The sequence below is a fragment of the Pseudomonas sp. HS6-2 genome (assembly GCF_049325675.2).
GTDB lineage: Bacteria > Pseudomonadota > Gammaproteobacteria > Pseudomonadales > Pseudomonadaceae > Aquipseudomonas > Aquipseudomonas putida_N.
In genome coordinates this window covers 4676402-4734072 of sequence record NZ_CM143906.1, presented here as the reverse complement: position 1 = coordinate 4734072, position 57671 = coordinate 4676402, and the positions used below count along the sequence as shown (strand labels likewise).

General features: G+C 57.0%; 41 protein-coding genes (2 of these 41 running past the window's edge). 12 read left to right on the top strand and 29 right to left on the bottom strand.

All coding sequences use genetic code 11. From position 1 onward, the window contains the following. A protein-coding gene (gene ubiG / locus ACOKS3_RS22095) for a bifunctional 2-polyprenyl-6-hydroxyphenol methylase/3-demethylubiquinol 3-O-methyltransferase UbiG (protein ID WP_103449591.1) crosses the window boundary here: on the bottom strand, positions 1-340 show its 5' end (the start). 359 nt of this gene lie to the left of the window's left edge; only the first 340 of its 699 coding nucleotides appear in the window; its start codon is at positions 338-340; the stop codon falls past the left edge of the window. 112 nt (positions 341-452) lie between these two features. Between ubiG and mtnA the strand changes: the two genes are divergently transcribed. From mtnA to rpsA, 7 genes are all read left to right on the top strand, one after another. Then, positions 453-1529, top strand: coding sequence for an S-methyl-5-thioribose-1-phosphate isomerase (gene mtnA / locus ACOKS3_RS22090; protein WP_103449592.1), 1077 nt, complete (start codon positions 453-455; stop codon positions 1527-1529). Positions 1530-1947: 418 nt separating this feature from the next. Further along, positions 1948-4710 carry a DNA gyrase subunit A gene (gene gyrA / locus ACOKS3_RS22085; RefSeq protein ID WP_103449593.1) on the top strand — a complete coding sequence of 921 codons (2763 nt, stop codon included), beginning with the start codon at positions 1948-1950 and terminating at the stop codon, positions 4708-4710. Positions 4711-4859: 149 nt separating this feature from the next. After that, positions 4860-5945, top strand: a complete 1086-nt coding sequence (gene serC / locus ACOKS3_RS22080; protein WP_422762977.1) for a 3-phosphoserine/phosphohydroxythreonine transaminase — start codon at positions 4860-4862, stop codon at positions 5943-5945. Beyond that, positions 5945-7039 (top strand): prephenate dehydratase, encoded by a 1095-nt coding sequence (pheA, locus tag ACOKS3_RS22075; RefSeq protein ID WP_060508965.1) that lies wholly within the window; start codon positions 5945-5947, stop codon positions 7037-7039. The genes serC and pheA overlap by 1 nt, the downstream gene beginning before the upstream one ends. Positions 7040-7231: 192 nt before the next feature. After that, positions 7232-9439: a bifunctional prephenate dehydrogenase/3-phosphoshikimate 1-carboxyvinyltransferase gene (locus ACOKS3_RS22070; protein WP_258035908.1), complete on the top strand. Its 2208-nt coding sequence runs from the start codon at positions 7232-7234 to the stop codon at positions 9437-9439. Continuing rightward, entirely contained in the window at positions 9436-10122 is a 687-nt protein-coding gene (cmk, locus tag ACOKS3_RS22065) for a (d)CMP kinase (RefSeq protein WP_103449596.1), read from the top strand. Before ACOKS3_RS22070 ends, cmk begins: the two co-directional genes overlap by 4 nt. Positions 10123-10246: 124 nt before the next feature. Further along, a complete protein-coding gene (gene rpsA / locus ACOKS3_RS22060; protein ID WP_027918186.1) occupies positions 10247-11923 on the top strand; it encodes a 30S ribosomal protein S1 in 1677 nt (558 codons plus the stop codon). 141 nt (positions 11924-12064) lie between these two features. Here rpsA and ACOKS3_RS22055 read toward each other — a convergent pair whose 3' ends face one another. After that, positions 12065-12520: an REP-associated tyrosine transposase gene (locus tag ACOKS3_RS22055; protein ID WP_422762978.1), complete on the bottom strand. Its 456-nt coding sequence runs from the start codon at positions 12518-12520 to the stop codon at positions 12065-12067. A gap of 505 nt (positions 12521-13025) precedes the next feature. Between ACOKS3_RS22055 and ihfB the strand changes: the two genes are divergently transcribed. The 5 genes from ihfB to ACOKS3_RS22030 all read left to right on the top strand — a co-directional run bounded on the left by ihfB (position 13026) and on the right by ACOKS3_RS22030 (position 18410). Next, positions 13026-13322: an integration host factor subunit beta gene (gene ihfB / locus ACOKS3_RS22050; protein WP_012313292.1), complete on the top strand. Its 297-nt coding sequence runs from the start codon at positions 13026-13028 to the stop codon at positions 13320-13322. Positions 13323-13343: 21 nt separating this feature from the next. Then, positions 13344-13607 (top strand): lipopolysaccharide assembly protein LapA domain-containing protein, encoded by a 264-nt coding sequence (locus tag ACOKS3_RS22045; protein ID WP_103449598.1) that lies wholly within the window; start codon positions 13344-13346, stop codon positions 13605-13607. 102 nt (positions 13608-13709) lie between these two features. Continuing rightward, positions 13710-15155: an MBL fold metallo-hydrolase RNA specificity domain-containing protein gene (locus ACOKS3_RS22040; protein ID WP_422762979.1), complete on the top strand. Its 1446-nt coding sequence runs from the start codon at positions 13710-13712 to the stop codon at positions 15153-15155. Between the two features lie 320 nt (positions 15156-15475). Further along, the gene (locus ACOKS3_RS22035; protein WP_103449600.1) at positions 15476-16918 is read left to right on the top strand and encodes a mannose-1-phosphate guanylyltransferase/mannose-6-phosphate isomerase; all 1443 of its coding nucleotides are present in this window, start codon (positions 15476-15478) and stop codon (positions 16916-16918) included. Positions 16919-17048: 130 nt separating this feature from the next. After that, positions 17049-18410, top strand: a complete 1362-nt coding sequence (locus ACOKS3_RS22030) for a phosphohexomutase domain-containing protein (RefSeq protein ID WP_422762980.1) — start codon at positions 17049-17051, stop codon at positions 18408-18410. Between the two features lie 74 nt (positions 18411-18484). Here ACOKS3_RS22030 and ACOKS3_RS22025 read toward each other — a convergent pair whose 3' ends face one another. From ACOKS3_RS22025 to ACOKS3_RS21895, 27 genes are all read right to left on the bottom strand, one after another. Beyond that, a complete protein-coding gene (locus tag ACOKS3_RS22025) occupies positions 18485-22207 on the bottom strand; it encodes a glycosyltransferase (protein WP_422762981.1) in 3723 nt (1240 codons plus the stop codon). After that, positions 22207-23634, bottom strand: coding sequence for a class I SAM-dependent methyltransferase (locus tag ACOKS3_RS22020; protein WP_422762982.1), 1428 nt, complete (start codon positions 23632-23634; stop codon positions 22207-22209). The genes ACOKS3_RS22025 and ACOKS3_RS22020 overlap by 1 nt, the downstream gene beginning before the upstream one ends. Then, on the bottom strand, positions 23631-24848 hold the full coding sequence (locus ACOKS3_RS22015; protein WP_422762983.1) for an ABC transporter ATP-binding protein: 1218 nt from the start codon (positions 24846-24848) through the stop codon (positions 23631-23633). Before ACOKS3_RS22015 ends, ACOKS3_RS22020 begins: the two co-directional genes overlap by 4 nt. Next, positions 24845-25639, bottom strand: a complete 795-nt coding sequence (locus tag ACOKS3_RS22010) for an ABC transporter permease (protein ID WP_422762984.1) — start codon at positions 25637-25639, stop codon at positions 24845-24847. Before ACOKS3_RS22010 ends, ACOKS3_RS22015 begins: the two co-directional genes overlap by 4 nt. Before the next feature lie 207 nt (positions 25640-25846). Next, positions 25847-28144: a DUF7024 domain-containing protein gene (locus ACOKS3_RS22005; RefSeq protein WP_422762985.1), complete on the bottom strand. Its 2298-nt coding sequence runs from the start codon at positions 28142-28144 to the stop codon at positions 25847-25849. Beyond that, a complete protein-coding gene (locus tag ACOKS3_RS22000; RefSeq protein ID WP_422762986.1) occupies positions 28131-29096 on the bottom strand; it encodes a glycosyltransferase family 2 protein in 966 nt (321 codons plus the stop codon). Before ACOKS3_RS22000 ends, ACOKS3_RS22005 begins: the two co-directional genes overlap by 14 nt. Then, on the bottom strand, positions 29089-29493 hold the full coding sequence (locus ACOKS3_RS21995) for a GtrA family protein (RefSeq protein ID WP_103449607.1): 405 nt from the start codon (positions 29491-29493) through the stop codon (positions 29089-29091). Before ACOKS3_RS21995 ends, ACOKS3_RS22000 begins: the two co-directional genes overlap by 8 nt. Further along, entirely contained in the window at positions 29480-30415 is a 936-nt protein-coding gene (locus ACOKS3_RS21990) for an NAD-dependent epimerase/dehydratase family protein (protein ID WP_422762987.1), read from the bottom strand. The genes ACOKS3_RS21995 and ACOKS3_RS21990 overlap by 14 nt, the downstream gene beginning before the upstream one ends. Then, a complete protein-coding gene (locus tag ACOKS3_RS21985; RefSeq protein WP_422762988.1) occupies positions 30412-32121 on the bottom strand; it encodes a thiamine pyrophosphate-binding protein in 1710 nt (569 codons plus the stop codon). Before ACOKS3_RS21985 ends, ACOKS3_RS21990 begins: the two co-directional genes overlap by 4 nt. A gap of 3 nt (positions 32122-32124) precedes the next feature. Next, the gene (gene rfbH, locus ACOKS3_RS21980) at positions 32125-33438 is read right to left on the bottom strand and encodes a lipopolysaccharide biosynthesis protein RfbH (protein WP_422762989.1); all 1314 of its coding nucleotides are present in this window, start codon (positions 33436-33438) and stop codon (positions 32125-32127) included. Between the two features lie 28 nt (positions 33439-33466). Beyond that, positions 33467-34552: a CDP-glucose 4,6-dehydratase gene (gene rfbG / locus ACOKS3_RS21975; protein ID WP_103449611.1), complete on the bottom strand. Its 1086-nt coding sequence runs from the start codon at positions 34550-34552 to the stop codon at positions 33467-33469. Between the two features lie 7 nt (positions 34553-34559). Continuing rightward, positions 34560-35333, bottom strand: coding sequence for a glucose-1-phosphate cytidylyltransferase (rfbF, locus tag ACOKS3_RS21970; RefSeq protein WP_103449612.1), 774 nt, complete (start codon positions 35331-35333; stop codon positions 34560-34562). 12 nt (positions 35334-35345) lie between these two features. Continuing rightward, on the bottom strand, positions 35346-36335 hold the full coding sequence (locus tag ACOKS3_RS21965) for an FAD-binding oxidoreductase (RefSeq protein ID WP_103449613.1): 990 nt from the start codon (positions 36333-36335) through the stop codon (positions 35346-35348). Between the two features lie 656 nt (positions 36336-36991). Then, entirely contained in the window at positions 36992-39019 is a 2028-nt protein-coding gene (locus ACOKS3_RS21960; RefSeq protein ID WP_422762990.1) for a hypothetical protein, read from the bottom strand. A 224-nt stretch (positions 39020-39243) separates the two neighbouring features. Beyond that, positions 39244-39792, bottom strand: a complete 549-nt coding sequence (gene rfbC / locus ACOKS3_RS21955; protein ID WP_422762991.1) for a dTDP-4-dehydrorhamnose 3,5-epimerase — start codon at positions 39790-39792, stop codon at positions 39244-39246. Continuing rightward, positions 39792-40673 carry a glucose-1-phosphate thymidylyltransferase RfbA gene (rfbA, locus tag ACOKS3_RS21950; RefSeq protein ID WP_422762992.1) on the bottom strand — a complete coding sequence of 294 codons (882 nt, stop codon included), beginning with the start codon at positions 40671-40673 and terminating at the stop codon, positions 39792-39794. Before rfbA ends, rfbC begins: the two co-directional genes overlap by 1 nt. Before the next feature lie 9 nt (positions 40674-40682). Continuing rightward, on the bottom strand, positions 40683-41588 hold the full coding sequence (rfbD, locus tag ACOKS3_RS21945; protein ID WP_422762993.1) for a dTDP-4-dehydrorhamnose reductase: 906 nt from the start codon (positions 41586-41588) through the stop codon (positions 40683-40685). After that, entirely contained in the window at positions 41585-42685 is a 1101-nt protein-coding gene (gene rfbB / locus ACOKS3_RS21940; RefSeq protein WP_422762994.1) for a dTDP-glucose 4,6-dehydratase, read from the bottom strand. The genes rfbD and rfbB overlap by 4 nt, the downstream gene beginning before the upstream one ends. Positions 42686-42950: 265 nt before the next feature. After that, the gene (locus ACOKS3_RS21935) at positions 42951-46175 is read right to left on the bottom strand and encodes a glycosyltransferase (RefSeq protein WP_422762995.1); all 3225 of its coding nucleotides are present in this window, start codon (positions 46173-46175) and stop codon (positions 42951-42953) included. 18 nt (positions 46176-46193) lie between these two features. Further along, complete coding sequence (locus ACOKS3_RS21930; RefSeq protein ID WP_422762996.1) at positions 46194-46682, bottom strand: hypothetical protein; 489 nt, start codon at positions 46680-46682, stop codon at positions 46194-46196. A 55-nt stretch (positions 46683-46737) separates the two neighbouring features. Continuing rightward, on the bottom strand, positions 46738-47904 hold the full coding sequence (locus ACOKS3_RS21925) for a nucleotide sugar dehydrogenase (protein WP_422762997.1): 1167 nt from the start codon (positions 47902-47904) through the stop codon (positions 46738-46740). Then, the gene (locus ACOKS3_RS21920; RefSeq protein ID WP_422762998.1) at positions 47901-48914 is read right to left on the bottom strand and encodes a glycosyltransferase; all 1014 of its coding nucleotides are present in this window, start codon (positions 48912-48914) and stop codon (positions 47901-47903) included. Before ACOKS3_RS21920 ends, ACOKS3_RS21925 begins: the two co-directional genes overlap by 4 nt. Before the next feature lie 3 nt (positions 48915-48917). Next, positions 48918-50816, bottom strand: coding sequence for a glycosyltransferase family 2 protein (locus tag ACOKS3_RS21915; protein WP_422762999.1), 1899 nt, complete (start codon positions 50814-50816; stop codon positions 48918-48920). Between the two features lie 42 nt (positions 50817-50858). Next, positions 50859-51974, bottom strand: a complete 1116-nt coding sequence (locus ACOKS3_RS21910; protein ID WP_422763000.1) for a hypothetical protein — start codon at positions 51972-51974, stop codon at positions 50859-50861. A gap of 79 nt (positions 51975-52053) precedes the next feature. Next, a complete protein-coding gene (locus ACOKS3_RS21905; RefSeq protein ID WP_422763001.1) occupies positions 52054-54468 on the bottom strand; it encodes a glycosyltransferase family 2 protein in 2415 nt (804 codons plus the stop codon). Beyond that, entirely contained in the window at positions 54465-56939 is a 2475-nt protein-coding gene (locus tag ACOKS3_RS21900) for a glycosyltransferase family 2 protein (protein WP_422763052.1), read from the bottom strand. The genes ACOKS3_RS21905 and ACOKS3_RS21900 overlap by 4 nt, the downstream gene beginning before the upstream one ends. Positions 56940-57082: 143 nt before the next feature. Continuing rightward, a protein-coding gene (locus ACOKS3_RS21895; protein ID WP_422763002.1) for a DUF4214 domain-containing protein crosses the window boundary here: on the bottom strand, positions 57083-57671 show its end. The gene runs 806 nt beyond the window's last position; 589 of the gene's 1395 nt are visible here — the last part of the coding sequence; its start codon lies off the right edge, out of view; its stop codon occupies positions 57083-57085.

The window sequence follows — 57671 nt, the reverse complement described above, 5'->3', positions numbered from 1 at the left end:
ACTGCTCGGGCATCTCTTCGGCCAGGGCCTCGGCGGTGATCTGCCGGTATTCGACCTCGACGCCCGACTCCAGCTGGTGCAGCTGGGCAACGGCCAGGGGGGCCTCGCCCATGTCGATGCCGGTGACAGTGGCGCCGCGCAAGGCCATGGCCTCGCTGAGGATGCCGCCGCCGCAGCCGACGTCCAGCACCTTCTTGCCCGCCAGGCCGACGCGCTCATCGATCCAGTTGACGCGCAGCGGGTTGATGTCGTGCAGCGGCTTGAACTCGCTTTCACGGTCCCACCAGCGGTGGGCCAAGGCTTCGAACTTGGCGATTTCGGCGTGGTCGACGTTGCTCATTGAACAATCCTCTGGAACTTGCACTTCAAATGGGGCGCAGTATACCCGAGCGTCTGCGGCCGAGGGTCGCTATAATCGCCGGCTTTTGATATCCGAACGACGGGGAGAGGCGATGCGCGAGCGACTTTTGGCGGCGGAGAAGGTGACCGGGATGCGCTGGCAAGGCGGCGTCCTGCACTTGCTCGACCAGCGCCTGCTGCCGTCGGAAGAACGCTGGCTGACCTGCGACAATGTCGCGCAGGTGGTGGCGGCGATTCGCGACATGGCCGTGCGTGGCGCCGCTGCCATAGGCATTGCTGCAGCCTATGGGCTGGTCCTGGCCCTGGAAGAGCGCCTGGCCCAGGGCGGCGACTGGGAAATGGACCTGGAGGAGGACTTCTTCAGCCTGGCTGAAGCCCGGCCCACTGCGGCCAACCTGTTCTGGGCGCTGAACCGCATGCGCGAGCGCCTGTTGCGTGTGCGTGGCGAAGAAGACGTGCTGGCCGCGCTGGAAGCCGAAGCGATTGCCATCCATGAAAGTGACCGCGAAGCCAACCTGACCATGGCCCAGCATGGCATCGAACTGATCCGTCGCCATCAGGGCAACGAGCAGACCTTGCTGACCTACGGCAACGCTGGCGCCTTGGCCAGCGGTGGTATCGGTACGGCCCTGGGGGTGATTCGCGCCGGTTATCTGGAGGGGATGGTCGAGCGTGTGTATGCCGGTGAGACCCGCCCCTGGCTGCAGGGATCGCGCCTGACGGCCTGGGAGCTGGCCAACGAGGGTATCCCGGTGACCCTGTGCGCTGACTCGGCGCTGGCCCATCTGATGAAGACCAAAGGGATCACCTGGGTGGTGGTCGGCGCCGACTGCATCGCCGCCAATGGTGATGTGGCGAGCAAGATCGGCACCTACCAGCTGGCCGTCAGTGCCATGCACCATGGCGTGCGCTTCATGGTGGTGGCGCCGAGCACCAGCATCGACCTCAACCTGGCTACCGGCGAGGATATTCCGCTGGAAGAGCGTGAGGCCGATGAGCTGCTGGACTACGCTGGCACCCGCGTGGCGCCGCAGGTCGAGGCATTCAACCCGGTGTTCGACGTGACCCCGGCCGACCTGGTCGACGTGATCGTCACCGAGCGCGGCATCGTCGAGCGGCCGGACACCGCCAAGCTGGCCCAGTTGATGTGCCGCAAACGTCTGCATTGATCAAAGCGTAGGGTGGGGGATTTTCAGCGCCGGTGAGATCGAGCGCCTTGGCGCATGGCGCGATATCGCGTCGTACCAACAAGGCGGTCGCGCGCGCCTGTCGCAGGCGTTACTGGCCTGAAACAAACGTAGGAGCGAGCGCAGCTCGCGATGCGCCGCGCGGGCGGCGCTCGACCTCATGGGCGGCGCAAAACTCGAGGCGAGCACCCCAGCGCCATATCTCCCCACCGCCCCGCCTTTGTGATAACATCCGGCAGTTTCCAAGACCGCCCACGAAGGCGGCCTTCATTGCGCAGATCCATGCAACAACTCATTGATTTGTCGTAAGTCGTCGCACCCCTATGCGCTGCGGCGGCGAGCTTCGTTCGGCCCTTGATGGAGCTGCGAAGTTTCACCAGAAAAAGGAATCAGGCTTCTCATGGGCGAACTGGCCAAAGAAATCCTCCCGGTCAATATCGAAGACGAACTGAGACAGTCTTACCTCGACTACGCGATGAGCGTGATTGTCGGGCGAGCGCTGCCCGATGCGCGTGATGGCTTGAAGCCCGTGCATCGTCGCGTTCTCTATGCGATGAGCGAACTGGGCAACGACTGGAACAAGCCGTACAAGAAATCCGCCCGTGTGGTCGGTGACGTGATCGGTAAGTACCACCCGCACGGCGACACTGCTGTCTACGACACCATCGTGCGTATGGCCCAGCCATTCTCGCTGCGCTACCTGCTGGTCGACGGCCAGGGCAACTTCGGTTCGGTCGACGGCGACAACGCCGCAGCCATGCGATACACCGAAGTGCGCATGACCAAGCTGGCCCACGAGCTGCTGGCCGACCTGCACAAAGAGACTGTCGACTGGGTGCCCAACTACGACGGCACTGAGCAGATCCCGGCGGTCATGCCGACCCGTATCCCCAACCTGCTGGTCAACGGTTCCAGCGGTATCGCCGTGGGCATGGCGACCAACATCCCGCCGCACAACCTCGGTGAAGTCATCGACGGTTGCCTGGCGCTGATCGACAATCCTGAAATCACCATCGATGAGCTGATGCAGTTCATCCCGGGTCCTGACTTCCCGACTGCCGGTATCATCAACGGCCGCCAGGGCATCATCGAGGCCTACCGTACCGGCCGTGGCCGCATCTACATGCGCGCCCGCTCCGAGATCGAAGACATCGACAAGGTCGGTGGCCGCCAGCAGATCGTCGTCACTGAGCTGCCGTACCAGCTGAACAAGGCCCGCCTGATCGAGAAGATCGCCGAGCTGGTCAAAGAGAAGAAGATCGAAGGCATCACCGAGCTGCGCGACGAGTCCGACAAGGACGGCATGCGCATCGTCATCGAGCTGCGCCGCGGCGAGGTGCCGGAGGTGGTGCTCAACAACCTCTACCAGCAGACCCAGCTGCAGAGCGTGTTCGGCATCAACGTGGTTGCCCTGGTCGACGGTCGCCCGCGCCTGCTCAACCTCAAGGACCTGCTCGAAGCGTTCGTCCGTCACCGCCGCGAAGTGGTGACCCGCCGTACCGTGTTCGAGCTGCGCAAGGCCCGCGAACGTGGCCACATCCTTGAAGGCCAGGCGGTCGCGCTGTCCAACATCGACCCGGTCATCGCCCTGATCAAAGCCTCGCCGACCCCGTCCGAAGCCAAGGAAGCCCTGGTTTCCACGCCGTGGGAATCCAGTGCCGTGCAGGTGATGGTCGAGCGCGCTGGCGCCGACTCCTGCCGCCCTGAGGACCTGCCGGAGCAGTACGGCCTGCGTGAAGGCAAGTATTACCTGTCGCCGGAGCAGGCCCAGGCCATCCTCGACCTGCGCCTGCACCGCCTGACCGGCCTGGAGCACGAGAAGCTGCTGGCCGAGTACCAGGAGATCCTGGAACAGATCGGCGAGCTGATCCGCATCCTCAGCAGCGCCCAGCGCCTGATGGAAGTGATCCGCGAAGAGCTTGAAGCAATCCGCGCCGAATACGGCGACGCGCGTCGCACCGAAATCCTCAATGCCAGCCACGATCTCAACTACGGGGACATGATCCCGGAAGAAGAACGTGTGGTGACCATCTCCCACGGTGGTTATGCCAAGACCCAGCCATTGTCCGCTTACCAGGCCCAGCGCCGCGGCGGCAAGGGCAAGTCGGCGACCGGCGTGAAGGACGAGGACTACATCGAGCACCTGTTGGTCGCCAACAGCCACGCCACGCTGTTGCTGTTCTCCAGCAAGGGCAAGGTGTACTGGAAAAAGACCTACGAAATCCCTGAAGCGTCCCGTGCAGCCCGTGGTCGCCCGTTGGTCAACCTGCTGCCGCTGGAGGAGGGTGAGCGCATCACCGCCATGCTGCAGATCGACCTCGAAGCGCTGCAGCAGAACGCCGACCTTGACGAAGAGCTGGAAGACGCGGATGACTCCGTGCTTGAAGGTGAGCTGGTAGAGGCCGAAGAAGTCGACGAAGAAGACGGCGACACCCCGGAATGGGTTGCTGAGCCGACCGGTGCGTATATCTTCATGGCGACTGCCTCCGGTACCGTCAAGAAGACCCCGCTGGTGCAGTTCGCCCGTCCGCGCTCCAATGGCCTGATCGCCCTGAAGCTGAAAGAGGGCGACACCCTGATTGCTGCTGCCATCACTGACGGCGCCAAAGAAGTCATGATGTTCTCCAACGCCGGCAAGGTCATCCGCTTCGCCGAGAGCGTGGTGCGTGAAATGGGCCGTACCGCCCGTGGCGTGCGCGGCATGAAACTGGGCAAGGGCCAGCAGATCATCTCGATGCTGATCCCGGAATCCGGCTCGCAGATTCTGACCGCGTCCGAGCGTGGCTTTGGCAAGCGCACCCCGCTGTCCAAGTTCCCGCGTCGCGGCCGCGGTGGCCAGGGCGTGATCGCCATGGGTACCAAGGGGCGCAATGGCTTGCTGATCGGTGCTATCCAGGTGCAGGAAGGCGAAGAGATCATGCTGATCTCCGACCAGGGCACGTTGGTGCGTACACGGGTTGGTGAAGTGTCCAGCCTGAGCCGTAACACCCAGGGCGTTACCCTGATCAAGCTGGCCGCTGACGAAACGCTGGTGGGCCTGGAGCGTATCCAGGAACCATCCGAGGACGAACTCGATAATGTGATCGAGACGGACGAGGAGGGCGTCGAGGCCGATGCGCCGGATGACGAAGCTGCAGGCGCCGAAGAGGCTCCGCAGGAATAAGCAAGCGTGAAACCCGAGCGGGGCGACCAAGGTCGCCCCGTTTGACTGTTCAGGAGCGAGCGTAGCTCGCGATGCAGGCGCCACGGTTCCTGCAGGGTATGTAGTAACCGAATCAAGTTTTTGTTCTATTTGGCAGAGCGAGAGTGGATGTGAGCAAACGAGCCTTTAACTTCTGCGCAGGCCCTGCCGCGCTTCCTGACGCTGTGTTGCAGCGCGCCCAGGCCGAGATGCTGGACTGGAACGGCAAGGGCTTGTCGGTGATGGAGATGAGCCATCGCAGCGACGATTACGTGGCCATCGCCGAAAAGGCCGAGCAGGACCTGCGTGACCTGCTGTCCGTCCCCTCCAACTACAAGGTCCTGTTCCTGCAGGGTGGTGCCAGCCAGCAGTTCGCTGAAATCCCGCTGAACCTGCTGCCGGAAAACGGCACTGCCGACTACGTCGAAACTGGCATCTGGTCGAAAAAGGCCATCGAGGAAGCGCGCCGCTTCGGCACCGTCAACGTTGCCGCCAGCGCCAAGCCCTACGACTACCTGGCCATCCCAGGCCAGAACGAGTGGAAGCTGACCAAGAACGCCGCCTACGTCCACTATGCGTCCAATGAGACCATCGGTGGCCTGCAGTTCGACTGGGTTCCAGAAACCGGCGACGTCCCGCTGGTGGTCGACATGTCTTCCGACATCCTCTCGCGCCCGATCGACGTCTCGCAGTACGGCATGATCTACGCCGGCGCGCAGAAGAACATCGGCCCGAGCGGCCTGGTGGTGGTGATCGTCCGTGAAGACCTGATCGGCCGCGCCCGCAGCAGCTGCCCGACCATGCTCGACTACAAGATCGCGGCCGACAACGGCTCGATGTACAACACCCCGGCCACCTATTCCTGGTACCTCTCGGGCCTGGTGTTCGAGTGGCTCAAGGAGCAGGGGGGTGTCGAGGCCATGGAGCTGCGCAACCGCGCCAAGAAGGACCGCCTGTACGGCTTCATCGACGCCAGCGAGTTCTACACCAACCCGATCGCCCACAACGCCCGTTCGTGGATGAACGTGCCGTTCCGCCTGGCTGACGAGCGCCTGGACAAGGCCTTCCTGGCCGGCGCCGACGCCCGTGGCCTGCTCAACCTCAAGGGCCACCGTTCGGTTGGTGGCATGCGCGCCTCGATCTACAACGCCCTGGGCCTGGAAGCGGTAGAAGGCCTGGTCGCCTACATGGCCGAATTCGAGAAGGAGCACGGCTGATGTCCGAACAGGAACTCAAAGCCCTGCGCGTACGCATCGACAGCCTCGACGAGAAGATCCTCGAGCTGATCAGCGATCGCGCCCGCTGCGCCGAAGAAGTGGCGCGGGTCAAGACGGCTTCGCTGCCAGAAGGCGAAAAGCCGGTGTTCTACCGTCCAGAGCGTGAAGCTGCGGTGCTCAAGCGCGTGATGGAACGCAACAAGGGGCCGCTGGGCAACGAAGAGATGGCGCGCTTGTTCCGCGAAATCATGTCGTCCTGCCTGGCCCTGGAAGAACCGCTCAAGGTCGCCTACCTCGGCCCTGAGGGTACCTTCACCCAGGCGGCGGCCATGAAGCACTTCGGCCACGCCGTGGTCAGCCGCCCGATGGCGGCCATCGACGAAGTGTTCCGCGAAGTGGCGGCCGGTGCCGTCAACTTCGGCGTGGTGCCGGTGGAAAACTCCACCGAGGGCGCGGTCAGCCACACCCTGGACAGCTTCCTCGAGCACGACATGGTGATCTGCGGCGAAGTCGAGCTGCGCATCCACCATCACCTGCTGGTGGGCGAGAACACCAAGACCAACAGCATCACCCGCATCTACTCCCACGCCCAGTCGCTGGCCCAGTGCCGCAAGTGGCTGGACGCGCACTACCCGAACGTCGAGCGCGTTGCTGTTTCGAGCAATGCCGAGGCGGCCAAGCGGGTCAAGGGCGAGTGGAACTCGGCGGCGATCGCCGGCGACATGGCGGCCAACCTGTATGGCCTGACTCGCCTGGCTGAAAAGATCGAAGACCGCCCGGACAACTCCACGCGCTTCCTGATGATCGGCCAGCAGGAAGTGCCGCCGACCGGCGACGACAAGACCTCGATCATCGTCTCGATGAGCAACAAGCCCGGTGCGCTGCACGAGCTGCTGGTACCGTTCCACGAGAACGGCATCGACCTGACCCGTATCGAAACCCGTCCGTCGCGCAGCGGCAAGTGGACCTACGTGTTCTTCATCGACTTCGTCGGCCACCACCGCGACCCGCTGATCAAGGCGGTGCTGGAGAAGATCAGCCAGGAAGCTGTAGCGCTCAAGGTGCTGGGTTCCTATCCAAAGGCAGTGCTTTGATTCAAGGCCCCGGGGGCTGCTGAGCAGCCCTTCGCGGGGCAAGCCCGCTCTTACAGGAGGGCGCTGTACCTGTAGGAGCGGGCTTGCCCCGCGAAGGGGCGTGAAGCGGCCCCAATGGGCCTCACAGACTGCCTAGATTTCTGAACAGGGTTCGCACCAGTGGTAAATGCAGCAAAAACCAAACCCGCGCCAATCATCAATCGCCTGGTCGTGGTCGGCCTCGGCCTGATCGGTGGCTCCTTCGCCAAGGGCCTGCGTGAAAGCGGCCTGTGCCGCGAAGTGGTCGGTGTCGATCTGGATGCCCCGTCGCGCAAGCTGGCTGTCGAGCTGGGCGTGGTCGACCGTTGCGAAGAAGACCTCGCTGCCGCCTGCATCGGCGCCGACGTCATCCAGCTTGCCGTGCCGATTCTGGCCATGGAAAAGGTCCTGGCCCGTCTGTCCCAGCTTGACCTCGGCAATGCCGTGATCACTGACGTCGGCAGTGCCAAGGGCAACGTCGTGCGTCAGGCGCGTGCCGTCTTCGGTGAGCGCCTGCCACGCTTCGTGCCCGGCCACCCGATCGCCGGTTCCGAGCAGAGCGGGGTGGAGGCCTCCAACGCTACTCTGTTCCGTCGGCACAAGGTCATCCTGACACCGCTGGAAGAGACCGATCCGGCCGCCCTGGCCCTGGTTGATCGCCTGTGGCGCACGCTGGATGCCGATGTCGAGCACATGCCGGTGGAGCGCCACGACGAAGTACTGGCAGCCACCAGCCACCTGCCGCACCTGCTGGCCTTCGGCCTGGTCGATTCGCTTGCCAAGCGCAATGAAAACCTCGATATCTTCCGGTACGCTGCGGGAGGTTTCCGCGATTTCACGCGAATCGCCGGTAGCGACCCGACCATGTGGCACGACATCTTCCTCGCCAACCGCGAGGCTGTCCTGCGCACTCTGGACACATTTCGCAGCGACCTCGACGCCTTGCGCGACGCGGTTGATGCTGGGGACGGGCACCAGCTGCTGGGTGTATTCACCCGTGCACGCGTTGCCCGCGAGCATTTCAGTAAAATCCTGGCCCGCCGGGCCTATGTGGACGCTATGAACGCCAACGATCTGATTTTCCTGGCCCAACCGGGTGGCCGCCTGACCGGGCGAATCCGCGTACCGGGCGACAAGTCGATTTCCCACCGCTCGATCATGCTCGGCTCGCTGGCCGAGGGCACGACCGAAGTCGAAGGTTTCCTCGAAGGCGAGGACGCCCTGGCGACCCTGCAGGCATTCCGTGACATGGGTGTGGTCATCGAAGGCCCGAACCATGGCCGCGTGACCATTCATGGCGTCGGCCTGCACGGCCTCAAGCCGCCACCCGGCCCACTGTACGTCGGCAACTCCGGCACTTCGATGCGCCTGCTCTCCGGCCTGCTGGCCGGCCAGCCGTTCGATGTCACCATGACTGGCGACGCCTCGCTGTCAAAGCGCCCGATGAACCGCGTGGCCAACCCGCTGCGCGAAATGGGCGCCGTGGTCGAGACTGGCCCGGACGGCCGTCCGCCGCTGACCATTCGTGGTGGCAGCAAGCTGAAAGGGCTGACCTACACGCTGCCAATGGCCAGTGCCCAGGTCAAATCCTGCCTGCTGCTGGCGGGCCTGTACGCCGAAGGCAAGACCACCGTCACTGAGCCGGCACCGACCCGTGACCACACCGAGCGCATGCTGCGCGGCTTCGGCTACTCGGTCGAAAGTAACGGCCCGGTCGCCTCGCTGCAGTCCGGCGGCAAGCTCACCGCCACCCGAATCGAAGTACCGGCAGACATCTCGTCTGCAGCATTCTTCCTGGTGGCTGCATCGATCGCAGAAGGCTCCGAGCTGGTGCTCGAGCACGTCGGCATCAATCCGACCCGTACCGGCGTGATCGACATCCTGCGCCTGATGGGTGGTGACATCACCCTGGAGAATCAGCGTGAAGTCGGCGGCGAGCCGGTGGCTGATTTGCGCGTACGTGGCGCCAAGCTCAAGGGGATCGACATCCCTGAAGAGCTGGTGCCGCTGGCCATCGACGAATTCCCGGTGCTGTTCGTGGCCGCTGCCTGCGCCGAAGGGCGTACCGTGCTGCGTGGCGCCGAAGAGCTGCGGGTGAAGGAATCCGACCGCATCCAGGTCATGGCCGACGGCCTGATCACCCTGGGTATCAAGTGCGAGCCGACCCCGGACGGCATCATCATCGACGGCGGCCAGCTCGGCGGTGGCGAAGTGCACGGCCACGGTGATCACCGTATCGCCATGGCCTTCAGCGTCGCCTCGCTGCGTGCCAGCGCGCCGATCCGCATCCATGATTGCGCCAACGTCGCCACGTCGTTCCCGAACTTCCTCAAGCTGTGCGCCGATGTGGGTATCCGCGTCGCCGAAGAGGGCAAAGCGTGAATAGCCTGGCACCGGTCATCACCATCGACGGCCCGAGCGGCTCGGGCAAGGGTACCGTTGCCGGCATCCTCGCTCGCGAGCTGGGCTGGAAGCTGCTGGATTCCGGCGCGCTGTACCGCTTGCTGGCGTTCAATGCCAGCAACCACGGCGTCGACCTGACCAACGAAGAGCTGCTCAAGGCGTTGGCCGCCCATCTGGATGTGCAGTTCATCGCCGCCCAGCCCGGTAAGCTTCAACAGACCATCCTCGAGGGTGAGGACGTAAGCCAGGTCATCCGTACCGAAACCGTCGGTGCCGGTGCTTCGATGGTCGCCTCGCTGCCTGCGGTGCGTGAGGCATTGCTGGAGCGCCAGCGCGCGTTCCGGGAAATGCCAGGCCTGATCGCAGACGGTCGTGACATGGGCACCGTGGTGTTCCCGGACGCGCCATTGAAGGTCTTCCTCACTGCCAGTGCAGAGGAGCGTGCCCGTCGCCGCTACCTCCAGTTGAAGGGCAAGGGTGAAGATGTTAGTCTGTCGAGTCTGCTAGATGAGATTCGTGCGCGTGATGAACGTGACACCCAGCGTGCAGTGGCCCCGCTGAAGCCAGCGGCCGATGCCATTCAGCTGGACTCTACCGAGTTGTCCATCGAGCAGGTGCTGCAACGTATCAGGAGCGAGCTCGCCCAGCGCGACTTGGTCTGATAGCCAGGAGAGCAGGCAGGGGCACCAGTCAACGTCCTGCCGGCTTTCCTTTACTTAAAACAAACCCACATTGTCTGGAATGTGGCGATGGGCGTCTGTTTCGCCCGAATCTACAGGAATTAAAATGAGCGAAAGCTTTGCAGAACTCTTTGAAGAAAGCCTGAAAACCCTCAATCTTCAGCCGGGTGCCATCATCTCCGGTATCGTTGTCGACATCGACGGCGACTGGGTTACCGTACACGCTGGCCTGAAGTCCGAGGGCGTCATCCCGCTCGAGCAGTTCTACAACGAAGCTGGCGAGCTGACCATCAAGGTCGGTGACGAAGTTCACGTTGCGCTGGACGCGGTCGAAGACGGCTTTGGCGAAACCAAACTGTCCCGTGAAAAAGCCAAGCGCGCCGAGTGCTGGATTGTTCTGGAAGCAGCTTTCGCCGCCGAAGAAGTGGTCAAGGGCGTTATCAACGGTAAGGTTAAGGGCGGCTTCACTGTCGACGTTAACGGCATCCGTGCGTTCCTGCCGGGCTCCCTGGTTGATGTCCGCCCAGTGCGCGACACCACCCACCTGGAAGGCAAAGAGCTGGAATTCAAGGTCATCAAGCTGGACCAGAAGCGCAACAACGTTGTCGTTTCCCGTCGCAGTGTGCTGGAAGCCGAGAACTCCGCCGAGCGCGAAGCCCTGCTGGAAACCCTGCAGGAAGGCCAGCAAGTCAAAGGTATCGTCAAGAACCTCACCGACTACGGCGCATTCGTGGACCTGGGCGGTATCGACGGCCTGCTGCACATCACCGACATGGCTTGGAAGCGCATCAAGCACCCATCGGAAATCGTTAACGTTGGCGACGAAGTCGACGTACGCGTTCTGAAGTTCGACCGTGAGCGCAACCGCGTTTCCCTGGGTCTGAAGCAGATGGGCGAAGATCCGTGGGTAGCTATCACTGCACGTTACCCAGAAGGTACTCGTGTACAGGCTCGCGTTACCAACCTGACCGACTACGGCTGCTTCGCTGAGCTGGAAGAAGGCGTTGAAGGTCTGGTACACGTTTCCGAAATGGACTGGACCAACAAGAACATCCACCCGTCGAAAGTCGTTCAGGTTGGCGACGAAGTGGAAGTCATGGTTCTGGACATCGACGAAGAGCGTCGTCGTATCTCCCTGGGCATCAAGCAGTGCAAGTCCAACCCATGGGAAGACTTCTCCGGCCAGTTCAACAAGGGTGACAAGATCACCGGTACCATCAAGTCGATCACCGACTTCGGTATCTTCATCGGTCTGGACGGCGGCATCGACGGCCTGGTTCACCTGTCCGACATCTCCTGGAACGAAACCGGCGAAGAAGCCGTACGTCGTTTCAAGAAGGGCGACGAGCTGGAAACCGTCATCCTGTCGGTTGATCCAGAGCGCGAGCGCATCTCCCTGGGTATCAAGCAGCTGGAAGACGATCCGTTCTCCAACTTCGTTGCTGTCAACGACAAGGGCGCTATCGTCAAGGGCATCGTGAAAGAAGTTGACGCCAAAGGCGCCATCATCACCCTGGCCGACGACATCGAAGCCACTCTGAAAGCTTCCGAAATCAGCCGTGACCGCGTTGAAGACGCGCGTAACGTCCTGAAGGAAGGCGAAGAGATCGAAGCCAAGATCATCAGCGTTGACCGCAAATCGCGCGTCATCAGCCTGTCGATCAAGTCGAAAGACGACGCTGAAGAGCGTGAAGCCATCCAGAGCCTGAAAAACGCTCCGGAAGCGGCTGCCGACACCACCATGGCCGCGCTGCTGCGCGAAGCTATGGCCAAGCAGAACTGAGTTCTGTTTGATCGGTAAAAAGGGGTGGCCTTCGGGCCACCCTTTTTTTTGCGTGTTGGAAATGTGTTTGGGTTGCGGGGTGTTCGCCGTGAGGGGTTTTGCGCTTTTGAGATCGAGCGCCGCCACTCTATCGCCATACCTTCAAAGCCACACCGCATCCCAATGAGGATAATCTCCAGCCTTTGCCACCAATCCTGCCCTGATCGGATTGGCAACGATATATCTGGCAACCTTGAGAATATCTTCATCCCGACGCAATGCCCGGTCGTAATAACCCGCCTGCCAGATCGGCGATGCCCTCACTCCAGCCTTTCGCAATGCATTGCTGGATTGGCACTTGAACCGTTGCATTAGCGTGCCAAGCGTCGTGTTTTTCAATTCAATCAGCCAGTGCACATGGTCAGGCATAACAACCCAAGCCAGCGAGTTGCAGTAGTGTTGCTGTTCTGCGTGGCGAAGATTCTGAATGACTAGTCGTGCATGGCGGAGGTCGAGAAACAAAGAGCGACGATGATGGGTAACAGTCGTCAACATATAGAGCCTGCCTGGCACCGAGCATCGGGCATGGCGAAGTCTGCAGCCGTGGGGTTTGGTCATTGCATTCATCCTTGAGCGCTTCCCGGCACAGCGTAGTCATGGTGCTTGGGTTCAGCGGAAATCAGGTTTTCAGGATGTGAATGGCGGGAGAGGTGTGGCGCCCAAGAGATCGAGCGCCGCCCGCGCGGCGCATCGCGAGCTTTGCTCGCCCCTACGTTTGTTTCGGGCCAGTTATTTCTGTGGCATTTACGCGCGAACGCCTTGGCGCATGGCTCGATATCGCGTCGTACCAACAAGGCGGTCGCGCGCGCCTGTCTCAGGCGTTATTGGCCAGAAACAAACGTAGGAGCGAGCAAAGCTCGCGATGCGCCGCGCGGGCGGCGCTCGATCTCAAAATCACCACGCCCCTCAAGGCATGCACTTCCCAGCCCCACCGCGACATATTTCCTTTCTTTTCAATCTTGAATTTTTTTATTAAGTCAAGAACCACCCTGTTCAAATCCCTCCGAGCGTGCTACAAACTGATTAAGCAATGATCTAGCTGCTTGATAACGAAGGGAAAAATATGACGAAGTCGGAGCTGATCGAACGTATTGTCACCCATCAGGGGCTGCTCTCGTCCAAGGACGTGGAGTTGGCCATCAAGACCATGCTTGAACAGATGTCCCAATGCCTGGCCACTGGCGATCGCATCGAGATCCGTGGTTTTGGCAGTTTTTCCTTGCACTATCGCGCACCGCGGGTGGGTCGCAACCCCAAGACGGGTCAGTCGGTGGAGCTCGAAGGCAAGTTCGTGCCGCATTTCAAACCGGGTAAAGAGCTGCGTGACCGGGTCAATGAAGAAGAGCACGAGCACCCTTGAGTTATAGAAAGGAGCAATCTGATGCGTAACCTCAAGCGCGCCCTGGCGGCGCTGTTCGTGCTGCTGTTGGCAGCTGTGGTGCTGTTCTTCGTGCTGGAGAACCAGCAACCGGTGGCGCTGATGATGTTTGGCTGGGTGGCCCCGGCGATGCCGGTAGCAGTACCTGTACTGGCTGCTCTGGTCGTCGGCTTGGCGGTAGGCCCGCTGCTCGGCGCCTACGGTGTACAGCGCAGCAAGCGCAAGATTCGCGCATCCGCGCGTCAGGCTGTCCTCAGCGACAATTAATGAAAATTCCTACGGTTTCTTAGGAAAATTTCACCTGTGCACCTCTCGGTCGAAATGGAGTAATAGCAGCTTCATTTTCGGCCCAGGCAAGCGTGCACCCGTATGACATTCCCCAGCCTTTCCCATCATGGCGGCACCCGTGGCGTAACCGGTTCGTGCCACCAACTGCACCTTGAAGCGACCGCCAGCCTACTGGTCGATTGCGGCCTTGAGCAGGGGGTTGATGCCGCACCAGGTGCTGAGCTTGCGCCCATCGGCTTCGATATCGCTGGTATCAAGGCACTGGTTGTCACCCATGTCCATCTCGATCATGTCGGTCGCATTCCTGCCTTGCTGGCCGCAGGGTTTCGCGGCCCTATCCTGTGTAGCGAACCCTCCGCCAGGCTATTGCCGCTGGTGCTGGAAGATGCCTACAAGCTGGGCATCAGCGCTGACCCCGTACAGGTCGACCGCTACCTGGCGCTGTTGCAGCGGTTGATCGTGGCGCTTCCTTTCGGTGAATGGCACCCTGTCATCGAGGGCCGGGAAGTCAGCTGCTCCGTGCGTCTGCAGCGTGCAGGCCATCTGCTCGGCTCGGCCTATGTCGAGTGCGATATATGTTACCCGGGGCGCGAGCCCAGTAGTCGGGTGGTGTTCTCTGGAGACCTGGGTGCCCCATGCAACCCGCTTCTGCAGGCGGTGAAGTCGCCTGAGCGCGCTGATACTCTGGTGCTCGAGAGCACTTACGGTGATCGGCTGCACAGCGGTCGCTCCGACCGACAGATGCAACTGGAGGCGGCGATTGACAGGGCCTTGGCCGACAGCGGCACCGTCCTCATTCCTGCGTTCAGCCTGGGGCGCACTCAGGAGCTGCTGTATGAGATCGAGGATATTCTGCACCGTAAGCAGTTGTCACCGGAACAGGGTAGGGTAGCCGAGGCTGACCCACTGGCGTTGGACTGGACCCGATTGCCGATTATCCTCGACTCGCCTCTGGCGCAGCGGATTACCCAGGTATATGGCGAACTCCATGCCTACTGGAATGCCGAGGCCCGCCAGCGGTTGGGCGAGGGTAGAGCGCCTCTCGGGTTCGGCCAACTGGTGTGTATCGATACCCATGCCAGGCACCAGCAGGTGGTCAATTACCTCAAGAGCACCGGGCGCCCGGCGATTGTCATTGCCGGCAATGGCATGTGCTCCGGTGGGCGCATCGTCAATTACTTCAAGGCCATGCTCGGCGATTCGCGACATGAAGTGATGTTCGTCGGCTATCAGGCCAAGGGCACGCCCGGTGCGGTGATCCAGGCCAGCGAAGGCGCGGAAGGCTTCGTGCAGATCGACCTGGATGGGCGGATGTATGAGATCCATGCGAAAGTGGTTACGTTGGCTGGCTATTCAGGGCATGCGGATCAAGATGGGTTGGTAAAGTTTGTCGAAGGTATACCGTATGCACCAAGGGAGGTTGTTTTGGTACATGGCGAGCAGCGTGCTAAAGAGGCTCTGAAGCGGCAGTTGGAACAGCGTCTTGCGCAACTGAGCCGACCGATGGGCATTTTTATTGCGCAATAAGTCCGGCTTTCACTGAACGTTGACGAGTGATGCTGTCTGATGCGCGCACAGTTTGTCTCATGGCGTTAACAGGTGGTGCGGTTTGCCGGTCAATACCCGTTGAAGGCCGCATTTCTTGCGCTGGGGGAGGCAAGCTACGGGTAAAAATCTCTGGTATTCTACAGGCCGAAGCTTGCGTCTTGAGCCTATGGATGGCCAGGGAATAAATACGCTGGGCGCGTACATTTAAGCGCTGTCGCGATCGTCGCGGCGGCGGTCAGATAAGACACATGCAGGTTCCCTGAGGTTGATTACTTCAAGTGGCCGTTAAGGACTCGATTATGGAATTGATCCCGGTAATTCTATCCGGTGGCGTTGGCAGCCGTTTGTGGCCAGTATCCCGTGAGGCTCACCCAAAGCCCTTCATGACCCTGCCAGACGGGCAGAATCTGATCCAGAAGACATTCCAGCGCGCCGCTCGCCTGGACGGTGTGGTCGAAGTGCTGACCGTCACCAACCGTGAGCTTCTGTTCAAGACCGAAGACGAATACCGTTCCATCAATACCCAAGGCCATGCCCAGGGTTACATTCTCGAGCCGTTTGGCCGCAACACTGCTGCCGCAGTGGCCGCTGCCGCGCTGCAACTGCATCAGACCCACGGCCCGCAGGCCTACATGCTGGTACTGGCTGCGGACCACCTGATCCAGAACGAATCCGCGTTTGCCGAAGCTGTAGGCAAAGCCGTGCACCTTGCCGAAAAAGGCTGGCTGGTAACCTTCGGCATCAAGCCGCAATACCCGGAAACCGGCTTCGGCTACATCGAGGCCGCCGCTGGTGGTGTGCTCGAGGGTGGTCTGAAGGTTGAGCGTTTCGTTGAAAAGCCCGACCAGAAGACCGCCGAGTCCTATGTGGCTGCCGGCAACTACTTCTGGAACGCCGGCATGTTCTGCTTCCAGGTCGGCGCGGTTATCGAGGAATTCAAGGCGCATGCGCCAGACGTGCTCGAAGCTGTCGTGCAAACCCTCGAAACTTCTCGCCGCTCCAGCTCCAAGGGCTACAGCTGCCTGGCTCTGGACGCCGATAGTTTCGCCAACGTGCCGGACATCTCCATCGATTACGCGCTGATGGAGCGCTCGCGCAAGGTTGCGACCATTCCGTGCGACATCGGCTGGAGCGACATCGGCTCTTGGAATGCGGTGAGTGAGCTGACCCCTCCGGACGAACACGGCAACCGCTTCGAAGGCGAAGTGATGGCCTACGACGCCAGCAACAACTATGTCAGCACTGAGGACCGCCTGGCGGCCCTGGTCGGCGTGCAGGACCTGCTGGTGGTCGATACCCCGGACGCACTGCTGATCGCCCACAAAGACCACGCGCAAGACGTCAAACACATCGTCAAGCGCCTGAAGAGCGACGGCCACGCCGCCCACATGCTGCACCAGACCGTGCACCGCCCGTGGGGCACCTACACCACCCTGGAAGACGGCGAGCGCTTCAAGATCAAGCGCATCGTGGTCAAGCCCAAGGCCTCGCTATCGCTGCAGATGCACCATCACCGCAGCGAGCACTGGATCGTGGTCAGCGGCATGGCCGTAGTGGTCAACGATGACCAGGAGCTTATGCTCAACACCAACGAATCCACCTTCATTCGTGCTGGCCACAAACACCGTTTGCAAAATCCAGGTGTCATAGACCTGGTCCTGATCGAAGTTCAGAGCGGCGACTACCTCGGCGAAGACGACATCGTCCGCTTCGAGGACAAGTACGGTCGTTGCGACGCCTGATCCAGGCCTTTTCAGTCGGCCCATGGGTACCTCGCCGAGGTGCCGGGCCGATGCTCATTCGGCAATCCATTCGCCGGCCATCCCCTTCCCGTCAGTGCACGCGCAGGCGTCACCGCACCGAGAGAGATGTATGTACGCTCCTATCCAGACCCGCTGCTTCAAAGCCTATGACATCCGCGGCCAAGTGCCGACCGACCTCAACGACGACATCGCCTACCGTATCGGCCGCGCCCTTGTGGCCCAGCTGGGCGGGCGCAGTTACGTGGTTGGCCGCGATATGCGCCTGGAAAGCCCAGGCCTGTCCCGCGCCCTGATGAAAGGCTTGACCGAAGGCGGCGCCAATGTGATCGACATTGGCCTGTGCGGTACCGAAGAAGTCTACTTCGCCACCAGCCACTATGAGGCCGACGGCGGCATCATGGTCACCGCCAGCCACAACCCCAAGGGTTACAACGGCATGAAACTGGTGCGCGAACAGTCGCGCCCGATCAGTGGTGACACTGGCCTCAACGATATTCGTCAACGCGTCGAAGCCGGCGACCTCGGCACCCAGGCTGTAACAGCGGGCAGCATCCGCGAAGCGTTTGACAAGACCGCCTACATTGACCACCTGCTGACCTACATCGACCTGGACGCGCTCAAACCCCTGAAAGTACTGGCCGACCCCGGCAACGGCGCGGTCGGCCCGGTGCTTGAGCTGCTCAAGGCGCGCCTGCCGCTAGACATCACCATCATCAATGGCGAGCCCGACGGCAATTTCCCCAACGGCATCCCTAACCCGCTGCTGCCAGAGAACCGCGACCTGACCCGCCAGGCCGTGCTCGACACGGGTGCCGACATGGGCATCGCCTTCGACGGCGACTTCGACCGCTGCTTCTTCTTCGACAATCAGGGCCGCTTCATCGAGGGCTACTATGTGGTCGGCCTGCTGGCCGAAATGCTGCTGGCCAAGCACCCGGGCAGCAAGATCATCCACGACCCGCGCCTGACCTGGAACACCATCGAGCAAGTCAGTGCTGCCGGTGGCCAGGCCATCCAGAGCAAGACTGGCCATGCCTTCATCAAGGAGCGCATGCGCGCTGAAGATGCCGTGTACGGTGGCGAAATGAGCGCCCACCACTACTTCCGCGACTTCGCCTACTGCGACAGCGGCAACATCCCGTGGCTGCTGGTTGCCGCGCTGATGAGCGTCACCGGCAAGAGCCTGGCCCAGTTGGTGGACGAGCGCATTGCGGCGTTCCCCTGCAGTGGCGAGATCAACTACGAAGTGGCCGATGTGAAAGGCACCATCGAGAAGATTCTGGCCTTCTACCTGCCGCAGGAGCCGAGTGTCGACCGTACCGACGGCATCAGCGTCGAGTTTGCCGACTGGCGCTTCAGCCTGCGCGGGTCGAATACCGAGCCGTTGCTGCGCCTGAATGTCGAGAGCCGTGGCGATGAAGCGCTGGTGGGGCAACGTGTCGCTGAAATTGCACGCATGATTAAAGGCTGACGCGATTAATCGAAAAGCGCACGTCACTACCACTGCCCTCACCCATTGCAGGTGAGGGCAGCATTCAAAGTGATCTACCCCGCCTGTTGCTGCAACGCCTCGAACAGCTGTTGCGCACTTTCTTCCCAAGTCATCCAGGGCATACCTTCAGATTTCGGGTGTGCTTTTTCATTGTAAAGGCCCATCCAGTCTGCAAGCTGAGAAGACAGGTCGGTGCTATGTTCGGCTTTGAAATAGAAGGCGTGCGGGCCTGCTACCTCTCTGAACACCGGAATATCACGCACGATCAGAGGCAGGCCATATTGAGCGGCCTCGATAAGTGGCAACCCGAACCCCTCCCCAAGCGATGCCGCAATCAGTGCATCCGCGTGCTCATAGAGTGAGCACAGATAATCATCGTCGACACCCTGGAACCAGAACAGCCGCTTACCTTTCTCGGGATGGCTATTCAGGCGTTCAACAAGCGTTTCGACCATCCAACCTTGCTTGCCGACAATCAGCAGGTTGACATCGTGTTGCTTTGCCCAGAGCGCCTCGAAGGCATCCAGTACCTGAGCATGCCCTTTCCGGGGCTCCAGCGTACCTACCATCAAGAATGAGGTACGGCTACCCAGCTCGGACAAATCTACGTGAGATACCGAGGTTGCCGGCTGCGCGAGACGCGGTTCATTGATGTCCGCACCAAGATGGAACCACGACAGTGAATAGGGCCGTTTCGACGGCTCTCGATTCGCAGTCAGCCATTCGGCCATTTCATCTGCGACTGCTTTTGATATGCAAATAGCACCGTCAGCTTGGGAGACAGTCTTCAGCCATAGATCAACGACATCAGAGGCCCCAGGAGGAAAGCAATGCGAGAGTTTCTTCAAAAGCAGGTCGTACACGACGAAATGCACTTTCACACCACGTTGGCGCATCTGTGCAAGGGCGGACTGTTGCCGAGAAACTATGACAGGTTGTAAATCGAGCCCGATGAAATGATCGCCGTTGTGGTAAACCACCGGCTCATCAACGAGGAGATTGCCAGGGCAGCCCATGAAGCCCAGGGTGAAGTTTCGGGCGTAACGGTAACCGTCCTCATGTTCGGTCGCGTAAACCGGTTCAACCCGATAATTGCCAGGTGGATTTTTTAACCAGATCTGCAGAATGTTTCGAACGACCCGCTGAATACCGCTTCTTGCATCACGGTTGACCAGCTCGGAAATGTCTACCAGCAACTGAGGTTTCAAGATGCTGGGTTTCAAGCTTTGGTCGATCGACATAGCAACAGCCATGGAGCTTTCAAATGTGAAGCCCGCTTTATCCAGCGCGGCGATGGAAGAGACGACTTCAGCCGTGGAATGGAATGAGTCTTTATGGAATCTTTCGATCGCATTGTGATAAAGGGCTGCACAGGCACGCGGCGAGTGTTGCGTATGTATCAGCTTCTGGCCTTCTGCACCAATACGCTCGCGAGCGGTCGCATCATTGCGCAAAAGAACCAGTGCCTCTGTCAGCTCTTCGTTGGTAAACGCATCGGGCAGCTTAACTAGACTGCTATCTGGAATGTCCGACATGCTGCCGTTGGCATTGACGATTGTAGCGATACCGTAATTGAGGCAATCCAGCACCGCCGCCGAAGTTTCACCTCGGGACAATGTGCGAAGTTGCACTGCGGCATCGGTAGCTTCCAGGTACGACTTAAAGGTATCTGTATCTGCCCAACCCGTAATCTTGATGCGGCTACGGCAGCCACTGTCGTTGATTCGCTTCAGTAAGCTATCACCAAATTCACCGTCGCTATTTTGCCCTACATACACCAAGTAGCAGTGGTTGTCTTTGGACAGTGGCGAATCCAGCCAGGCTTCAAGCAAGCGATCGTTCAACTTGGAAGGGCCTAGCAGTCCATAACTGCACACGACGAAATCTTGTTCGGAGAAACCGAGCTTGCTCCTGATTTCAGCGCGTTTACGAAGCGTAGGATAATGTGGGGTACGCAGCAGAGGGATTTCAGCCCACTTTAGGCCGGAATTTTCGCCATACCACTGTTGGGCCAAGCGTATTGAGTAGTGCGAATGTACAATGATGCCTTCAGCTTGCTGGAGGACCCCAAGATTGCAAGAGTACTTCCAGACAGCATCGGCAGTGTCTGCGCCGTTAATGCGGTCGCTGACTGCACGATAACCATGCCCATGATAAAGTGCCCGAGCCCAGAAGCCAGGCTGCCTTTGATGGACTTCCATATTGGCCACGACGCCAGACAAAAAGAAGTCGTGCAAGACCACCGTGCCAGGAATCTTCTCGATCAAGTGGAACATATGACTGTGGAACGTCGAGTTTCCAAAGTGATAGATTACTCGATCGAACAAGTGTGCGTTGGCTTCGAACCAGGCCACCGAACGTAATGAGTAATTGATGCCCGCGTCGGGTGGAGAAGCCGAATTTTGTGCCAAGATGACATCAATTTGGTAGTGTGCCGCAAGCTCTGGAAGCAATTCGGCGCTGTAATCACTGATACCGCTTCGAGCAGGCGGCAGCGGTGAAACATAGGCAAGTCTTAATTGCCGGGGTGCGCTGGGTTGCGTGGAAGTTGCTCGTTGTTGCAAGATTACCTGGCGTACGGCCCCCACGGCAGTAATTGCAGTCTGGTCCCAACTGAATGTAGCAGCTTGAAGGACTGCCAATTCAGCCAAGCGAGTGCGCAACGCCTCATTGGTGAGCACATCCTCGAGCTTCGCTGTGATCGAATGTGGGTCGAATGGGTCGAACAATGCTTCCGGGTTACCTAACACCTCAGGCAAACTCGAGGTGTTTGATGCGATAACAGGTTTTGCGCAGGCCATCGCTTCCAGCGCGGGAAGACCGAACCCTTCGTGCAGGGATGGGAAAATGAACAGCTTGCATGCGTTATACAGAGCAAGCAGGTCATCATCGCTGACATATCCGGTAAAGCACACATCGGACTTATTCAGACCATTGGCTTTAGCCAGGCTTAGAAGTCGGTCACGCTCTTGCGGCTGAACCTTGCAAACAATTACCAACTGATGCTGTGCACGGACCGCTGTTGTCAGCTTTGCGTAGGCAATGATCAACCCGTCAATATTTTTCCTGGGGTCGATTCCGCCGGTATACATGACGAAGTCCCGATCAATCGCGAGTCGCTGCAGTAGCTCTGTGGGTGGTTGCGGGTTGGCAACCGGGCGGTAGTGATCAGTGTCGATTGCCGTCGAGATGTTGACGACCTGATCGGAGGAGAAACCCAGATAGCGAAGGACTTCCGAGCGCGATGAATCAGAGATGGCCAGCAGCAAATCAGCACGACGCAAATGCTTGAGCTTGCTTTCATACCATTGGCGTACTGGTAGTGCGCTCAAATAATCCTCTGGGTTGATGAGAGGAATCAGATCATAAACGATTGCCGCAGTTGGAATAGTCGAATTCAAACGCTTTATGCTAGTTACAGCATTGTCAACCAAACCTTCGAAAAGGCTGGTAACGAGGACCAGATCTGGGTCCAGGCTGGCAATGAAAGCCTCCCTCACCAGCTCGGCTGCCTGGCGACCCCACAGGTTATCTGTGCTCAGTGAGGCCACATTTGCATTGGGCACCCATGTGTGGATATGGCTGTCCGGAAGCAAACCGTGCAGGGCTTCGCGAATGTCATCAATCGATTCACCGAACAAGGCATTGAGCACGACGAAAACTTCGATCTCGCCACGGTGCTTGATGAAAGCCTTGGTGAACGACAATGCATAGCGGCCAATACCCCGGGTTCTGTTTTCTGCCTGGGCACCTTGAAGGTCAATGACGACACGCATCAATTCGCATCCTTTTGTGAAGCGTTGCTGTTGAGGCGATGATAAATAGTCTTGGCATTTTCGGTAAGGTTCGCCGGTGCGGCTGGTACCCCGTCAGGAAGAGGGAATGAAGTCGATTGTGGTCGACCCAGCTGGCCATTCAGCGTGGTTGTTGCCGCTTCGGAATTCAAACGGTTAGCGACTTTTTTAGCGTAGGCGTTTAATACGGGAACCCGATTGAGAACTTTTTTCGCCAATTTGATCAAGGTTGGCTGTCTGAGCGCTTTTCTCAGTGCCGCTTTTATCATTCGTTTGGATGTACGCATGGGAGAGGAGAGCAACGGCTTGAGCGTGATCACGGCAAACCGTGCAGGCGCAGTGATTCTCCAGGACGTACTGGTTTTCAATTTCCCTACATAGTTAGTCAGATCATGAATAGTTTGATGGTGAGAAGCGGTGGCAGTGTTAAGGCTCAGGATTTGTTGTTGACGCTGCTCTGCTTCATGTTGCCAGTGCTGGGCACTCGACTGCGCTTCTTCGAGTGAGCGCAGCAATGCAGCATTGTTCAGTTGCAGTTCTTCAAGCCGGAATGTCATAACGGAATCTTGCACACTTTGTAGCTTTTCAGGTAGGTCGATTTGATATTTTTCCAGCGCATTAACGCGGTCGGCCAACGCTGTATAGAGCGTCTTAACTGCCCGGGCGCCGGTCGTCATGTCATAGCGGCGTGCAAGTTCAGCCATGCTGAGGCCATACACTTCTGAAAAAGGCCCATCAAAGGGAGTGCTGTCGAATTCTCCCAAGTCCATTTGGGCAATGATGGCATAATCTGGGCTGGTGCCGCCGATGACATCCATCAACGAGAGAGAATCATTCGTTGCCAGGGCTGGGTTTTCTTGCAGGCGGAGTATCTTTGAGCGCTTGAATCCGCTGAACTTCACCAGGAAATCCAGAAGCAAATGTGGAATCGGGCGTTCATGTGTGGGGTCGAGGTAGAAATTTTGCGTCGCGACTACCAGGTTTTCCGAGTTAGGCGTTTCCAGAATCAAAAGCCCACCGGGTCTAAGTACGCGATGTGCTTCCGCGACAAGCGCTTTCAAGCTTTCGAAGGGAATGTGCTCGGCGATGTGGAAGCCTGTTAGAACACAGTGCGTGTTGCTGGGCATCGTCTGCAAATAAGAAAGAGCGTCTGCTTTTTTAGCGGGAAGGTTGCGAGCCTTGCAAGCTTCCAGCATCCCTTCGTCCATATCGACGCCCATGGCATTGAAGCCATTTTCCACCAAAATTTCTAGCCATTCTCCGCGACCACAGCCGACATCGAGTGCCTGGGCGTCTGGGTAAAGGTCAAGTAATGGCCGGATGAAGGGCAGATATATTTGCAAACGTTGCTTTATCGCCTCGCGGGTGCCGCGATGCTCATCTTCAAAGGCACGATAAAACTGAGTCATTGGTTGCACTCCACAGAGGGTTGAATCCAGGCAGATCCAACAAACGGAACTTTATCTGCGTTGACGACATTGAATACGAGCGCAAGATCTCGCCACTCGTAATTTGCATTCAGGTGAGTGTCTGCAGTGTGAAGGGCAACGGCAATAGAATAGGAGCCTACACCGATGTTGGCATTGAAGGTAAAGGTATACTCAAGCTGCGTACCCGCCCCCAGTGCCGTGAGTTTTTTGTCCAGATGATGGGTATTGGTACCGTAGATAGCTTGGCCCAAGCGATCTTTTATCATGTAGCCCACCACCAGCTCAGGTATGGCCTCGTTCACGTCGACGTTAATCTTCAGCCGTACGGTCTGGCCAACAGTGACAAACTCGATGGCTTCATCCGACTCATCGAAGAGTGCGAGGCTGCTGACGCGCGCTTCGCCGGAGCCTGAACTCGTTTGCGTGCTGCCATCTGCCAGTTTTTGCACGACAACGGTAGCATTTTCCTTTTCTGCGATTATCGCGTTGTAGAAGTCCATGACCTCTTCGGGCGCGCCATCCTTGATCACCGTACCGCCTTCGATCAAAAGAACGCGATCGCATAGCGCTTGGATCGAACTGCGATCATGCGAAACGATCAGCAGGGTAGTCCCTTGCTCCTGGAACTCGCGAATGCGATCAAAACTTTTATGCTGGAAGTAGCTGTCTCCCACCGAAAGCGCTTCATCGACTATCAAAATTTCCGGGCGCTTAGCAGTTGCCACTGCAAACGCGACCCTCATCTGCATACCGCTGGAGTAAGTCCTCACCGCTTGGTCAAAGTAATCGCCGACTTCAGCGAAGTGTTCGATGTCCGGCATCAGCTGCTGGATTTCCTCCGCGCTGAATCCCATCAAACCAGCGGCATGATGGACATTCTGACGCCCTGTAAGCTCGGGGTTGAAACCCATGCCAAGTTCCAGAATTGCAGCGATCCGGCCATTGACGCGCACCTCACCCGTTGTAGGTTGCAAGGTACCTGTCAGCATCTTCAGCAAGGTGGATTTACCGGCACCATTCTGCCCCACGATGCCGATCGCTTCACCCGCGTTAATTTCGAAATTGATGTGTTTGAGCACCCAGTGCTCGTCGCGAGGTTTACTTGGCAACCCCAACCAGCGACCAATGCGCTGCCATTCGCTTTTGTAACTGCGATAGGCCTTGCCTAAATCTTTAGCACTGAGAAGCGTCATAGTGCATCCACCATTTCAGGGGCTGCACGACGGAACAGGAATAGGCTGAATGCGAGCAGTAGAAGTGTAATGCCCAAGGTGATTGCAACCTGCGAAATGTCGGGCACGACGTTGTAAACGAAAACGTCGTGGTAAGCGCTGACAATCGGGAACATGGGGTTGAATGCAATGAGGGATTTCAGTTCATTGGGTATGATCGTGATGGGGTAGACGATAGGCGTGAACCAGAAGAGTATCTGCAGCACTATGGGCACTACCTGGCCAATATCGCGAACGAACACGTTCAATACACCGAGAATCAGGCCCAGGCCAACGGCCAAGGCGGCGACGGTGAGTATCAAGGGGATGGCCCATAGCATCTGCCAGGTCGGCCAATGCCCCAGACAGATGAAAACGCCCAGCACCGACAGTAGAAGTAACAGATTGTTGAGCAGGGCAGAGCCGAGCACAATGAAAGGCAAGGTGATCCGCGGGAACTTCATTTTTTTCATCAGGTTGCCGTTTTCGATGAACAGTGTAAGGCAACGGTTGATGATTTCCGCAAAAAGGCTCCAAGCCAACGTACCTGCCATCAGATACAAGGCATAGGCATATTTGTTATCAATGCCCGGCAGTTTTGCTGCGAGTACGTTGGAAAGAATAAGCGCGTAGATGAGCACGTTTGCCAGTGGATTGATGATCATCCACAAGCCGCCCAGGCTACTCCGCGAGAACCGTGACACGAACTCGTTGCGAATTGAGGTGGCGATGAAGCTTCGGTAGCTCAGGAGCCCTCTCAGTAATCCAAACATGTGGTCTCCTCATGGATTGCAACGTCAATTTGCCGAAACTCCTGAAGATCGTCCGTACTAAACTCAGATACTGGACGATGGCGAAGGAGTGGCGACATCCTCAAGCCTTGCCATCAAGGCCGAGGGGCTGAATTGAAGCGGCAGGAACGTGCTGCCGCTCCGTTTAGCCCGGGTAAGCCGAATGCCTCACCCGGACTCGTTACAGGACTACTGCTCGATCCGCATGGATACGAACCCGAGAGCTAGCAGCCGATCATCTGCTGCACCAGCGAGTTGCCTTGGCGTTGCTGGAGCGGGAGGGATGAAGGTGATCCGCTGAGCATTCGCTTCTTGAAGGTTAACCTCGATGCGAACCTGGGAAACCTCGCCTGTGAACTGGGCCGTGAATTCACGATCGCCAATTTTGATTTGCGTTGGCTTCTGTGCATTGGCGCCAAATGCTCTGCCTACCACCACCAGGGTGAATTTCCGAGGCAGCGGTTGTGCAAAGTCAAATTTTATGTTCGGCTGGTCGGACCATCTTCCCCATGGTTCGAGCAAGGAAAGCCCGCTGGCATGACTGATGAACGCCGGGAAGCCTCGCTTGGTAAAGTCGATTCCTTCAGCCAAGCTGGCGATGTAGCGCGGTCCCATGGCATCGGCGAAGTATCCGGCCTGCTCCATGATCTGCTGCGGTGATTTACCGGCGAGATCGGGGTGATGTGCACCATGGAGTTTGAAGAACACCAACTCCTGATTGGCGCTCTGCAACATGGGCGGGCCACCTAGCAGCTCAGTCAGCGTTTGGACCAAGGCGGCGCCATTATCCTCGTAACCGCGGCGGTCGATGTAGATACCCTCGAAGCCCAGCTGCTTGATTACATCAAGCTGGCGAGCTACGGGCTCTTGTGACAGCGAGCGGTAGAAAAGGTCGCCCGGCCGGTTCTTCATGCCGCCAAAGCTCCAGTGCAGTGCATTGGACTGCAACACCCCAGTCATCAGTTGATAGTTGACCAGATGGTGAAGTGGTGGGAGCTCGGGGAAGCCTATGTAGGGTAACTGGTAAACCGCAGCACCCGCAGGAAGCGCCTTTTCGATGGACTGGACAAAGTGGTTGTCGTTCTCAAAGGACGTTTTCTGGATGGCATTGCAGTCGCGGCAGGGAGGGGTAGTCTGATCCCATAGGCCGGCGACAACAAGCACGCCAGCAAGGGCAGTAGAGTATTTCGCAATGCGCGCACCCTTTCTATCCAGCAGCATCTGCAAGGCCACAAAGAAGAACAGAATTGATCCGCAGGCTATGAATATGCTGATCCTGTTCCAGCCCCGAATCGACGGCGAAATGACGATCGCGAAAAGCGAACCCAGGCCGCCAATAGTCGCGAACATGAACAGCACGAACGTTGTAGCCGCCAACAGTCGAAGGCGATGATCAGTGTTCTGACGAGCCGGTGCCAAGGCGATGAACAGCAACAGCAGCATGAAGCCTGCAGCTCCCACTACGCCGAATGACGACGTAGCATTCTCGTTGACCAGTGGCGAGTACTGGTTATATGCCTGGGCGCCATTTGCCAGTCGCGATGAGCGGTGGTCATAGCGCGGCATTATGAGCTGCATCATCTTCAATCCGTAGATTTCGGATTCAGCAGGTGAGCGCTGTGCAACCTCGGCGTTCGGCCCGTTGGTGTAGGTACCGATAAGGTTGGGCGCGACGTTGATCAGCACCCCGACCACCACCGCACCGCTTAGGAATACGGCCTTGCGAAAACCATGGAAGGTGCCAGTTTTAACGAGACTCATGACCCCGGCCAGCGCCAGAACGATGACACCAAACAGCGCGTAATACACACCGAAGGAAGCCAGTACCAGCATTCCAATTGCAGCTGTCAGCCACTTGCCAAGATTGGATTTCAGGCCAGTGGGGCGGCCAGTGTCATGGGTGCGGTAGATGACTAGGGCGAGATAGAAGAACAGCGGCGCGACAAAGTACCAGGTGTAGAAAAGGTGTTCGAGCCGCAGAAAGTGAAATGGCACAAATGAATACAGCAGGCCAGCTGCCGTTGAGAGACTGCGATTGAGCCCGTAAGCACGCGCTGTGACGTAGGTTGCCGCGAAGCACGCAGCAAAACCCAGCAGGAAGAACAGGTTGACACCGGCAACCCAGCTTCCCCCAAATAGCGAGGCAGATAGCTTGATGGCCAAATGCGCGCCCGCATCGGACCCCGGGAAATCCAGGAAGCTGGAACCAAACGGATAACCACTGCGGGGATTGTCGAATACCCAACCCTCAGCCACTCGCTGCGCCATCCAGGCATGGAACAAGCCGTCGCCGGAATAGCTGTAAGGGGTAGAAAAGTTGGGTATCCAGCCTTCCGGTACACCACTTTTCAGAAGGCTGGCAAGGAAGAACGCCACCACTGCACCGAACAGGATCAGTTTCCAGTCGGCAGCAACGATTCTGCGCAAGGTCAGAGACGCTTCCGCCTCCGATGATCCGACCGCAGCTATCGAATTACGCGCGTTCATGGTCTTCCGCTCGGCTCGGCTGGTCAAAGTTCACGCGTTCGGCTTCCACCACCAACGGCATGTTGCGCATCTGCGTATGCACCGACCCAAGGTATTCCCCCAGCATGCCAAGGAACAGGATCTGCACCGAGCTGAAGAAGAACAGCGAGATCAGCAGTGGCGCGATACCCATCTGGAACGAGTTCCAGAACACCAGCTTAGCCAGCAGGAAGCCGAACGCAGCCAACAGGCTCAGGCCCGCGAGCAGGCCGCCGCCCATCACCATCAGGCGCAGTGGCACCTTGGAGTGGTTGGTGATGCCCAGCATGGCGATGTCATACAGGGTGTAGAAGTTGTTCTTGGTGATGCCGCGCTGGCGGCGTGGCTGCTTGAACGGCACGGTGGCGATCGGGAAGCCGATTTCGCACAGGAGGCCGCGGAAGTACGGGTACGGGTCGTCGATCTTCTTCAGGATATCCAGCACGGCGCGGTCGAACAGGCCGGCACCGGTGGCGTTCTGCACCAGGGGCACTTCCGAAATGCGCGTGACGAAGCGGTAGTAGGCGCGGCGCACCAGGAACATCATGCGCGACTCTTCGCTTTCCGGCTTCACTGCCATTACGGTCTTGAAGCCTTCTTCCCACTTTTTGACGAACTCTTCGATCATCTCGGGCGGGTCTTGCAGGTCGGAGGCGATCAGCACGGCGCAGTCGCCGTTGACCTGCAGCAGGGCATGGTAAGGCGAGCGGATATGGCCGAAGTTGCGCGCGTTGAAGATCACCTTGACGCGCTTGTCCTGCGCGGCCAGTGCGCGCAGCTTGGCGTGGCTGCCGTCGGTGGAGCAGTTGTCGATGAACACATGTTCGTAATCGTAATCAAGGCGTGACATGACCTCGACGATGCGCTGGTACAGCTCATCGATGTTGGCTTCTTCGTTGTAGCAGGGAGTCACTATGCTGATCAGCTTACGCATAATTGAAAACGAACCTGTTATTGATGACAAAGGAGAGCAGGGCCATAGGCACGATCAATGCCATGCCGGCCAGGTAGGGGTCGACACCCAGCAGCTTGAGCGCTGCGATGCCGGCCACGTTGGCGCCATAAACCACGCCATACCCGGCCACGAACCTGAAGATCAGTTTGTTGTTCTTCGAGCCGAACACCAGGGCCCCGGTGCTTTTGAAATTGAAGGCAACGCCCAGAATGGTGGCCAGTAGCAAGGCCGCGCTGTAGTGCAGGCCCAGGTACAGGAACCCGGCAAAGCAGCCGTAGCCGAATGCCGCGTTCAGCACGCCCACCAGCAGGAAGCGGAACAGCTTTACCTGCAGCAGGCGGCGTATCCAGGGGAGTGACGGGTTAGTATCTTGCATCGAGCTGCTGCCTGATCTCGCGAACCACGCCACTGAGCGACGAGTCACCGGGCACATAGCCAAACAGGTGCTCGGCCCGGCGGTTGTGGGAATAGTAATGGGCCTTGGGGCCGGTAGCATTGACTCGGGCCTGGTCACCGGCAACGCAGTGTTGCAGGCCGAAGGCCTGGTCCAGTGCCGCCAGCAGCTCGAACTTGCCGACGGGCGCCTGGCTGTAGCAGTCGATGGCGGCATTGCACGGCGGTGCCTGAAGAATGCGGTCGATCAGCTGTAGGAAATCGGCAGGGGTCAGGTAATCCCGCAGCATGTCGTCCGGCGCCACTTCCAATACGCTGCCATTGTGCAGCGCACGCAGGATGTCGCTAAGGAAGAAGCGAGCCTCCGGGGCCTGGCGATGACTGAAGTAGCTGAATACCCGCACATCGACGATCGCCGCCTCGGGCAGCGCGCGGTGGCGGCATTCGGCCTGGAACTTGGCCGCGCCATACCAGTCCTGCGGGCGCAGGCCGTTGATCGGGAACACCGCATGGGAGGCCTCGGTCACCGGCGCCGCAAAATTGCTGCCGTAGGCCGCGCCGCTGCTGAGGTAGATGTAGCGGCACGAAGGGTGGCTGCGCAGGTAGTCCAGTGCGAGGTTGTCGTACTGCTCGGTGACGGTGAAGATATCCTTGCCCATCTGCACGGCGCGGGCCGGGTCGCCCACGCCGACGAAGTTGATGATCGCGTCGAACTGGCAGCTGGCGTCGAAGCCGGCATAGTCGCTGACGGCATAGCCCTTGCGCGCCGCAATGGCCAGCAACTCGGCGTCCAGCGCGGCGGGCGCCCGGACGAACAAGGTGCAGGCGTAGGCAGTGTGTGCGGCGATGCTGGCGACCAGGTCCTTGGCAATGTGGCTGCTGGCCCCGAGGATTGCCAACCTCACTGGCCAAGGTCCATCAGCGGCGACTGCTCATCGATCGGCCGACCGAATTCCAGGCGTGGCCGGCATTCGCGGGCATCGGGCATCAGTACTTCGATCAGCATCGGCTTGCCGTTGGCCAGGAATTCGGCCACCGCCACATTGAAGGCGGCCAGGTCGATCACGCTGTGCGACGGGATGCCGTACGCTTCGCCAAGCGCCTTGAACTGGGAGGTGTAGCCGTTCCAGTAGGTCGAAGAGTTGCGCCCCTCGAAATACATTTCCTGGAAGCCGCGCACCATGCCCAGCGAGTGGTTGTTCATGACGATGGTCAGGATCGGCAGTTGGTCGCGGGCGATGATGTCCAATTCCTGGATGTTGAGCTGTGCACCGCCATCACCGGTTATGACGATGACCGGCTTGTCGCCGGCGATGCTCGCGCCAACGGCAGCAGGGATGGCGAAGCCCATGGTGCCCAGGCCACCGGAATGGTGCATGGCCTGATTGGGGCCCAGGCGCAGGGTGTGCGCGGCCCACATCTGGTTGTTGCCGACGTCGGCCACGTAGTCCAGGGCGCGGTCTGCGGTCAGGTCGTTGAGGCTGCTGAACAGTGCGAACGGGCTGACGCCCCAGGCCGCGTATTCGTCAGCGAACGACTGCGCGAACACCTTCTTCAGGTGCTGGCGCCAGGCTGCCGGAGCCGGTTGCAGCGTGGCGGCGTGGGCGATGAAGTCGGCGAACACGCCATCGAGTTCGGCGTGGATCGACTGCTGCGCCTTGACCCGGTTGTCCAGCTGGGCAGCATCCAGGTCGAACTGGATGACCTGGGCATTGGCGGCGAAGGTTTCGGTCTTGGCGCCGGTTTGGCGTACGTCCATGCGGCTACCGAACACTACCAGCAGGTCGCAGTTTTGTACGGCATGGTTGGCGGCGCGGGTGCCATAGGCCCCGAGCATGCCCAGGTAGTGCTCGCTGGCGGTGAGCTTCTCTGCGCCTTTGAGGCTGGCGACGTGGGGAATGCCCAGTTTGCCGACCTGGCTTAGCCAAGCGTTGAAGGTGGGGCAGTTGACAGCGCCGCCGCCGATCAGGAACAGCGGCTTCTGCGCCTTGGCCAGCGCGGCCCAGACCTCGCCGTACGAGGCCTGTGGTTCGGCCGCAGGGGTCGCCAGGCTGTCTTTCAGCAATTGGTCCAGCACGGCCTCATCAATTTCGGCGCGCTGGATGTCCATGGGGATGTCCAGCAGGACAGGCCCTGGACGGCCTTCTCGCGCGATACGCAGCGCTTTGAGCAGGCTCGGAATAAGTTCGTCGACGTGGGTGACCTGGTGCGCATACTTGGTGATGCTGCTCACCAGGGCCACGCTGTCGAGTTCCTGGAAGCCCTGCTGGCGGATAGGGCGGTCGCCCTTGAGCTCGTGGGTGTTCACCTGCCCGGTGAGGAACACGCACGGGTGGCTATCCAGCCAGCAGTCGGCAATGCCAGTGATCAGGTTGGTAGCGCCTGGGCCGCTGGTGCCCAGGGCTACGCCCATGACCTTGTGATGGGTCGCACGGGCGACCGCAGATGCAGCGAAGGCCGCGCCTTGCTCATGGTGCATGGATACCAACTTGGTCTTGCCGAGCAAGTTAATACTGTCCACCAGATGGGCGATCATTCCACCGATGAGCTCAAAACCATAGAGGACGTTGTGGTCCGCCAGAACTTTTGCCACTGCATCTGAAGCTTTCATAAGTTAGAAACCAATCCCGAAGAATTCTTCCAGTTTTTCACCGACGAAGTCGAAGTGTTCCTGGCCCAGCGAAGGCTGAACGCCCAGCCAGAAGGTCTGGTTCATGGTCCGGTCGGTGTTGGTCAGCTCACCGACTACACGGTATTCCACGTTGTGGAAGTACGGCTGGCGGATCAGGTTGCCGGCGAACAGCAGGCGGGTACCGATCTTGTGCTGGTCGAGGAACTTCAGCAGGTCGACACGCTTGACCCCTGCGCTTTCCTTCAGGGTGACCGGGAAGCCGAACCAGGACGGCTCGCTGTTTGGGGTTGGCTCGGCGATTTCCAGGAAGTCGCTCAGGGTCGACAGGCGCTCTTTGAGCAGCTTGAAGTTGCGCTTGCGGGTTTCGATGAACTCCGGCGCGCGGTCCAGCTGCGCCAGGCCACAGGCGGCCTGCATGTCGGTGATCTTCAGGTTGTAGCCAAGGTGGGCGTACACGTACTTGTGGTCGTAGCCTTGTGGCAGGCTGCCGAACTGTTGGCCGAAGCGGTTGCCGCAGGTGTCGTCGCAACCCGGCGCGCAGTAGCAGTCGCGGCCCCAGTCACGGAACGATTCGGCAATCAGCTTGAGCTGGGCGTTGTTGGTGAACACCGCGCCGCCTTCACCCATGGTGATGTGGTGAGCCGGGTAGAAGCTCAGGGTGGCGATGTCGCCGAAGGTGCCGACCAGCTTGCCGTCGTAGGTGGCGCCCAGGGCGTCACAGCAGTCTTCGACCAGCCACAGGTTGTACTTCTCGCAGATTGCTTTGACCTTGGCCAGGTTGAACGGGTTGCCCAGGGTGTGGGCAAGCATGATGGCCTTGGTTTTCGGGGTGATGGCGGCCTCGATCAGGTCGGCATCGATGTTGTGGGTGGCCATGTCGACGTCGACGAACACCGGAATGGCACCGAACTGCACGATCGGGTTGACGGTGGTCGGGAAGCCGGCGGCCACACCGATTACTTCGTCGCCTTTCTTGATGGCGCGCTCACCCAGCTTGGGCGAGGTCAGGGTGCTGAAGGCCACCAGGTTGGCCGACGAACCCGAGTTGACGGTGATCAGGTATTTGACGCCGAGGAACTCGGCCAGTTTTTTCTCGAACTGGGCGTTGAAACGGCCGGTGGTCAGCCAGCCGTCCAGCGAAGCTTCGACCATCAGTTGCAGTTCACGGGCGCCGATCACCTTGCCCGAAGGAGGGATGACGGTTTCGCCCCCAACAAAAGGTTTGGCAGCCAGGGCCATCTGGGCATAGCGCTCGACGAGCTGGCTGATTTCCTGACGGAGCATATCGGGGGTCATAGTAGTTCCTGCTCAAGCTAATTGTGGTTTAGGCGCCAGAAGCCATGGCGGCCATGTAGCTGTTGATTTCGTCCACGCAACGGGCGTGCATGTCATCGCCCTGCAGCCAGGCGCGGTGCCAGTTGACGATGTAGGTCAAGGTGGTCTCGAGGTTCCAGGTCGGCTCCCACTTCAGGTGGGCGCGGGCCTTGGAGATATCCAGTTTCAGGTAGCGGGCTTCGTGCGGCTGCGGGTCGTTGTCCAGCTGCCAGCGAGCGCCATCACCCCACGCCTGGACCATGTGGTCGAGGATCCATTCGACGGGGCGTGCATCTTCGTCGCGGGGGCCGAAGTTCCAGCCCTGCGCGACGGCGTGGCCATGCTCCCATAGCTGCTGGGCCAGAACAAGGTAACCGCTCAGCGGCTCCAGCACGTGCTGCCAGGGGCGGGTGGCCTTGGGGTTGCGTACTACCACCGGCTCACCCTGCGCCACGGCGCGCAGGATGTCGGGGATCAGCCGGTCGTCAGCCCAGTCGCCGCCACCGATGACGTTGCCGGCGCGGGCCGAGGCCAGAGCCGCCGTATGTTCAGTGTTGAAAAACGAGTTGCGGTAGGCGCTGGTGATCAGCTCGACGCAGCCCTTGCTGTTGCTGTAGGGGTCGTGGCCGCCCATGGGCTCGTTTTCACGGTAGCCCCATTCCCATTCCTGGTTTTCGTAGCACTTGTCGGTGGTGACATTGACGATGGCGCGCAGGCTCGGGCATTGGCGTGCGGCTTCCAGCACGTGCACCGTGCCCATCACGTTGGTGGCATAGGTTTCCACCGGCTCACGATACGACAGCCGTACCAGTGGCTGAGCTGCCATGTGGATCAGGATGTCCGGGTCGAACGCCGTCATGCTCTCGGTGATGGCCGCCAGGTCGCGGATGTCGCCGATCTGCGAGGCGTGCATGCCGCGCTCGACCTGCGCCTGTTCGAACAGCGACGGGGTGGTCGGCGGTGCCAGGGCAAAGCCCTTCACCTGCGCGCCCATGCCCTGCAGCCACAGGGCCAGCCAGCTGCCCTTGAAGCCGGTATGGCCGGTGAGGAATACCTTCTTGCCTTGCCAGAAGGCGGCCGAGACGGAAGCTTTCATGTTCTAGTTATTCCCAGGATTTCCACGGCGCGGTGCCATTCTGCCACAGCTTTTCCAGCAGGTTCTTGTCGTGCAGGGTGTCCATCGGCTGCCAGAAACCGGCGTGCTCGAAGGCCATCAGCTGGCCGTCGTCGGCCAGGCCCATCAGCGGCTCCTGCTCCCAGACGGTGCTGTCGGCGCTCAGGCGGTCGAGCACCTTCGGGGAAAGGACGAAGAAGCCGCCATTGATCATGGCGCCGTCGCCTTTTGGCTTTTCCTTGAAGTTCAGGACCTGGCCTTCGCTGATGTCCAGCGCACCGAAACGGCCCGGCGGGTAGGTCGCGGTCAGGGTCGCGTCCTTGCCGTGGCGCTTGTGGAAAGCGATGGTGGCGCTGATGTCCATGTCGCCCACGCCATCACCGTAGGTGAAGCAGAAGGCTTCTTCGTGGCGCACGTAGTCGGCCACGCGGCGCAGGCGGCCGCCGGTCATCGAGGTTTCGCCGGTGTCCACCAGGGTCACGTTCCAGTCTTCGGCACGCTTGTCGTGCACTTCCATGCTGTTGTCGCGCATGTTGAAGGTGACATCCGAGGTGTGCAGGAAGTAGTTGGCGAAGTACTCCTTGATCATGTAGCCCTTGTAGCCGCAGCAGATGATGAAGTCATTGATGCCGTGCGAGGAGTACATCTTCATGATGTGCCAGAGGATCGGCTTGCCGCCGATTTCGACCATCGGCTTGGGGCGAGTACCGGTCTCTTCGCTCAAGCGCGTCCCCAGTCCACCTGCCAGAATGACTGCTTTCATGACTGCTCCTTGTTAGTTTGAGCTTACAAATGCATCGGAGTAAAAGTGTTTGGCCGGCAACCCGGCGGCGGTCAGTGCATCACGGGCGGAATGGATCATGTCTTCCGAGCCGCAGGCATAGATGACCGCGTCAGCAAGTTCGATGCCGTCATCGAGCAGTGCCTTTTGCACGTAGCCGGTGCGCCCTGGCCAGTCGGCGTGGGCACGCGACAGTACCGGGATGAATTCGGCGTTGAGCCCTTCGAGTTGAGGGGTCCAGTAGATATCACCAGGATGACGCCCACCCCAGTAGACGTAGATTTTCTTGCCGGCGGCCAGCTCGGGGTTACCCAGCAGCTGTTCGAGCATGGCCTTGACCGGCGCAATGCCGGTGCCAGTGGCGAGGAAGACGATGGTGCCTGCCTCTTTGTCGCGCAGGCAGAAGGTGCCCAGCGGGCCCTCCAGGCGCAGCAGGTCGTTGTGCTTGGCACTGCCAAACCAGTATTGCGACATCATGCCTTGCTCGACTTCTCGGATCTGCAGCTCCAGCTTGCCGTCTTCGCGCTGGGCGTTGGCAATGGAGTAGCTGCGACGCAGGCCGCCTTCGCCGATCACGTCCAGGTACTGGCCGGGCAGGTAGTTGAGCTTGCCGGTGGGCGGCACGCGCAGCACCACCTCGACCACGTTGTCGGCCAGGCGGGTGAGGCTGTCGATACGGCAGGGCACGGTCTTGACCACGATGTCGCCGAGGGCGCCGAGATCTTCGGCGTCGATTTCCACGTCGCTGGCGGCGTGGCGGCAGCAGGTCAGGATCATCCCGGCAGCCCGCTCTTCGGCGGTCAGCGAGGTTTCTTCACGGAAGGCTTCAGTTTCACCGCAGACGACGGTGGTCTTGCAGACACCGCAACGGCCGGTGCGGCAGCTGTATTCCAGGGTGATGCCGGCGGCCTTGGCGCTGTCGAGCAGTGAGGTGCCGGATTCGGAACTGAATGTCTTGCCGTTTTGAAGTTTTACTGAAGCCATTTAGGTTACCGGGTTGAAAATAACAAAGACCTGTACAAGTAGCTCATTCACCCCTGTTGAATACCCCGCAGCCCTGTTGCGGCAAGGCCATCCACCGAGGATACTTCGAAGAGCGGTGTACAGGGCAAGCACGCCGTGGCCCCCTTCACACTGGAGCATCTAGAGATACATTGGGTGAGCGAGTCTACCACTGCGTAGCGAAATCGCGCGGATGAATTGCCGGGCGGCTGAAAAACTGCGATTTTTCTGACAAAAGAATATCGCAAGGTACAGTTGGCCTGGGTCCTCGCCCCGCGAGATGAATGCGTTGCGCGGCGCCCGAGAGGGGCTGCGGGGGGCAGGGCAGGTGGTAGGCGAAGGGCGCCTGGGTTGCTTGCTGGGCTGCCGTGGCGCCAGCTGAAAATCCATTAATCACGCTGAAGTGCTTGTCCATGCTGAGTGCGATGAGGCGCCGGGCCGAAGACGGCGCGCTGTCAGTCGCTGCCATCATATCTGACGTGCGGGGTGAGTGCACTCTGGGATGCGTCTAGTGCCAGGCCTCTGAGGTGATGACGGCGGCAGGTCGCTGCTGTTGACACCTGCCATTGCCAATAATCCCTAATTAAGCGGCGCATATGTCATTGAACAGACAAATTATGCGCCACGGTATCGGGGCGTTAGTTATTCATTGCGTTTGTTACTTTGGGCTCCAACAGCCACAGCGTTCCAAGACTGTTTTTGCCGGAAATGACGAAATGCTCGAGTAGCTGCGCCTCATCCAGCCAGGCCAACGTTTTCGAGTTAGGTCCTACACCGAGGTAGATGCATTTCACTTGTAACGAAAGTGCATTCGCTTGGAGCGTGTCAAGCTCGCTTTGTAGCAGCGTTTCGATCATTCCCGGCCCCGGCACTGGGGAGGCGGTGTTCAGCTCGGCATGGTAGATGGCTTGCCGTTGGGCGAGGATCAGGCAGTTGCGGCCATTGTCGGTAGCCCGAAGGAACTCGAGTTCGTTGGCAACGGTTGCATCCCTGGCCTCACTGGCGTTTGCAAGATTGCGGATACCGGTTGCTATCAGGTCGCTGCTGGACATGGCCAGTGTGACACTGCCCAGGCTTACAAAAAAAACAAATGGCGCAACCAAGAGGAGAAACGGCACAGGAAGTGCCCCCCTGCGAAATGAGCGTAGTAGCAAGTCGCACATGATTGCAGCCACCACCAGTGCTGGCCAGAGCACCAGCATCAGGCAAAAGATGTGTGATCGCCCCTGATAGTAGGTAAACAAGCCAAGGCCCAGCACCGAACAGCAGAACAGTACATCGTAGACGGGGTGGTTGCTGTGGCGCTTCCAGGCTGAAACGGCCGTTATGGCCCCCGCCCCGTACACTGCCAGCACCACCTGCCATGGGTGCATCTGCTGTGGCAGGGGTAACATCATGAAGCCGCTGCCATAAAAGAGCTTCTGGGCGCTGAGAGCCTCTTGGATGCCGAGTGGCGCACCCGCCTTGATCCGCAAGATCATCATTAGCCCTGCAAAGGTGGCGAGGGCGGCAACGGTAAAGCTCAGGGCGGGGAGCAACCCACTCAGGCGTACAGGGTGCTTGAACCAGGACTTTACGGTCAGCGATGCGCCGATTGCGACCAGAACGGGAATGCCCGTATCCAGGTTCCAGAATATCGATAACCCCGCAGCCATGCCCAGGAAAGTCAAGCGCCTGTTGCTGGGTTGAGAGCAGTAGCGGGCGAACAGCACTATTGAAACGGTAGGGCAGAAGAAGCGTATCGGGTAGTACTGCAGGTAGATCTCCTGAGTAAAACCGTTCAGGTAAAGGAAAAGGCCAGTGGAAACCAATAAGCACAGGAATGTCATCAGCCTGAGCAATGGGTTATGCACGTACCAATGCAGGATCGCCGCGATTCCCAGCAGGCCAATCAACTGCAATAGCGCGAAAAAAGTAGCCAATGAGGAAATGCTGAGGCCGACCGCCTTGAACACGGGGGCGATGAGTTCGGGAAACAAACCGTATTGCGAAGGCAGGTCAGCGAGCAGCGTTTTGCCGGCCACGACCTGAGTCAAGGCAAAGATGGCGGCGTCGTAACTCACGGACCATTGCAGTGCCTCGGTGACCGTGTTGGCCGTGCTGAAGCGGTAGGGGAGAATCTGCAGCAAGATTGCCGCCAAGCAAGCGATGCCCAAAGAGAAGAGCAGCGGTCTTGGGCGTTCGGTCTTGGTGAAACGGGCGCTGCTCAGGACTAACCCGCAGAGTACTGCGGCCATGAGTAGCATGGCGGGTTTGCCAACTTCAGCAACGCTGGCCGGAAAGAACATGACCCCAGCGAAATCCGACGTGACGAAAGGGTAGATGGATACCAAGCACAGTAGGCCGGCTACCAGAATATTGAGGCGCGCCTTGAACTGAATGCCTTGGCTGTACTTGATGGCCAGAACAAGCCCGGCAGGCGAAAGAGCGGCGAGGAGTACGAAGATGAGCCGCTCCACGGGCTCGGGGCTCATCGGGTTCGGGGTCTCTATCCTGGTGGTTGCGAGAATGGGGGCTTGGACACCCTCTCCGATGTGGAAGTACGGAGCTGCGAACGCAATCAGGAGCGCCATCAGCACCAGGCAGGCGGAAAAGATGACGAAGGTGGTGATGATCTTGCTTATGACGGTTTGCGCTGAAGCGGAGGGGGTGAAACGCCTTTCCATTGAACGTTATCCCTGCATTTTTTGATTTTAATGGCGGCATTCAATCACAGGTGCCACAGCAGGGCTATTTTGTTGTTGCCTCAAAGACTGCTTGCTGATCGAAAAGAGTGCTCGCGTGAGCTTCAACAGCAACTTTGGGATATGGACTACAAGAAAGAGGCGAAATCTGATTTTTCAGGTGAGGAACGAGGCTGCGATGGTAGTGCGCAGCCTCGTTCACATCATCAGTCGAACAGTTCGGCGTCAGCCAGTGCCACCCCGAGCTGATCCTTGCCAGACAAGCTTGGAGTAAAGTCGATCGGCCACTCGATCGCGATTGCCGGGTCATTCCAGGCAATGCAGCGCTCGCTGCGAGGCGAGTAGAAATCGGTGGTCTTGTACAGGAACTCGGCGGTATCACTCAGGGTGACGAAGCCGTGCGCGAATCCTGGAGGAATCCACATCTGGCTCTTGTTTTCAGCGGAAAGGATTGCGCCAACCCATTTACCAAACGTGGGGGAGGAGCGACGAATATCTACCGCAACGTCGAACACTTCGCCCTGGATCACGCGCACCAGTTTACCTTGGGCGTGTGGCGGCATTTGGTAATGCAGGCCGCGCAGGACGCCCTTCACCGAGCGCGAATGGTTGTCCTGAACGAACTCGGGGCGCTGGCCGGTGACTTCGCTGAAGATGTTGGCATTGAAGCTTTCGTAGAAGAAGCCACGCTCATCGCCGAACACCTTCGGGGTAAACAGGAAAACGTCGGGGATGGCTAAAGGAATGGCATGCATCAGAAAACTCTTACCTCAAGCAGATTCAGCAGGTATTGCCCGTAACCATTTTTCAGCAAAGGCTGAGCCAGGCGTTCAACCTGCTCGGCACTGATCCATCCCGAACGATAGGCAATCTCTTCAGGACAGGCGACTTTCAAACCTTGGCGACGCTCCATGGTGGCAATGTACTGGCTGGCATCTAGCAGGCTGTCGTGAGTACCAGTATCGAGCCATGCATAGCCGCGGCCCATGATTTCGACATGCAGTTGCTGCTGATCGAGATACAGGTTGTTGAGGTCGGTGATCTCCAGTTCGCCGCGGGCCGACGGTTTCAGCTGCTTGGCAAGGTCTACCACTTGGTTGTCATAGAAGTACAACCCGGTAACCGCATAGCTGGATTTCGGTTTTTTGGGCTTTTCTTCAATCGAAAGCACCCGGCCGGCCTGGTCGAACTCTGCCACGCCGTAACGTTCCGGATCATGCACGTGATAGGCAAAAACTGATGCACCTGCCTGTCGGCTATCGGCATTTAGCAGCAGTGCCTGGAAGTCATGGCCGTAGAAGATATTGTCGCCCAGTACCAACGCTGACGTATCGTTGCCAATGAAATCGGCACCGATAGTGAACGCCTGTGCCAGCCCGTCCGGACTGGGCTGTACGGCGTAGGACAGATTCAAACCCCATTGGCTGCCATCGCCGAGCAGTTGCTCGAAGCGTGGCGTGTCCTGCGGGGTGGAAATGATCAGAATGTCGCGGATACCTGCCAGCAGCAGCGTACTGAGCGGGTAGTAGATCATGGGTTTGTCGTATACCGGTAACAACTGTTTCGATACGGACAAGGTGGCGGGGTGCAGGCGGGTGCCCGAGCCTCCTGCCAGAATAATTCCTTTGCGCGCCATAAAGGGTCCTTAAAGCTGGATTTCATCCAGCATATGTTGAACACCCTGTTGCCAAGGCGGCATTCTGAGATTGAATGCCTTTTCGATTTTAGACAAATCCAGGCGCGAGTTGCGCGGCCTGGAAGCGGGAACTGGATAATCCTCGGCGCGGATCGCGCCGACTTGGTCCGCAGCGAACCGCAGTGCACAGCCATGACGGCTCGCATGCTGGAGTACGAACTGAGCATAGCCATGCCAGTTGGTTTCACCCGCTGCCGCCAGGTTGTAAATACCAGCAAGCGAGCTCGCCTCCTCACGGCTGAAGATGTGCCTGATGATATGGCACGTTACGTCCGCTATCAGCCCTGCGCCGGTTGGAGCACCGAACTGATCGGCCACCACATTGAGGGCTTCGCGTTCCTTGGCCAGGCGTAGCATGGTCTTGGCGAAATTCTGGCCGCGAGCCGCATACACCCAACTGGTACGAAGTATCACCGCACGGGCTCTGCTATCTAGGATAGCCACCTCGCCATCGCGTTTGGTGCGGCCATAGACCGAAAGGGGGTTGGTTGGCGCATTTTCCTGCCATCGGCTTGAACCGCTGCCATCGAAGACATAATCGGTGGAGTAATGGATCAACCAAGCGCCAATCGCTGCGGCTTGGCGTGCCAATACTCCAGGTGCTTCGGCGTTTATCCGTGCGGCCAACGCAGCTTCGCTTTCTGCTTTGTCTACCGCGGTGTACGCGGCGGCATTGACGATAATGTCAGGCTTCAACGCACGAATAGTCGCTGCCAACGCATCCAAATCCGTAAGATCGCCACTCAGGTCCAAGCACCCCTGGCGATCCAACGCAATTAGATGGCCAAGCGGGGCCAGTGAACGTTGCAGTTCCCAGCCTACCTGGCCATTTTTACCTAAAAGCAGAATTTTCACGTTTTTTTCGAGCCATACTGCTGCGCTACCCAGTCACGGTAGCTGCCATCCATGACGCCAGCGACCCACTGCTGGTTGTTCAAATACCATTCCACGGTCTTGCGGATTCCTGTGTCAAAAGTTTCCGCAGGTTTCCAGCCAAGCTCGCGTTCAATCTTGCGCGCATCGATCGCATAACGGCGGTCGTGGCCAGGGCGATCCGGGACATAAGTGATCAGCTCGGCATAGTGCTGGACCGGTGCACCAGTCTTTTGGTTGATCACTGAGCGGTCATTGGCGGGTGCTAATTCATCGAGCAGCGTACACAGGGTACGAACGATATCGATATTGGCTTTCTCGTTCCAGCCGCCAATATTATAGGTCTCACCACAAGTACCGGCTTCAAGTACTCGACGGATTCCTGAGCAGTGATCCTCGACGTACAGCCAGTCTCGAATTTGTTGGCCGTCACCATAGATGGGGAGCGTTTGGCCTGCTAAAGCATTGACGATCATGAGTGGGATCAGTTTTTCTGGGAAGTGGAATGGACCGTAATTATTGGAGCAATTGGTTGTCAAGACAGGCATTTCGTAAGTGTGGAAATACGAGCGAACCAAATGATCACTCGCTGCCTTGCTTGCGGAATATGGACTATTAGGGGCGTAAGGTGTTTTCTCGGTGAACGCGGCATCATTAGGTAGCAGTGTACCGTAGACTTCATCTGTTGAAACATGTAAGTAGCGGAAGCCATCTTTTTCTGGGGGCTGTAAACTGCTCCAATAGCTGCGGGCTGCTTCCAGCAGGCGGAATGTGCCCATGACGTTCGTCTGTACAAAACTTTCCGGACTTGAGATTGAGCGATCTACATGCGATTCGGCAGCAAAATGCACCACAGCTCGAGGAGAGTACTCATTGAAAAGGCGATTCAGAAGTGTCGAGTCACAGATGTTGCCTCGAATGAAATGATGATTCGAATTGTTCGCAAGTGAGGTTAAATTGTTGAGGTTTCCTGCGTAGGTCAGCGCGTCTAAATTCAAGACGGGCTCTTCATTCTGCGCAAACCAATGTAATACGAAATTTGAGCCGATGAAACCGGCGCCACCGGTAACAAAAATCATCTTGATTCCTCATTAGAAGCTTTTAGAGTATACAACCACACACGAGCACCGTGGTTACAGAATGAGTTAATGGTAGCAGGTAATTTTTTTTGTTGCTGAAAAACATGCGGGTCTGAGATGTGGCGTTCTGAATGGCAAGCCAACACAGCATCCACTAGATGCTTGAGGTAGGCCCGCCACCTTATAGGTGCGGGCCGATATCGGATAATGATGAGTACAAGGTTTCGGTATTTCGGCGTGCTCGACATACAATCGATACTCGAGTTTACAGCTCTTTCTTTAGCAGTTCGTCGAGGTTTTCAGGTGGATTGATCAAGTGGTTTAATGCGCGGGAGAGTTGGGAGCGCATAACTTCTGGTGAGAATAGTTTCTGTGCGTGGGCTCTTCCGTTTTCGCCAAGTCGCTGGATCTCACTGATAGACCCGCTCAGGTACGATACTCGATCGGCTACTGCGTTGGTATCTAGTGGCTGAACCAAGTATCCAGAAAAATTATCTTGAACTAGTTCCGGTATCGCGCCCCATGCGTATGCGATCACGGGTCGTCTAGCTGCCATTCCTTCTAATACCGTTCTGCCAAATGTTTCTTGGCAATGCGAGAGATTTAAAACTACGTTCACATGCGAAATCGCGGTCACTGAATCGGTCATATATCCGGCGAAAACTATGTTCTTGCTAATTGTGTGGTTGTCTTTGCTGTTTTTTAACGATCGGATCAGGTCCGTTTCAGGGCCAATGATCAGAAATTGAGCGTTTGGAGTGCTGGTCTCTACAGATTTTGCTATTTTTAGTAGGTCTAGAATGCCCTTTTTTTCTGTATTGCTGCTTATTAAGCCGAAGATGACTTTGTTCGCGGTAGGAGGGGCGGGCAAGTCAAATGTATTCGCGTCTATTATGTTGCTGATGATGAGTGGATTATCTTCAGTATTGAAGTTTTCAGCGGCATACTTCGAAGTATAAAATAGATTATCTGCTAGGTTAGATACTTCTCGCATTATTTCTTCTGCAGGCAAACCAATTGTAGATGATAGTTCCTTATCATGCGCGGGAGATTCATGGACGTAAATAGCATTTGGAATGCTTTTGCTTCTCGCTGCGATGATAGGTTCTCTCTGCATTATCGTATTTGCAAGAACAAAATCAATGCGCTCGTCATCAATAACCGAACAGAACCGATCGACCGCCCAGTTGCCAGTGTCGCTGGCGCTATGCCATGGGCGGCAAGGGATAATAATGACTTTTAGGGCAAGGTTTCTTAGTTCTTCTATGTAGCGGGCATTCACAGCATTGGGTGAAGTAATGATGATATTATATTCAAGCTCTTCGAATCTGAGCAAGACATCTATGAGGCAGCGCTCGGCTCCGAATATCGTGGCGCCCGCCGCATGTGCAGCGACAAGGATGGTAGGCCGATCGCTGATTCTATCTTTTTTTCCGGCAATGACAGGATTCAGAAGGCTATGACCTACGTGTCGCCCAAACTTGATGTAATGTAGGAAAGGTGGAAAGGCGAATTGCTTAAGCCCAGGAAATCTCTGAAGATAGAGTTCTTCTATAAAATGTGGACTCGGATCACGACCCTCATGTATTCCGTGCTTCAAATAATGAGTCAAAGGGTCTTGGCCACTTGACCTGACATCAATATTTGTTGTGAGGTACCACTCAGGCCAGAAATAACCTGAATCGTTGACGATGTTCGCATCATCAAGAAAGTCGGAAGAAAGCTTGTCAATGAAAGCACATGAGTCATCTGGGTTCTTTAGTAGGCATCGACCAAACTTGATTGAAGGTAGTGAGCTTAAAGGGTTGGCCAGATAAGATTTTTCAAGTACTATGTTGTAGTTGGTCTCCAAGTGCTCGTTGCAGTCAATTATAGAAAGAATCCCTTGCGCGGAGAGGTCGAGATAAGTGTCTTCGATTTCCTCAAGAGCTTCCGCATTATAATTAGGCCAGTGAAACAATCCTATCAGCTTCCCTTGATTCAGAAGCTTCATTACAAGGCGGTGAATTGCCAACGCATCTTTATGGGTATTGGAGAAGCTGCCCATTAAAATGAAGTCATATTTCAGCGTAACGGGGGTGTAAAGGTTTCCGGGCGGAGATGGGAAGCTGCGAGGAGTGTCAGGCGCTATTTTTAGGTCAGCGAGCAAAGTGCGCTTATGCCATGCAGTGTATGCTTGGCGATAGTTTTTTCTCAATCCGTAAAAATCTGTACGCCAATGAGTGGTACTCAGGTTGGTCAATGAGCTGTCAACATGGCGAGCGATGACCAATGGTACTCCCGGGAGAGACCGAACTACAGAGCATTCCCCATATATGTGCTTGATTCTTTCAAAGAATTCGCTGTCGGCGGCGACTTTTACATTGTCCCAGCCGCCAGTGTTGGAAAGAACTGATCTTTTGAATAAAATTGTAGATACGCTAGGGTCTATTAGCGAGTCTTCAATGCGGGGCGTTATAAAGTTAAGGTCTTTAGTTGTCCGTACCCAGTCGGCAATGACTGCAACATTGCCATCTGATGAATGCAAAGTCTGCATCATAATTTCTAAGCGTTGAGGGTGTGACCAATCATCAGCGTCGTGGTTGGCAATGTAATCACCGGTTACATATTTTAATGCGGTATTTCTGGCTTTATAGGCGCCTTGTCTCTCTAGGTGTTCTATTAAACTTATTCGGCTATCAGATGCCTGCAAGCGCTGGACGACTTTAGAGGTGTCGTCGATGCTGCAATCATTAACAACTAATACTTCGATATTGCCCCAGGTTTGGCTTAATATGCTATTGATCGCGGTTTCAATGAAGTCTGCAGCGTTGTATGCTGGCATTATGATGCTGATTTTAGCATCCCCAAACCTGCTGCGCTCAGCCTTATGGCTGCGAATATTATCAATAGAAGCAGGGTTGCACTTATAAATCAAAGAGATATGGGAGAGATTTGCAGCTTTATAAATCTCGTTTAGAATCTCAACTTTTTCGCAATGTTGTGATCTGTTTTGCAGGCAATGCGGGCAGTTTGTGACGCTGGCAAGTGCTAGTGAAATGTTATGGTCGAGTGGAGTAATATTGTGATGCTTCTTGACTTCAGCACTTAGTGTCGCCTCATCCTTTGACATGCAGGCTGCTTGCAGTTTTAGGATTTTGACGCCTCTATCAGGAATGAATCTAGGTGAGTCATTGTCGAGAAGACTTAGATATTTTTTTGATTTACTCCAGTCGCAACTGCTCGCATACCAGCGCGCAAGTGCCCAGCAAGCATAATAAAATTCTTCACGGGGAACATAAGAGTTCTTAGTTAGTAAGAGCAGGTCTGTTTCAGCGCGCTGAGCAAAGCCACCCCACAACTTATCTTCCAATCCTTTCGCAATTAAAGCGCGCGGATAGCGGCCCTCAAGCCGGCCATGATGCTCGTAGTGAGTAAATGGATCCATCTGCGAATAAGCGACGTCAGGGTACTGTTGAAGGTACCAGGTAGGGTCGAAAGAACTTTTCATGCTCCAATACCAGTCAGGTCAATGAGATTTTTTCAAGCTGTTGATTGTGTGTCTTGCACTATCGATCAGTTTTTGAGATTTGGTAAGTGCTTCTTCAAGTGCGAGCTTATCTAAATAGTAAGTTTCTAATTCGTCTTGTACTTGTAAAAGTTTTTCAATTAGCATTTCGTTTTCATTGCTGAGCGCTATATTTTCGGTGGATTTGTTTGTGTTTTCTTTTTTGATTTCGTAAAGGTCTTGCGCTAATTTGCTGTTCTCAGATTTAAGACTTGAAATTTCCGTTGATGTAATATTTATTTTGCTCTCCAAAGAGGCTATGTTTGCATTCAGCCTGTCGTTGTTAAGCTTTAGTTCGGACAGTTGTGTGTTAGAAGCTTGGTTGGGCGAATGATAGCTGTCGTTACCTGCTTGGCTATCTTTGCTGGATTTTATTTGAGCGTTTGCTAAATCGCGTTCCGCTGCTTGGAGGACGGAAATGATTTGTTGAAGGCTGGTAGTGGAATTCATATGAGCTCGCAAAATTGAGTATAGGGCGGAATGGCGATTGGCATTCACTCAATGATCAATCGCGACCAAAAAGGTCTCGCGTATAAACCTTTTCCTTTATATCCACGATGTCGTCGTCCCAGCGGTTGGCGACAATAATGTCGGAAGTGCTCTTGAACTTCTGTAAGTCGGTCAACACTTCTGAGTTGAAGTAAGTGTGCTCAGCAAGGGCTGGCTCATATACCACAATATTTACTCCTTTAGCCTTAAGACGCTTCATGACACCTTGGATAGAGGCAGTTCTAAAGTTGTCGGAGCCCTTTTTCATAGTGAGGCGATAAATTCCAACGGTTTTTGGGTTTTTGCTAAGGATTGAGTCGGCAATAAAATCCTTTCGCGTGCGGTTGGCGTCTACAATGGCAGCAATAAGGTTGTTTGGCACGTCCCGGTAGTTGGCCAGTAGTTGCTTGGTGTCCTTAGGTAAGCAATATCCGCCATAGCCAAATGAAGGGTTTTGATAATGGTTGCCGATACGAGGGTCCAATCCGACACCTTCAATAATTTGCCGTGCATCAAGGTTGTGCACTTCTGCGTAAGTATCAAGTTCGTTTATGTAAGCTACTCGCATAGCGAGATAAGTGTTGGCGAAAAGCTTGATCGCTTCTGCCTCGCTGGAGTGGGTATGCAAGACATCAATTCTTTCTTTCAAAGCACCTTGCGCCAGAAGTTCGCCGAACAACTTTCCATTTTCTGAGGTGCTTCCAATCACAATTCTGGAAGGGTAGAGGTTGTCATGAAGTGCTTTGCCTTCTCGCAAGAACTCAGGCGAAAATATAATGTTGGGATTTCCAGTTTCACTAACTAGTCTATCGGTAAACCCTACAGGTACAGTCGATTTGATCACGATCGTTGCTGCGGGGTTAATGGCTGTTATATCGCGTGCAACTGCCTCAACAGAAGACGTGTCGAAGAAGTTGGTATTGGGGTCGTAGTCTGTGGGAGTGGCGATTACGACAAAATCTGCTCCGTCATAAGCTTCTTCTTTGGCTTGAGTGGCCCTTAGGTTAAGCGCCTTCGTGCTTAGATATTCGCGAAGACACGCATCTTCAAGATGAGAACGTCTCGCGTTTATTGCCTCAACTCGGTCTAGTAGAAGATCGTAGGCCACAACCTCATTGTGCTGAGCGAGAAGAACAGCATTAGACATTCCCACATATCCAGTACCAGCAATTGCAATTTTCAAAGCGTTTCACCATTGAGACGAGCAGTTAATTCGCGGATTTGTTTTTCGCGCAATTGAATTCGATTGTTCAAATGTTTAATGAGCGCGCTCCAAGGGCTGCTGGACTTGCATATTTCTAGAGAAATAGTGTCCTCATGCTCTGGCAACTGATGCTTCTTGTAGAGTCTTTCGATGTAGTTGAACTGCGAAATGGAATTTCTGCCGTTTATCAGTGGCATATTTCTGTGATATGGCGAACCTACCGAGTCGTTAGTGGAACTCAGTGTGCGGAAAAACATTGGCTCAATTGCTTCAATGATAGTTGGATAGGTTTCATCTATCTTCATGTGGTTGCCGAGATTGTAAACGTGTATAGTCTTGCTGTCTTTTAGGCCGGCCAATGATGAATATTCGTTGATGTAAGCAAGTCCTTGTGCGCACTTAGGGAAGTAGCTATGTCTGAGGTCGCTGACTTCGTTGTTTAAGGTGTCCCAATAACCCTCAATGCCGTAAGCAAAAGATACAGCATATCCTGTCAAGCCCGACCGCATGTGAGTGCTGAGCTTTTCAATATAATTTTCGCTGAGGCCATCGTCATCGTCTAAGCGGACAGTAGCGATGACTGTATCATTTGCGCCTTCTAGGTGACGGCGAATATGCGATTTAATAGCCTCGTTGATATTGATGTGATCAAAGGTTTGATCAGTCCCAGAATCGATTTTAACAATATCGAAATTGACTTTTGTGGTGTTTGCCAAGTCAATTGCCCGTTTTAGGCGATTGACTCTATCCTCAGGTAAAATGTCAGAAATCATGATCAATACAGAATAGGTTACATCGCTGTTATTGATGGTCTGATTGCAAAGAGACTGCAGAGTGATATACTCGAACGTATTTTCTCGAATGTCCAGCCGATCAGGGTGCAGGATTTTAGCAGCGTACTCCTCAAAGCTGGATTCAGTAGCACGCCATGCAGCGCTGTTTTTTTGGAGAATGGAGTACCTAATGGCTATGAATATATGCTTTTTCATATGTTAAACACTCGTTGCATGTGGCAGTTGTTGGTAGTTGAGTTTGGATGCGCTTTCACTTTCAAGTCGCGCTTCAAGCTGGATTCCCAATCGTTTCATTGATGAGTTTACAACCACTGCAGTGTTTTTCATTTGCTCGCCGAAGTTAACAAGTGATGTGTTCTGTCCATGAAGTCGGCGCCGATAGCCGATTATATTCAAGTGTACGGCTTCAGATACTTCGCATAGCTTTAGATACATGTCGTAGTCCACGGCATTTCTCACTCGCTCGTTAAATCCAGTGGTTCGATGCCAGTAGCGCTTTTTAAATATTCTGAAATGATGCGCGATCATCGCAGTCAGCATTTTTTCTCGCGTAAAGACAGGATAGTTATAACCTTGCTCTATACGGCCGTCTGGATATTCGTTTTCGTAGCTTGTATAAACCAAGCCAGTGTCAGGGTTTTTGTCCAGCACAGCTACGCACTTCTCGACGACATCGCTTGCCAGATAGTCATCGCTATCAAGTTGCCCAATATAAATACCACGGCAGAGGCTGAGGGCAGTATTTGATGCCTTACCGATACCACCATTTTCTTGACGGACCCAACGAACGCGCGGATTGTTCGAGAAGTACCTCTCCAATACCTGCGGTGTTTCATCGGTAGAGCCGTCGTCGCAAATGCAAACCTCAAGATCTGTAAAGGTCTGATTGAGGGCGCTGTGAATCGCATCGCAAATAGTGTCGGCGCAGTTGTAGGCTGGTATATAGATTGAAACCTTGGGTACAGGGTAGGTTTCTTTTTTATTTGTGATCAAGTGGCGGTAGTAAGGACAAATATTCCCAAATAGTTCTCCACTTACTTCTTTACCTGCGCTCCGGTCGGTTTCATTCTCACCACCCTCAGGTTCTTGGTGATAAGCCATCGCACCCATGATTGGCACAATGTACTTACCCGTGTTGAAGAATCGGAAGCCAAGTTCGGTGTCCTCAAAACCCCAGGAGTTGAAGCGTTCATCGAATCCACCGATCGATTCGAAACTTTTCTTTGAAAACGCAACGTTGCCACTGGCAAATGTTCGGAAGGGCACCGATTCTGTGCGCAAACTTTGCGTACGTTCGAATATTTCCAGTCGCCAGTCGACGGAGTGCTGCCCTTGAATTTTTCCGGCAACAGTATTGTTCGTAACGATCTCGCGGAAACCCTCCTCAAGGTCGTGACGTTCGATGATTTCGTCAGGGGTGGTTTCGCTCAAATCAATATATTTGCGCGGGCCGATCAACACAGCTCGGTCCAGGTTCTTCCACCACTTTGCGTAATTTAATACAAGGTCCTGCGACGGGAACATATCAACATCGAGCAAGACAATCAGCTCATTGCGTGCGACGTGGATCCCGTTGTTTCTCGCGGCAGCGGCTGTGAAACCTACATCTTTATGCCAGACGTATTTGATGTCTAGAAGTTCAGAGAACTCTTTGATGACTTCCATTGTTGTTTGGCTGCTGCCATCATCTGTGACGATGACTTCAAACAGGTTTGCGGGATAGCTTTGTCTTACCAGGCCAGCCAGGGTTTTTCTAAGTGGCTCAATTCTGTTGTAGGTAAGGATAACAATGGATGCCTTTACGTTGTTACTTCTAGGGTCTTGGTCAATATGCTTTTCGAGAGGAGAGTAGTCATTGGCCAGTCCGCGTAAAGGGGCAAGAGGTTCCGTGATTGGAAAATTGCTAGGGATTTTCTTGAAGCGCGACAGATCCTTGTCTACTTTAATAGCTGTTGTCTTGAAGGGCACATAATTTATCGGATAGGATGAGCCGCTTCGTTTTTTGCGCTGATGATCGATCAGGAAGTCTAAGGCGCCGATTGCGCCCAAGCGAGCTCTGCGCTCTTCAAGGTGCTCGATATTCAGTTTACTAGTCATGATTGGGACCTGGATGAGCAAGGTTACAAGGTGGCGAAAGTTTTAAATACATGTGTTTAGTGTGCTTTCCAGAAGGCTTACTGCGATCTGGTGAGACACAAGAATTTGTTGCGTTCTTTCACTGCCAGCGTGTGGTAGCCTTTGAGCAAAAATAGACCCCAGCTTTTCTACGGCATACGTATTTCCTGGATCGTCAAGCAAGTGCCGAGTCAGCAGCTGTATGGATTCGTCAAGCTTATCTGCCTGATTCAAGCGATCAACTTTTATGGGCAATAAAAGTGAAATGGCGGTTTTTATGTGCGATTTCAGTGATTCACATTGGTCTGATAGGCCAGCAGCGAAGTCAGTCGCGTCTTCTGCTTCGCATGTATTGCCGAGCAGGCGGTGGCAGGTGGCTATGCCCAAGTGCGCCCATCCAAATAGCAGATCAGTTTCTGCCGCTTTTTTATAAGTACTGAGTGCAAGTGAGAACTGATCTTCAAGCAGATGCGTTTCAGCAGTTTTGCAGATCAGGAAGGCATCAGGCCCGGTGAGCTTGATGATGGATTCCCACACATAGCGCGCTTCAGAATACTGACTGGTCTCCTGGAGCCTGCAGCCAATCTGGTAGGCCTTGGTAATATTTACCATTTGCTCGTTGCTGAGCCTGCCGCTGATCCGTTTGAAATTCACCGAAAGCAGTTCCAGGCCTTCAGCGCGTCTAATCAATGGGTAGGGCAAGGGATTTGAACTAGGGCCGAATGTTTTTGTCGGCCCGGATAAGATCAGATGGTTGCTTGCATTTCGAGCCGTCAGGGTGTGTGGCTGGGCATCGTAGAGCTCATAGGAGAGTTTGACTGCAAACATATGGTTACCGTCGCCAATCCCTGCGTCCAATAAGTCTTGACGGAACTGATCGGCGAGCCCATGCCCTACAACTTCGCCATCGCAAAGAATGTCAACATAAACGCGGTCGAGGGGCGTTGATGGATTGAGTGCCCACCCATAGGCATAACCGTCTTCAATGTAGTCAAGATGACCGGCTACGCTATTATTCACGCCTTGTTCGGCTTGCACTGCTCTTGAAGCTTTTGTCGTGCTTTTAGACTTTGCTGTGCTTGTCGTCTTTGTAGTGCTTGCAGGTTTTGGAGTTTTAGCAGTTCTAGAGGTTTTTGACATTGGGTGCGTCCGAGCAAAGTTCTTATCAGCGTGTGCTAATGGGCGGTAGTGCCGTGTGTTCGATTATATTGGCTATTGTTTAATTCTGAGCGTTGCTCCTGGGCTTCGCTTGCACGTTGGATCGAGCCGCTACCCTCACCGGAGGCATTGCTAAGCCTCCATATGGGCCGCTCAGATAATCATGACTCAGGGCTGGGTGATAGTGTTGGTCTGTGTCGTTCGCAAGTGTCCAACGGTGGATAAACTCATCCTGTTCCCGATTGGCACGCGCACGGCGCTCCGCACTGACATCTTTACCCCGACTGGCCGATTCGGCATGTATCAGTTCGGCAAAAGGGGTCCATATCAGATGATACCCAAGTGCTTTTACGCGAAGGCAAAGGTCTACGTCATTGAATGCCACTGGGAACGCAAGATCGTCTAGGCCGCCGATACCATCAAATACGGACCTGTTAAGCAGCAGGCAAGCTGCAGTAACTGCGCTTTGTCGTCGCGTTACCTGATTCATACCGAGATAACCTGCGTCGCGCTGCTCCAGAGTGTTGCCAGCATGCGCAGCCAAGCCGTTGATGCCTACTACCACACCGCCGTGTTGCACCATGCGGTTTGGCCACAGGAGTTTTGCACCTACAGCGCCTACTCCAGAATGATGCAGTTGAGCTACCATTTCCTTAAGCCAGTCACCCTCGATGATCTCGATATCGTTGTTCACCAAACCAATCAACTCGCCAGTCGCAATGCTTGCCGCACGATTGTTAATGGTGGAATAGTTGAACGGGTAAGGGTGCTCCAGAACGCTCACTCCCCGCGTCTTGATATCCTCGAAATACGCCAAGGTAGCGGGATCGCTGGACTGGTTGTCGACAACGATGATTTCAAGTTCAGGGTAATCGGTGTCGTTGAGCAGCCCTTCGATACAGGCGTGCAAAAGCTTGTACTGATCCCTTGTCGGTACGATCAGGCTCACCCGTGGCAACTTCTGCGGCAATGGCCAGTGAACCCTCAGCAGTGCCGGATAATCCGGTACGCGGCTTACCGAAGCGCCCGGTGCCAGCGCCTCGCACAACCACTCGACTGCACATAAACGTTGCGGCGATGGCTCAGCCTGCTCTGGGCTGGCCGGTGTACGGCTGGCACGGTGATAAAGCACGCGAGGCAAGTGCGTAACCCTCGCTTCACTGTTTTCAGTGGCGAGTGCCACGCCTGCGAGCAAATCGTGCCAGCCGATGGAGGGTTGATCAGCGCGAGCTTCCAGCAGCGTCATGGCCGCTTCTACGATGTCTGCACCGAAGATCACCCCCGGGCTGAAGATATCTGCGCCAATGAACAAATCGATGTCCCACACCGGTTTCAGCCAAGGCAGGCTGCGCTCGCCCTGAGGGCCGTCGCGATCACAGTCAGCGAATGCCCAGGCACTGCCCTCATCAAGCAAGGCGCTAAGGTGCGGCAGAGCGAGCGGTGTCAAGCGATCACCAGCGTGCATCGGCAAGATGCGATCGCACCCTGCCGAAAGCAGCTGTGCAATTGCCGTTGCCAGATCTGTCGATGGTGCAATGGCCAGATCATGGACATCGGCGCGGTTGGCACCCAGGCTCGCCAGGCTGATGTGTTCCAGGGCTTTATCACCTTCGCTGATCAGCAGCAGACCAAGCTTGCCCTGCAGGGCAGGGGTGTCCTTTTCGTCCAGGCGCTGGAAGGCCTCAAACCACTGGGGGTAGCTCTCCCAGCCGGCGCTCTTCGGCAAGCGCAAGCTTTGTTCATTGGCGACTGCGGTCAGCAGCTCCAGCGTCGGCGCATCATGGGTGGGGGCGAGCTTCTTGATCAGGCCTTCCACACCCTCCGGCCAGATGCACAGACGGATCGGGCTGCCCGCCAGCGGCTGGCCCAGGTCGTTGACCACATCCAGCACATGCAGTTTGCCGTCGGCCAACTCCCAAGGCAGATCGATGGCAAACCCGTGGTCACTGGTCGCCCGGTACGCCAGCGCCTGGTTATGCACGTTGCATGTGCCTTGGCCCACTACCTGATTGCCTTCTCGTATCGTCACTTGCACATGCCGGCGCGGTGCCTGAGGGTCCCAGCACCAACCGCCCACCCGCAGGCCGCCGGTGTGCCAGACCTGCGAGGCAATGGAAGCGCTGTCCTGGCTGGGTGCGGAGGGCAGCAACACCTGGCCTTCCAGGGAATATCCCTGATTGGCGATTTGCGCGGTGATGACCCGCGCTTCATCGAGCCAGCTCTGGCGCAACTGCACGACAAAACCATGGAACTGGTCACCGGCCAGCGCCTGTGGCTCGTACTGGTCGGCGCGAACGAGGGCGACACTGGCGCCGTCGATGAACACCTCGATGGCCAGGCGTTGCTCTGGCTGCGTGTTGTTCATGGCCCAGCCATGCAGCACGTCACCCTGCAGGCCGAGGATGGCACCGGTGAACGCGGGATGGATGACGGGCTGTTGCGCCGCCTGTGGTTGATCCAGGAGGTGTAGGGTCATCGGTCCGGGCTCGGTGAAAAAGGCAAAGAGGTGAGGGCGGTTGCGCCGGCTTCGTTTGTCAGCAAGCCGGGTGGGGCATACAGCGGCAGTGCCAGCTCGTCCGCGAGGGTCGAGGCGGCCCAGTCGCTGCCGGGGTTTTCGGCCAGGCTCAGCACGCCGCCGCAGCCGGCCGCCTGGGCGCGCTCGGCCAGGCTGAAGTCACGGAGCTCAGGGAGGTCGTGAACGGCCCCGGTGGCTCTCAGTTGCTTCAGCCAGGGGCTGTCGCCATGGGCCAGCAATCGGATCGGCAACTGTTCGCGGCCGATGTGCCGGGCTAGTTTCAGCCAGCGCTGAGCGGTGTCGGCGTCGCGCAGGTTATCCCCGATCAGCAGGGCCTTCGGGTTATCGGCCGGTGCGCTGTTGTCTGTCGGGCGGGTTTGGATCAGAAATTGGGCGCCCGGCAGTGCGCTGGCGTAGGTCACCTGCAGAGCCTGCCAGGGCAGCTGCACGCTGGCCGCTTTGCGGGCGAACCGCTGCCAGTCGTAGTCATTTTGCTGGCTGAGCAGGCGGTCGTCCTGGCAAAGGATGCGGTATGGGATTTCCAGCCGCGCTGGCAGGTCGAACAGGGCCACCGGGCAGTGTGCCAGTTGCTTGAACACCAGCGTCTGCAGCGGCAGTTTGCGTAGGCACTCGACCAACTCGGTGAAGCCGTCCGGCAGCTCGAACTCCAGGGTCAGTGGCAGCGGTTGCAGGGGCGCGCACAGTATCGCCCAGGTGCGATGGCTGTCGCGGTGGTAGCTGAGGCTGAAGTCGGCGCCGCTGTTGGCGCCATCATGGATGTACAGTGCCTTGTCGGCGTGCGCTGGCCAGCAGGTGCTTTGTTCGCTCGCCACTTTGCTGGCCAGGTGTTCGAGGCGCGCCTGTTGCAGCGCCTGCCGGGCCGGCTTGATCGGGTCGCGCAGGATGAAGGCGTTGTAGCGCGCCGAGGCGTCGGGGTAGCGTTTGCGCAAAATGGCATTGTTGTGCGCCACGCGCATGATCTTTTCGGCACCGAACGAAATACCGCCCTGGTGCGCGACGAACACGTTGGGTGCCCCCATGTGCCGCCAGCCATGCTCGCGGGCGCGCAGGCACCAGTCGGTTTCTTCGCCATAGCCGCGCGACAGGTGCACTTCGTCCAGGTAGCCCACCTCATCCAGCGCGGCGCGCTTGATGTACAGACAGAAGCCGCAGCCGGTCTCGATTTCCATCGGTGGGCTATTCACCTGGCGGGCCAGTTCGTCCAGCTCGGCCTGCGCCTTGGCGCTAGGCATATCATGGCACACCTGGCTCTGCGGGAAGCTCATCAGCTCGCCGTTGTTGGTGAAGGGTGTGACCGAGGCGATGTCGTCGGCGCTGTAGGCCACTTGGCGCAGGCGGTCGAGCCACGCGCCGTGCACGCGGGTGTCGGCGTTCAGCCACACCACGTCCTTGTTCGGGCTCAGGGCCATGGCGCGGTTCATGGTGCGGATGAAGCCGAGGTTCACGGCGTTCTGCACCAGGGTGATCTTGCCTTTCGCCGCCAGCACCTTCAGCGCCTTGGTCAGCTTGGGCTGCGGTGAGGCATCGTCGAACACCACCAAGCGGTGGGGCGTGCGGTTAAGCTTGCGGGCTTCAAGGGCGCTGTTGATGCACTCGAGGGTTTCTTCAAGGCCGTCATAAACCGGGATCAGCACATCAACCGGTTGTTCCAGGCCGCCACCACCTGCGGCAGGCGGCGGCACCAGGGCCGGCATGGCGTACACCGGGCTGCCCTGCAGTGAAGTGCCGTCGGCGAAGCGCACGTGCACGGCGGCTGTCGGGTTGGGCACGCTGATACGGATGCCGCCATGGGTGGCAGGCAGGCCGGCGGCGCTCAGCAGCGGGTGAGGGGCGCTGGCCGTAGTTGCAACTTTGGCGCCGTTGGCTTCCAGTTGCAGGGTGACTGGCGCTTGCAGGTTGCGCAGGTCGATGGCCCAGCCATGGATCTCGCGGCGTTCCTCGACGTAGCGCATCACCCCGACGGTGCGCGGGGCGTCAGCTTGCGCAGCCAGGAGTTTGAGCACCAAGGCCAGCTCTTTGCCGGAGGCGATTTCTGGCAGGTAGGCGAGGATCATCCGGCGCAGTTCGGCGGGCGTATTCGCCTGGCTGCGGGCCTCCCACAGGGTCATGCGGATGGCCGCTTCATTGGGCTGTTTGCGCCACGCTGTGGTCAGGTATTTGCAGGCCAGGGCGCTGTGCCCCTGGGCTAGCAGGCTGCGACCGATCAGGGCATGGATGTCGGCGCGTTCGGGCAAGGCCCGGGCGGCATTGCTGAAAAACAAAAAGGCCAGCTCAGGCGCCTGCGGCAGGGCCGCGATGCCTTTCCATACTTGGGCTTCCGGCCGGTACTCGGCGGTCTGCAAGGCGCGCTCGAGTGCGGCGGCCGCCAGGTCATGCGCATTGGCTTGCCGATGGCGGTGGAAGATGTCCATGAGCGTTTCGCGCCCATGGTCAAGAATTCTGGACATAAGCTTGGCTTGGCTACAAAAAATAAAAAGAGGGGCGACCCGGAAGTCGCCCCTTTGGCGTATACCCGGCCTTGCGGCCGGGCATATGCGGGCTACAGCAGGGCTAGTTACACCTGGCCGTGCAGCACAACGACGTTGTCGATGTGGTTAGCAGCTTCGGCGGAACCAACGATGCCCAGAGCGACGTCGGCGTGAGTGCCACCGTTCTCCAGGACAGCCATCCAGCTGGCTTTGCCTGCGTCTTCTGCGTCGCGGCCCAGTGCCGACTGGTACAGAGCGTCGATGAAGTCGCTGTTGGACTTGTTACCAGCTTCTTCCGAGCCCACGATGGCTTTGGCAACGTCCGCACGGCTGGTGCCGTTGAACAGCAGGTTTACCCAGTTGTCCAGGCCTTCGGCTTCAACTTCGCGACCCAGTACATTGCTGTACAGGTTCGATACGAAGTCGGCGTTCGACTCGTTCAGTGCCTGAGCTTCTGCAGAAGTCGAGATGGCTGCAGCGATATCAGACAGGCTGACACCTTTGGCCAATTCGGCTTGCCAGTTGCTGATGCCAGCCTCTTCGGCATCACGGCCCAGCAGAGCTTGGTACAGCTCGTTGATGTCGACCGCGCTCACGGTGTTGGAGAACTCGGTAGAGTTCAGGAACGAGTTGGCCAGGTCTTGCAGCGAGGTGCCAGCTGCCAGCTCCGATGCG

Bases quoted from the DNA above. Each gene is read 5' to 3' on its own strand.
- mtnA (WP_103449592.1), top strand. From the start codon at position 453: ATGCGCGAGCGACTTTTGGCGGCGGAGAAGGTGACCGGGATGCGCTGG.
- gyrA (WP_103449593.1), top strand. From the start codon at position 1,948: ATGGGCGAACTGGCCAAAGAAATCCTCCCGGTCAATATCGAAGACGAA.
- pheA (WP_060508965.1), top strand. From the start codon at position 5,945: ATGTCCGAACAGGAACTCAAAGCCCTGCGCGTACGCATCGACAGCCTC.
- rpsA (WP_027918186.1), top strand. From the start codon at position 10,247: ATGAGCGAAAGCTTTGCAGAACTCTTTGAAGAAAGCCTGAAAACCCTC.
- ACOKS3_RS22055 (WP_422762978.1), bottom strand. From the start codon at position 12,520: ATGACCAAACCCCACGGCTGCAGACTTCGCCATGCCCGATGCTCGGTG.
- ihfB (WP_012313292.1), top strand. From the start codon at position 13,026: ATGACGAAGTCGGAGCTGATCGAACGTATTGTCACCCATCAGGGGCTG.
- ACOKS3_RS22045 (WP_103449598.1), top strand. From the start codon at position 13,344: ATGCGTAACCTCAAGCGCGCCCTGGCGGCGCTGTTCGTGCTGCTGTTG.
- ACOKS3_RS22040 (WP_422762979.1), top strand. From the start codon at position 13,710: ATGACATTCCCCAGCCTTTCCCATCATGGCGGCACCCGTGGCGTAACC.
- ACOKS3_RS22035 (WP_103449600.1), top strand. From the start codon at position 15,476: ATGGAATTGATCCCGGTAATTCTATCCGGTGGCGTTGGCAGCCGTTTG.
- ACOKS3_RS22030 (WP_422762980.1), top strand. From the start codon at position 17,049: ATGTACGCTCCTATCCAGACCCGCTGCTTCAAAGCCTATGACATCCGC.
- ACOKS3_RS22025 (WP_422762981.1), bottom strand. From the start codon at position 22,207: ATGCGTGTCGTCATTGACCTTCAAGGTGCCCAGGCAGAAAACAGAACC.
- ACOKS3_RS22020 (WP_422762982.1), bottom strand. From the start codon at position 23,634: ATGACTCAGTTTTATCGTGCCTTTGAAGATGAGCATCGCGGCACCCGC.
- ACOKS3_RS22015 (WP_422762983.1), bottom strand. From the start codon at position 24,848: ATGACGCTTCTCAGTGCTAAAGATTTAGGCAAGGCCTATCGCAGTTAC.
- ACOKS3_RS22010 (WP_422762984.1), bottom strand. From the start codon at position 25,639: ATGTTTGGATTACTGAGAGGGCTCCTGAGCTACCGAAGCTTCATCGCC.
- ACOKS3_RS22005 (WP_422762985.1), bottom strand. From the start codon at position 28,144: ATGAACGCGCGTAATTCGATAGCTGCGGTCGGATCATCGGAGGCGGAA.
- ACOKS3_RS22000 (WP_422762986.1), bottom strand. From the start codon at position 29,096: ATGCGTAAGCTGATCAGCATAGTGACTCCCTGCTACAACGAAGAAGCC.
- ACOKS3_RS21995 (WP_103449607.1), bottom strand. From the start codon at position 29,493: ATGCAAGATACTAACCCGTCACTCCCCTGGATACGCCGCCTGCTGCAG.
- ACOKS3_RS21985 (WP_422762988.1), bottom strand. From the start codon at position 32,121: ATGAAAGCTTCAGATGCAGTGGCAAAAGTTCTGGCGGACCACAACGTC.
- rfbH (WP_422762989.1), bottom strand. From the start codon at position 33,438: ATGACCCCCGATATGCTCCGTCAGGAAATCAGCCAGCTCGTCGAGCGC.
- rfbG (WP_103449611.1), bottom strand. From the start codon at position 34,552: ATGAAAGCTTCCGTCTCGGCCGCCTTCTGGCAAGGCAAGAAGGTATTC.
- rfbF (WP_103449612.1), bottom strand. From the start codon at position 35,333: ATGAAAGCAGTCATTCTGGCAGGTGGACTGGGGACGCGCTTGAGCGAA.
- ACOKS3_RS21965 (WP_103449613.1), bottom strand. From the start codon at position 36,335: ATGGCTTCAGTAAAACTTCAAAACGGCAAGACATTCAGTTCCGAATCC.
- ACOKS3_RS21960 (WP_422762990.1), bottom strand. From the start codon at position 39,019: ATGGAAAGGCGTTTCACCCCCTCCGCTTCAGCGCAAACCGTCATAAGC.
- rfbC (WP_422762991.1), bottom strand. From the start codon at position 39,792: ATGCATGCCATTCCTTTAGCCATCCCCGACGTTTTCCTGTTTACCCCG.
- rfbA (WP_422762992.1), bottom strand. From the start codon at position 40,673: ATGGCGCGCAAAGGAATTATTCTGGCAGGAGGCTCGGGCACCCGCCTG.
- rfbB (WP_422762994.1), bottom strand. From the start codon at position 42,685: ATGATTTTTGTTACCGGTGGCGCCGGTTTCATCGGCTCAAATTTCGTA.
- ACOKS3_RS21935 (WP_422762995.1), bottom strand. From the start codon at position 46,175: ATGAAAAGTTCTTTCGACCCTACCTGGTACCTTCAACAGTACCCTGAC.
- ACOKS3_RS21930 (WP_422762996.1), bottom strand. From the start codon at position 46,682: ATGAATTCCACTACCAGCCTTCAACAAATCATTTCCGTCCTCCAAGCA.
- ACOKS3_RS21920 (WP_422762998.1), bottom strand. From the start codon at position 48,914: ATGAAAAAGCATATATTCATAGCCATTAGGTACTCCATTCTCCAAAAA.
- ACOKS3_RS21915 (WP_422762999.1), bottom strand. From the start codon at position 50,816: ATGACTAGTAAACTGAATATCGAGCACCTTGAAGAGCGCAGAGCTCGC.
- ACOKS3_RS21910 (WP_422763000.1), bottom strand. From the start codon at position 51,974: ATGTCAAAAACCTCTAGAACTGCTAAAACTCCAAAACCTGCAAGCACT.
- ACOKS3_RS21905 (WP_422763001.1), bottom strand. From the start codon at position 54,468: ATGACCCTACACCTCCTGGATCAACCACAGGCGGCGCAACAGCCCGTC.
- ACOKS3_RS21900 (WP_422763052.1), bottom strand. From the start codon at position 56,939: ATGGACATCTTCCACCGCCATCGGCAAGCCAATGCGCATGACCTGGCG.